The sequence below is a fragment of the Rubellimicrobium arenae genome (assembly GCF_017916275.1).
Classification (GTDB): domain Bacteria; phylum Pseudomonadota; class Alphaproteobacteria; order Rhodobacterales; family Rhodobacteraceae; genus Rubellimicrobium; species Rubellimicrobium arenae.
This window is the reverse complement of record NZ_JAFMST010000007.1, coordinates 56,966-113,041: the sequence shown is the minus strand read 5'-3', so window position 1 is coordinate 113,041 and position 56,076 is coordinate 56,966. Positions and strand designations below refer to the sequence as shown.

Sequence of the window (56,076 nt, the reverse complement as noted above, 5' to 3'; positions counted from 1 at the left end):
GGCGGCGAACGAACTCTCGTTCCGCTCGCTGACCTGCCAGGGCCCGGTCACGCCGGGGCGCAGCGCGAAGTAGGCCGTGCCGGGATACATCGCCGCCTGCGACGGCATCATGGGCCGCGGACCCACAAGGCTCATGTCGCCCTTGAGCACGTTCCAGAGCTGCGGCAGTTCGTCGAGCGAGCACTTGCGAAGGATGTGGCCGATGCGCGTGATGCGCGGGTCGGACTTGAGCTTCTGGGTCTCGTCCCATTCGGCCCGGGCCGTCGGGTTGTTCCTCAGGTGCTCCTCCAGGCGCGCGTCGGCGTCGGTGACCATGCTGCGCAGCTTCCACATGCGGAAGAGGCGGCCGCCGCGTCCGATCCGGTTCTGCGTGTAGAACGGCTGGCCGCCGTCCAGGGCCACCAGCGTCGCGAGGACCACGACCGTCGGGAGGATGATCGGAAGGACCAAGAGGACCAGGGAGATGTCGAGCAGGCGCTTGGCGAAGGCGCGATACAGGACGCCGGGCGCGCGTCGGCCGGCGGAGGTCTTGCCGATCCCTGCAACCAGGGAACTGCCCGACCCACTCATCGTCCAAGCGTGATCGCGGTCTTGCGTCGACATCTGCTACCTCAGCGTCCAACACACCCGATGTGGTCGCACCGCACCCCCGCGGGCGCGTCGCGCCCAGGGGCGGCGATGGTGATCCCCAGCCCGAACGGGCCGGATGATCTCATGATAGAGGTAAGCACCTTCATTCTGCATTTGCAACACATTCTATACGCTTTGGACTGGCCCGAGATGCGCAACAGACTGGATCAATATCAGAAACTAGGCGGGATGATACTTGCCTCGGCATTGGTTGTAGGGTCCGATGGGGCGCCGGCAACCATTCCGGGACTTACCAGGTTCTTGACTGGCCATCCTTCGCCCCCTCGGCTACCAGAGTTCGGGATGACGGCGGCTTGAAGGCTTATGGGCACCAGTCTTGACATCTACATCGACTTCTTCGGCTTGTCGGAGCGGCCCTTCTCTCTGGTGCCGGACCCTTCCTTCATGTTCTGGTCCGAGCAGCACCGCCGTGCCTTCACGATGCTGGAGTACGGCATCCTGACGCGGGCGCCCGTGACCCTGATCACGGGCGAGGTGGGCGCGGGGAAGACGACCATCCTCTACAAGCTCCTCGCCACGCTGGGCGAGGATGTGAGGATCGGGCTCATCACCAACTCTCATGGGGACCGGGGCGAGCTTCTGCGCTGGGTGCTGCTGGCCCTCGATCAGCCAGCCTCGCCCGATGCGTCCTACGTCGACCTGTTCGGCCAGTTCCAGGCCTACCTCATCGCCGAGTACGCCGCCGGCCGGCGGGTCATCCTGATCTTCGACGAGGCGCAGAATCTTTCGCGCGAATCGCTCGAGGAGCTGCGGATGTTCACCAACATCAACTCCAACAAGGACGAGCTCGTGCAGCTCGTGCTCGTGGGCCAGCCCGAGCTGCGGGACACGATCCGTCGTCCGGACATGACGCAGCTGGCCCAGCGGGTGGCGGCCAGCTTCCACATTCCGGCCATGGACCGCGCGACCGTCCACGGCTATGTGAAGCACCGGCTGCAGGTGGCCGGGGCCCAGGACCAGATCTTCGATCCGGATGCCATCGACATGGTGCACATGGCCTCCAAGGGGGTGCCGCGGCTTGTCAACCAGCTTTGCGATCTGGCGATGGTCTATGGCTTCACCAAGGACCAGCGCCACGTGTCGCGCGAAACGGTCGAGGACGTGCTGAGGGATGGGGTCTTCTTCGCCGGCGGCCAGACGATAGATCTGCCGCCCAGGCCGCTCGAGACCACCGAGGCCTCATCCCAGAGGGGAAGCTGACAATGGATTTGAAGTTCTACCTGTCGATCTTCCTGCGGCGGGTGCACTATGTCGTCCTGCTGGCCATTCTGGGCGGCACGGTCGGCGGGACGGCGGCCGTGCTTCTGCCGCCGGTCTATTACGCGCAGGCGACCCTTGTCGTGGAACCCGAGCAGATCCCGGGGGAACTGGCGGCCTCCACGGTCCGGATCGGCGCCGCCGAGCAGTTGCAGGTCATCCAGCAGCGCATCCTCACGCGCGAGAACCTGCTGGACATGGCGAACCGCCTGAACGTCTATGCGCCCCGGCCCGGGCAGGCCCCGGTGCGGATGGCGGCCGACGCGATCGTCGGCGACATGCGCCGGCGCATCTCCATCGTGACCAGCGGGGGCAGCGGAAGCCGGCGGGAGGCCCCCTCGGCCACGCTCGTGACCGTCAGCTTCACGGCTCCGACGGCCCAGCTCGCCGCCTCCGTGGTGAACGAGGTCGTCACGCTCATCCTGAGCGAGAACGTGGAGATCCGCACCCAGACGGCGGACCAGACGCTCGACTTCTTCACCCAGGAGGTCGACCGGCTCGACCAGGAGCTGAAGAGCAAGGGGGCCGCCATCCAGGCGTTCCAGGAGGCCAATCACGACGCCCTTCCGGACAGCCTCGAATTCCGTCGCAGCCAGCTGGTGGCGGAGCAGGAGCGTCTGGTCGGCCTTCAACGCGACGAGGCGGCCCTGAGGGACCGCCGGCAGCAGCTCGTCCAGATCTACGAGTCGACGGGCAACGTGGCCGCCGTGGCCGCTCCGGCCGAACCGACCACCCCCGAGGAACGGCAGCTTCTCGATCTTCGCAACCAGCTGACCTCGGCGCAGGCCGTGCTGTCGCCCACCAACCCCCGGGTGAGGTTGCTGCAAGGCCAGATCGCCGCTCTCGAGGCGCAGGTGGCGGCCAGCCGCGGCGTGACGCCGGTGGACGCGCCGAATTCGGCGAACTCGGCCTATGAGCTGCAGCTGGCCGATCTCGACGCGCAGATCCAGGCCCTTGGGCAGCAGCGGTCGCAGATCGAAGCCAACATGGCCGAGCTGCAGACCACGATCGATGCCACGCCCCGCAACGGGATCTCGCTGGACGAGCTGCAACGCGACTACGACAACACGCGGGCGCAGTACGATCAGGCCGTGCAGCGGCGCGCCGTGGCCCAGACCGGCCAGATGATCGAGACCCTGTCCAAGGGGCAGCGCATCTCGGTCATCGAGCAGGCGATTCCCCCGGCCTCCCCGGTCAGCCCGAACCGGCCCATCATCGCGGCCGGCGGGCTGGGCGGCGGCCTGTTCCTGGGACTTGCGCTGGTGGCGCTGCTGGAATTCAGCGACCGCTCCATCCGGCGTCCCATCGAGCTCACGAACCGGCTGGGGATCCAGCCCTTCGCCGCCCTTCCGTTGATCCGCACGGCCTATGACGTGCGCCGTCGGCGGCTGCGGATCATTGCCGCGCTCGTGGTCATCCTGTTCCTGATCCCGGGGTCGCTCTGGATCATTCACAGCCAGATCGTGCCTCTCGACCGGGTGGCCGACCATGTGCTGGAACAGTTGGCCAACCGCTTCGCGGCCATCGAAGACATGCTGGGCTGAGGACAGAGACATGGAACGCATCCAGCACGCCATCGAGAAGGCCCGTGCCGCCCGTCAGGGCGACGGCCCCGTCGAGGAGGTGGTTCGCCCCACGACCGAGGCGGCGGGCGCCCCTTCGGCGGCGACATCCGAGGCCGACAAGATCTCGGCCCAATGGTATGGGCTTCGCGAAGTCTCGCTTCCGCCCCGGGCGCTGATCCGGTCGCACATCGTCACCGCCGAGCGGAACCGGGACGCCGTGCGCTTCGACATGATGCGGACGAAGCTCCTGCACCAGCTCGACTCCAGCAAGTGGCGGCGTGTCGGCGTCACCTCGCCCGGGCCCAACTGCGGCAAGAGCACGGTCTGCCTCAACCTGGCCTTCAGCCTGGCGCGACAGCCGGAACTCCGCGTGGCCGTGGTCGAGGCGGATCTTCGCCGTCCGTCCATCGCGCAGATGCTGGGAATCAAGCCTCAGGGCAGCGTCGGTGATTTCCTGGCCGGTCGGACGCCCCTGTCGGACGTCGCCATCCGGCTGCGTCCCAACCTCGCGGTGCTGCTGAACCCCGAGCCGCGGCACAACGCGGCCGAGCTGTTCCAGTCGCGGAGCGCGGCCGAAGCGCTGGACGTGCTGGAGGCGAGCCTTGCCCCCCACGTGGTCCTGTTCGACATGCCGCCCACGCTCACGGGGGACGATGTCATGGCCTTCGCGGCGCACACGGACGCCGTGCTGATCATCGCCGGGGCCGGGACGACCACCGTGGCCGAGATCGACGCCTGTGAGCGGGAACTGGCAACGCGCACCAACGTCATGGGGGTGGTGGTGAACAAGTGCCGCTACCTGGGCAAGGACTACGCCTACGACGAATAGGGCCGCGGCGGCAGGCCTTGGCCCTTTGGCCGTCCGGCATCCCAGGATCGTGGCGTGCGGTGGCGGCCGGTCGTCGAACCGGGCGCGGCCGGATGGCGGATCGGGCGAGGCGTGCCGCATGTCGTGGCACGAGCCAGCCGGCGTTTCGACGGCCTGCCGCCCTGGGCGCATGGTCGCCGGGCGGCACGGGCGCGCAACGCGGCCCTGCTGGTGCCCGGGTTCAAAGGCCAGTACCCTCTGGCCGCCTCGGCTTCGATCCCATCAGAAAAGGTCAGACGCCCAAGATGCCCGTCAAGAAACGCACCCTGCGGGGGCGCATCGCCAACCTGTTCAGCTCGTTCCTCGATCCGATGGTCCTCGTGCATCCGTTCCGGATGCTGCACTACTACGGCTATAGCCACGTCCGCCCGCGCCGGCAGATGACGCTGGGGCAGGGGGTCCGGTTGGCGCCCAACACGTCCTTCCGCAACGCCGAGCGGATCAGCCTGGGCGATCAGGTGCAGCTTGGCGAATACACGGCGCTCTGGGCCGGGAAGTCGAGTTCGTGGATCCGGGTGGGGGAGCGGACGACCTTCGGCCCGGGCTGCTTTGTCACGGCGGCGGATTACGGGCTGGCCGCAGGGGCGCGGATCATCGATCAGGAGATGATCGAGCGGGACGTCATCATCGGCCCCGACTGCTGGATCGGAACCAAGTCTGTCATCACCGCCGGGGTCACGCTGGGCGCCGGCTGCGTGATCGGGGCGGGGTCCGTCGTGACCAAGGACATTCCCGCCGGAGCCATCGCCGCAGGCGTCCCCGCCCGCGTGATCCGGATGCGGTCCTGACCCTCAGGGATCCAGGCCGACAGCCTGACCCAGCATCCACGCGCAGCGGCGGAGCCTGATCCGGGCCAACGTGCCCAGCGCCGCTCGCCGCTCGGCCATGCCATGGAGCCTGGGGCTCCTCATCACCTTGACGGAATGCGCCGCGATCGACGGGATCATGGCAAGGCCCCGTCCCGCCCAGCCCACCCGGGCCGTCACGTTCCGGGGCCGCAGCTCCCAGGTCTCGACCGTGAGCCGGCGCCACTTCTTCTCGAGGGCGGGCCAGTTCGACCGCGTCGGGTGGGACACCCGCAGATCGTCAGCGTGGACCAAGCGGAAGCCCGCGTCCCGGGCGCGATGGCACCAGTCCAGATCCTCGGACAGCCCGGTCCGGAACTCGCCGACCCTGTCCCAGACCGCCCGGCTGGTCAGCAGGTTCGCGGTGGCCGAGAACCCTTTGGTCTCGATGTAGCTGCGGTTGTCGAAGGCGAAGACGGTCTCGAACGCCTCGGCCCCTGAACGGGGGCCGGGCGTCTCGTCAAAGAGCGTGATCGTCCCGCCGACCGCATCGCCATTGGTCCGCACCCGATGCGCGGTCGCGAGCCAATCGGACGCGGGGACACAGTCGCAGTCCAGGAAGTAAATCCATAGCGCGGTGGTCTCGGCCACGCCCCGGTTGCGCGCCAGCGCAGCGCCCTTGCGGGTCTCGGTCACGATCCGAAGCGCGGGATGGGCTGCCCGGACGCCATCGAGCGACTCGGTCGAGCCGTTGTCGACGACGACCACTTCGACCTCGGGCGTGACCTGCGGCATCAGCGCCGCAAGGCAGCGTTCGAGCCGTTGGACGTCGTTGTAATGAGGGATGACGACTGCGGCTTCAGGCACGGGTTCCCTCCATCAGGCGGCGCAGGGCCGTCTCATAGGCCCCGAGCTTCTCGAGGCCGAGCTTCAGCGCCTTGTCGGCTTCGCGCGCGAGGGTCGCGCGCTCCTCGAAGGCGGCGGCGATCTTGCCGAGGATGGCGCTGGCCTCCTCGCCGGTGCAATCCACCGTCCGGTCGTAGCCCAAGGACCCGAAGAGTCCCGCGAACTTCCGGGAATAGGCCATGGGGATCACCGGGACGCCGGAGGAGAAGGCGGCGATGCAGGCGTGCATCCGCGCGCCCATGAAGAAATCGAGACCCGCGATGTAGCTCTTGGCGTCGGAGGGCGACGCGAAGGCCGGGGCGAGGACCGTGCCCGGAAACTCCTCCGCCAGCGTCCGGCTGACCGCCAGGTCGTCCTCGCCCACCTTGTGGCCGGAGCGGACGATCACATGCGGCACGAGGTGCACCTCGCAGCGGTCGGGGTGGTCCTGGAAGTGACTTATAAGCCGGCGCACCAGGCCCGGGTAGTCGGTGCGGAGCCCGAAGTCGTTTTTGCCCGTGTAGCCGCCCGCCATCAGCAGCCCCGACACGTTGATCCCCACCTTGACCGGGCCGCCGTCGCGCGGGGCAGGGGGGGTGTAGGGCAGGCGCAGCGCCACGTCCGACGCTTCGATGACGTCGCGTCGGCCAAGCGCGTGGGCAGCCTCGGTGGACGGCCTGTCCCGGGATGCCACGACGGCGGCGCGACGGAGGAACAGCCGGGCCGCGAGGCGTGAGCCGCGCTTGGTGAAGGGGCCGATCGTCTGCGGGGCCATCACCAGAGGCGTTCCCGCCAGATGCGTGATGGCCTTGAGCACGAACATCCGCCGGAGCCGGCTTGCCCCGTAGATGTCCGCGAAGCTGTCGCCCGCTCCGATGTCGATCACCATGTCCGAAACGCGCGCGAGGGCGAGGAACCCGCTTGGCCGGGTCATGGCCTGCCGGTCGAAGGGCACGATCCGGATGTCCGGCCCCGAGACATAGGGTTCGCGCGCGTCCTTGAAGTCGAGCACCGTGACGTCCAGGTCGCGGCCCATGTCCCGCGCCAGCCCGCGCAGGATCTCGATCTCGGACACCGTGAGAGCCCCCACCCCGAGGTTGTCGGAGCGGGTGGAGTGCATGATCAGGCAAACGCGGATCGGTCTTGGGGGCATTGCCTCGCTTTCCAGGCCGGTCGGGCTCAGCCCGGACGCTTGGCGGTGCGCCGGACCATGCCGAGGAAGTTCCTCACATTGCGCTTGAGCGGATTCTGCCGCGCCGCAGCGACGATTCGGAGGCCTTCGTAGCGCGGCACGGGTCGCCCCACCAGACGGAGCGCCAGAAGCCGTGCCGCGAGGCCGCGGCGGCGTTCGCGCTGGCCGGGCTGGATGGCGGCCAGGGTCGCGACGTCGAAGGGCCCGGTCCCGATCCGCCCGGCTGCCTGGGCCTCGGCGATCAACCGCTCGCCCAGAGCCGTTCGCGCCACCATCAGGCTGACGCCGGGCTGTTCCTCGAACATGGGATAGCCTTCGGCGTCGCTTTCCCAGGCGTCGGCGCAGACGATGTCGGCCAGGGATCCGGTCCCGTCCGGGCAGATCTTGCACCGGTGCTGGACATGGCGCGAGAGGATCTTGCCCCAGCTTTCGTGATAGCTCATCGACGTCTCGGTGCCGTCGTCGAGCACCGCCGTCGCGCGCCCCGGCCAGCCGTTGCCGCGATACCGGAAGCTGCGCGTGCGCGCTTCCTCGGCCCCCAGCGCCGCCAGGACGGCCCGCCCGCCAGTGTGCGAGGGCACGCCCGCGCAGAAAAACGACAGGATCACCGGCACGGCGGCCGCCACCTCCGGGTCGACGGTCCGCAGCGCGGCCATCGCGGCGGCGTCGCATGGCTTGCCCACGAAGGCGAAGCGGCGACCCGTCGCCCGGTGGTCGGCCAGCCGGTCGCGCAGGTCGGCCAGCGGGGCGGAAGGGGCATAGCGCGAGCCGGCCGCCGCGATGATGCCGTCGCGGTCGGTCGTGACCACGGGGGCGTTGCCGATCGCGAGGTCGGCCGCCGCCGTCGTTTCGATCACGGCGTCCACGACCCCGCTGTCCACGAGGTGCAGCAGCATGGCCGACAGCGCCCCGCCCGACGCGCCGGCGTGGCGGACCGCGTCATCGGTGGACCAGCCCAGGCGCATCGAGACATAAGGGCCCCAGAGGGCGTCGTCGGTGCGGCCATCGGCCTCCACCCGCTCCACGAGGCCGGGGCAGACGTTCCAGATCGCCTTGTCCTCCTCGGGGGTCAGGGGGGCGGACTGGACGGGGCGCAGGTAACCGGGCGTGGCGACGTGCATCGCCACCTTGCCGGCCGCGATGGCGGCGCAGGCTCCGCAGCCCGAACAGGTGTCGCCACGGGCGACGCGGGCAAGGGAGGGCGCGGACGGAACGGAGGGGATCGTCATGGATGAACGGATTCTTTCAAAGAAGGGGCGGGCCGACTAGACGCGTGTCGGGAAACAGGCCGATGTCATCTTTATGATCCCGAACGGGGAACGGCAACTTGACCCCGGCCTGTTTTGTCGGAAACAAGCGGTCCTGTCCCGGCGTCGCCGCGCCGCAGCTGGAAGGCCTCCCGTCCTCGATGCTCCGCTCCGCTCTGCTGATCCTGTCAGGGAACGCCCTGGCCTCCGTGTTGCTGCTTGTTCGCAACCTCCTCGTGGCGCGGCTCATCCCCGTGGCCGACTATGGCGTGGCCTCGACCTTCGCCATCGCCATGGCGGTCATCGAGATGGTGTCGTCCATCGGGCTCCAGCAGCAGATCGTGCAGGCCAAGAACGGGGACGACCCGCATTTCCAGGCCGCGCTCCAGGGCTTCCAGGTCTTCCGCGGCATGATGTCCTCGATCCTGCTGTTCCTGCTCGCGCCGTTCATCGCCGATTTCATGAACGTGCCGCAGGCGACCTGGGGCCATCAGGTCATGGCGGTGGTGCCCCTCCTCAACGCCCTGACCCACTTCGACATCTATCGCATGAACCGGCGCATGGTGTTCGGCCCCATGCTCATCGTGGGGCTGGTGCCGGCGCTGGGGTCGCTTCTGGCCGTCTGGCCGCTGGCGATGTGGTTCGGCGACTGGCGCGCCCTGCTCTGGGCCAACCTGCTGCAGGGCGTCCTGGGCATGCTCACCTCGCATGTCGTGGCCGAGCGTCGCTACCGGCTGGCCTTCGACCGGGAGATCATCCGGGGGAGCCTCAGCTTCGGCTGGCCGCTGCTGGCCAACAACGTGCTGCTGTTCCTGGTGTTCAACGGCGACCGCATCATGGTCGGGCGCGTGCTGGGGATGGAAGCCCTGGCCATCTTCAGCATGGGCACGACCCTCACGCTCACCCCCACGCTGGTCATGGCCAAGAGCGTCCAGAACTTCTTCCTCCCGCGCCTGTCCAGTGCCGCGCACCGGGAAGGGGAGGGCGCGCGGCGCCGCTTCACCGAGCTGGCCGACGCAACGCTCCAGGCCGGCCTCCTGAACGGGGGCGTGCTGGTCCTGGCGACCGTCCTGGCCGGGCAGCCGTTCGTGGAGTTCGCGCTGGGCGAGAAATACGCCGCGCTGGTGCCGCTGCTCGGCCTCATGGCCGTCATGCAGGCGGCCCGCGTCTTCAAGAGCGGCAGCTCCGTGGTGGCGCTGGCAGTCGGGCGGAGCGGCAATGCGCCGCTGGCGAACCTCGTGCGCCTCGTCTCGCTCCCGCTGGCCTGGATCGCCCTCCTTCAGGGCTATGGCCTCGTCACGATCATCTGGATCGCGATCCTGGGCGAGTCGGTGGGCTACATCGTCTCGCTCTATCTGGTGGAAAGCCGGCTGGCCGTGTCGCTGCGGCCCTTGGTCCCGGCGCTCCTGTCCACGGTCCTGCTGCTCGTGGTCGGCACGCTGCCGGTGCTGATGCCCACGCTGCCCGTCTGGGTGCCGGCCGTCGCCGTGGTCTGCGCATTCGCCCTGCAACTCGCCTCGATGGGTGCGCTCCGCAGCCGTCTCGTCGCTGCGTTCGTCAAGAAGTCCGAGAGCTGAAGAGGAATCGTATGACGCGTCCGCTCCTTCTCCATGTGGGGTACCACAAGACCGCCACGACCTGGATGCAGAACGCGCTGTTCACACCGGTGCACGGCTACCGGCAGGTCCTCTCCCACAAGGAGGTGTTCGACGGGCTCCTGCGGCCGCATGGCCTCCAGTTCGCGCCGGACGCCATGCGCGACCTGATCGCCGAGCGCCGGGCCCAGGTCCCTGACAACGAGACGCCCGTGATCTCGTCCGAGCTCATCTCGGGAAATCCCTTCTTCGGAGGACGCGAAAGCGACGACTACGCCCGCCGCCTTCGCGACGTGGCGCCCGACGCGCGCATCCTGGTCTCGATCCGTGAACAGACCCGGATCCTGCCGTCCGTCTACATGCAGTACATCCGGCGCGGCGGCACCATGCCGATCGCCCGGTTCTTCGACGGGGAAAGCGAGCTTGGCTATTTCGGCTTCGCGCCCGAGCACTTCGAATACGACCGGCTGGTCGGGCTTTACCAGGACCTCTTCGGCGCCGAGAACGTCTTCGTCCTTCCCCAGGAAGGGCTGAGGAAGGCGATGGACGACACGGCGGCATCCCTGGCCGAGTTCGCGGGCAATACAGGGTTCCAGGGGCTGTCGCCGGAGGCCCGGAAGGTCCGGGGAGCCAGCGATCCGGAATATGCGGTGCCCGTGCTCCGCCGGGTCAACCACATCAGGACATCCGCCCTCGACAGGACCCCGGCCATCTCGCTCGGCCCGGCATCCGACTCGGTCTTCAAGGGCACGAGCTACCTCCTGCGCCGACCCTTCGTGAACAGCATGTTCAAGGCGCGGACTCCCGTCAGCGACTATGTCCGCAGCCGGTTCGCAGGCCATTACGCGGCCAGCAACGCCCGGCTCAGGGACCTCGTCCGCCACCCGGTCGATCTGACGAGCTATAAATAAGGCATGGGCCGGGGCGCCGGCAGGCCCCCGCCCATCCGACGGCGCCGCGGTCTGGCCGAACCGCCGATCCTGCGCCAGACTACGGCCGCGGCCCCGCTCCTGGAGGGAACGATGCGACATCTTGGTGCCATGATCCTGACGGCCTTGCTGCTCGCGGCGGGCAACGGACGGGCGGATGCGGACATGACCCTGAACGGGCCCGGGGACCTGGCCGGCGCCCTCGAGGCCGCCAAGGACGGGGGCGTCCTCCGCCTGGCAGGCGGCGACTGGGGCGGCCTGTCCTTGCAGAAGACATCCTGGCCCGATGGGCAGCCTCTCGTGCTGACCGCGGCCGACCCCTCCGATCCGCCGCGCTTTTCCTCGATGGGCCTGTCCGGCGTCCACAACGTCGTCCTGGACGGGATCCTGTTCGACTACACCTTCACGCCGGGCGATGCGCGTCATTACCGGCCGTTCCGCATTTCGGGCTCGGAAGGCATCGTCGTTCGCAACGGCGTCTTCGATGGCGACGTGGCGCAGGACGACGATCCGAGCCTCGACGGCTTCCCGGCCGGCTTCGGGCTGAGCGTGACCGGTTCCTCGGACGTCACCCTCGAGGACAACATCATCCGCGGGTTCGCGCGCGGCCTTCTCGTCTCGCGCAGCCGGGGCATCACCATCCAGCGCAACGACGTCCATGACATCCGGTCCGACGGAATGGACTTCGCGCAGGTCCAGCAGGTGCTGATCCAGGGTAACCACATCCACGACTTCGCCCGGTCGGCCACCTCCAAGGACCACGCCGACATGATCCAGTTCTGGACCAACAGGACCGACGCCCCGTCCGAGGACATCCAGATCCGGGGCAACCTCCTCAACTCGGGGCGGGGCCTGTTCACCCAGTCGATCTTCATGCGGAACGAGCAGGTGGACCGCGGCCGGGCCGGGCCCGAGATGTTCTACCGCAACGTCACGATCGAGGGGAACTTCATCCTGAACGCCCACCTTCACGGCATCACGGTGGGGCAGGCCACGGGGCTTTCCATCCTGAACAACACCGTGGTCCAGAACCCGACCTCCAAGGGCGAGAAGGACAACACCGCGCTCTGGACGCCCCAGATCCGCGTCACGCCAGAATCCACGAACGTGCGGGTCATGGGAAACGTGGTCTCCAAGATCGTGGGCGCCGAGGACCAGCGCGACTGGACGGTGGCCGACAACCTGTTCGTCCAGGGCCGGACCCGCATGGAGCCGGGCTTCTATGGGGCCGTCTTCGTCGGGGGGGACCCCGTCAATCCCGCGTCCTTCCTGCCCAAGCCGGGCGGCCCGCTCGACGGCACGGGCATCGGCGCGCCCCTGATGGTCCTGGCGCGATGACCGCCGGCGTCCTGTGTCGGGCCGGGGTCGCATTCGCCCGCCAAGGCGGATACAACGTCCGCCGATACGCTCCCGAGTGAAAGGATCACCCAGGCCGTGGCCGTGCTCGAGGATATTCCCGGTCGAAGCATAAACCCGGCGTCGGGCGCCCCGCTCACGCCCGAGCGCAGGGCGGCCCTGAGGAAGTCGAAGCTGCCCTGGCAGGCGTCGATCTACGTCTATGCCGCGATCCTGCCGATCGGCTTCCAACTGGGGCCGCTGGCCATGACGTCGCTGCGGCTTGTGCTGCTGATCATGGTCATTCCGCTCCTGATCAACCTCCTGGCCAAGCGCTACGGCCCGATCCTTCCGACGGACTACCTGTTCATCGCCCACATCTTCTGGGCCATCATCGCCCTAGCCTACAACAACCCCGACAAGGTGATCGAGCAGGCGGGCTCCGTCGGCCTCGAGTTCCTGGGGGGTTACCTGATCGGCCGCGCCTATGTCCGGACGCCCGAGGCCTTCCTGGCGCTGAGCCGGCGTCTCGTCTTCATCATCCTCCTGATGCTGCCGTTCACGCTTTATGAAACCCTGACCGGCCACCCGATCATCGTCGAGACGATCCGCAAGGTGCCGGGCCTGAGCAGCGTGACGATCAGCAATGCCGACAAGCGCATGGGCCTTGAACGCGTGCAGCTGACCTTCGCGCACCCGATCCACTTCGGGCTGTTCTGCTCGGTGGCGCTCTCGATGTCCTTCGTCGCCCTCAGGGGGATCTCGGGAACGATCTGGCGCTACCTCAGCAGCATGGTCGTCGCGGGCTCGGGGTTCCTGGCGCTCTCGAGCGGGGCGCTGCTGGCGATCTTCCTCCAGTTCGGCCTGTTCGCCTGGTCGTGGATCTTCGCGCCCGTGAAGCAGCGGTGGTGGATCCTCTTCGGACTGTTCGTGCTCTTCTACATCGGGGTCGATCTCTTCTCGAACCGGTCCCCGATCAAGGTGCTGATGACCTATGCGACCTTCTCCTCGCATACCGCCTACTGGCGTGGCATCATCTTCGAATGGGGCATGGTGAACGTCTGGGCCAATCCGATCTTCGGCATCGGCCTGAACGACTGGGTGCGCCCGCGCTTCATGGTGTCGGGAAGCATGGACAACTTCTGGCTCGTCATGGGCGTCCGCTACGGCATCCCGGGCTTCCTGCTGCTGGCCGTAGGCTATGCGCTCGCCACCGCCCAGGTGATGCGGCGCAACTTCGACGCCGACTCCGTGGTGCTGCACATCCGCCGTGGCTGGGTGTTCACGATCCTGGGTCTCAGCTTCACCCTTTGCACCGTGCATATCTGGAGCAGCATCTACTCCTACGTCTTCTTCACCTTCGGGAGCGGCATGTGGCTCATCACCTACCAACCCCCCGCGTCCGGCGAGGCTGCCCCGACGCCCCGGGTCGGCGCCGGGCCGAGCCTTCGCCCGCCACAGTCCGGAGCGATCCCCCGGCCCGCAGGCCTGGCCAGCGGAGGCTACACCCGCTTTCCGCCTGTTCAGCCGATGAGGCGCCGCACCCCCTGACCGGCCCAGGCCGCCTGCCCCCCGTCCCCCTGACCAGCCGCGAGCTTCCATGACCCTGCCTGCCCTTGGCGTCGTTATCGTCTCCTTCAACTCCTCGGACGTCATCCTCGACTGCCTGGAAAGCCTCCTGGCGGCCAGGGACGTGCGGCTCCTGATCTCGGTGGTGGACAATGACTCCACCGATGACACCGTGACCGTGCTGAAGGACTGGGCCGCGGGACGGAGCGGCTATGCGGCGCCGACCGACGTCCCGTTCTCCTGGGACGCCACGCCCAAGCCGGTGACCCTTTACGGCCCGGGCGACCGCCTGCCCGCCGAGGGGCACTGCATCACCCTGATCGAGACGGGCGTGAACGGCGGCTTTGCGGCGGGCGTGAACCGTGGGCTGAGCCATCTCGCCGGCCTGCCGGAACTGGACCGGTTCTGGGTGCTCAATCCCGACAGCGTGGTCGCCCCCGGCGCCGCCCGCGCCTTTGCCACGGCGTCCGCCGGCTTCGGCCTGATGGGAGGGCGGCTGATCTACCTGGCCGACACATCTGACCGCATCCAGCTCGATGGCGGCTACGTGAAGTGGACGACGGGCGTCACCGGCAACGTGAACCAGTTCAAGCCGCACGACACCACCCCGCCGCCCGATCCCACCGCGCTCGACTTCATCACCGGAGCGAGCATGGTCGTGTCCCGCGCCTTCTACGAGGCGGTGGGTCCGATGCGGGAGGACTACTTCCTTTATTACGAGGAGGTGGACTGGGCGCTGCGCCGGGGGGCGTTGCCCCTGGCCTATTGCCCCGAGGCGTTCGTCTATCACCGCGCGGGCACCGCGATCGGCTCGCCGTCGATCGGGCGGCCGGCGTCGCCGTTCTCGCTCTACTTCAAGCACCGGGGCCGGATGCTGTTCCTGCGGCGCTTCCGGCCGTGGTCGCTCCCGATCGGGCTGGTCTACTCGCTCTACAAGGCGGGGCAGCTCGCGGCGAAGGGACACGGCCTTGAAGCCTGGACGATCATGGCGGGATCGCTGAACCTTCCGCCTCCCAGCTCGGTCCGCTCGCGCCTGTCGCCCGAGGCCCGTGCCTTGGCCTTTGGCCGCACAGCTTCCTAAGCGAGCCTAAACTCTGGGCATCGTCGGCGGTGAGTCGGCGAAAGCCCGCACGACCTGCGCGGCTTCCCACCGATCCGCAGCATTGCCCGCATAGTGCCTTGAAATGGACTGAGTTGCACGCGACCCGTCGCACGGACCGAGCAGACAGTTCGGCAAGAACACCAATCTCGGACGTGGGACAAAGCAATGCGGACGATGGCAATCAATGCCGTCCTGCCATCGCAGGGCGACATGCGGCCGGCTGGCATGCCGGCCGCTGCGGAGGAGATCCGTTCCCCCAAGGCAGCCCCGGCACAGGGGCTGATCCAGCCACGGGCGGCGCTTGAACAGGCGCTGCGCGGCCTTCGGCGCACCTGCGCCGTCGTGTTCGGCTTCAGCATCATCCTCAACATCCTGATGCTGACCGGCTCCATCTACATGCTCCAGGTCTATGACCGGGTGCTGTCGAGCCGGTCCGTCGAGACGCTGGTTGCCCTCTTCGGGATCGTCGTCGTCCTTTACGCCTTTCTCGGGTTCTTCGACTTCCTGCGGGCCCGCATCCTGGGCCTGGCGGCGGTTCGGCTGGACCAGGTGCTTGGGACCCAGGCCTTCGGCCTGTTCCTGCGCAGCGGGCTTCCGGCCGTTTCGCGCGGCGCCTCGGCGACCAATGAGCCGTCGCCGCAGCCCCTGCAGAACCTCGACACGCTCCGCTCCTTCATCTCGGGGGGAACCATGGGCGCCCTCTTCGACGTGCCGCTGGTGCCGTTGTACCTGGGCGTCCTGTTCCTGGTGCACCCCGTGCTGGGCTGGCTCACGGTGGCGGGTGCCCTGGTCACGGCGATGCTGGCCATGCTGAACCACCTGCTGACGCGCAAGCCGATCGCCCAGACCATGGCGCGCGAAGCCATGGAGCGTGACCTGGTCGATCGGTCGCGCCGCGGCGCCGAGGCGATCTTCGGCATGGGGATGCAGGCCGCCCTGATGCGGCGCTGGCAGCAGTACCGGCAGGCGGCCCTGGCGGCCGGCCAGACCTCGGGCCATCCGGCCGAGGTGCTGTCCGCCACGAGCCGCGCCTTCCGCATGTTCCTTCAGTCCGCGATCCTGACGGCTGGCGCCTGGCTCGTCATCCAGGGCGAGATCTCGGGCGGGATGATCGTGGCCTCCTCCATCCTGTCCGGGCGCGCCCTGGCGCCGGTGGACCAGATCATCGGCGGCTGGCGCGGCATCCAAAAGGCCGTCCTCGCGCGCCGCTCTCTCGAGCGCGTCCTGTCCGACGCGCCCGCCGCCGCCCGCATCGTGGAACTGCCCGAGCCCAAGGGGCAGTTCGAGGTCCGCGACCTCACCAAGCTCGCGCCGGTGGCCCAGGGGCAGGGGGAGCGTCGTCCGCTCCTCGACAAGGTGACCTTCGCTCTCGAGCCGGGCGATGGCCTGGCCGTGATCGGCAACTCGGGCAGCGGCAAGTCCACGCTGGTGCGCGCCCTGATGGGGATCGTCCGGCCGGACAGCGGCGAGGTGCGCCTCGATGGCGCCACGCTCGACCAGTGGGATCCGGCGCGGCTGGGTCGCTTCGTGGGTTACCTCCCGCAGCTGCCGGACCTGCTGCCGGGCACCGCCCGGGACGTGATCGCCCGGTTCGATCCCGAGGTGACGGACGCCACGGTCATCGAGGCGGCCCGCATGGTCGGCATCCATGACATGATCCTGGCGCTGCCGCAGGGCTATGCGACCGAGATCGGCGGCGCGACCGGAGCCGTGCTGTCGGGCGGCCAGATGCAGCGGCTCGGCCTCGCCCGGGCGGTCTGCGGGATGCCCCGCCTCATCGTGCTCGACGAGCCCAACGCCCACCTGGACGCCGCGGGCGACGAAGCCCTGGGCCAGGTCATCACGCGGCTCCGGGACGCCGGGTCGGTGGTCATTGTCGTGACCCACAGGCCGGCCGCCATGGCCGCCCTGAACAAGGTTCTCGTGCTGAAGGATGGGCAGGTGCACCGCTTCGGGCCCATCCAGCCGGCTCAGGAGCATGAGGTCCCGGCGCCGGCGAACCTGCCCCTGTCGGCCGGTCCGCAGCGCCAGTCCGCCGAACTGCCCGTCGCGGCCCGACAGCCCTGGGAGCCCTTCGTGGTCCGGGCCGGAGCCGAGGCCGCGTCCGGGCGCCCCGCCAACGATCCGGAGATCCACCGGGAGGTCCAGCCCGCCGCTGAGGCGAACGGGGCGTCCGAGGCCGAGTTCTCCCCGCCGCCCAACGTGGCTGCGGCCATGAAGCGCCTTGCCGACCAGCGTGCCGCACGCAGCCGTGCCGCCGCCGAGAAGGCTCACCAGACCATGAGGATGTCATGACTGCTGCCGCCGTTGCCGGTATCGACCTCATCCCCGCGACGGACCTGCGCCGCCCCGTGCGGCTGGGCGTCGCCGGACTGGCTCTCCTGTTCGCCGGGTTCGGTGGCTGGGCCACCTTCACCAAGATCGAAGGGGCGGTCGTCAGCTCGGGCCAGATCACGGTGGCGGGCCGGCCGCAGCTGGTGCAATCGCTGGACGGCGGCATCGTCCGGGCCATCGAGGCCAAGAACGGCGATCGCGTCGTTGCAGGCCAAGAACTGCTCCGGCTCGACTCGACGCTGGTGCAGACGAACCTGAACATCGCCCGCGTGCGGCTGGCCGACGCTCTTGCGCTGAAGGCGCGTCTGGAGGCGGAGCAGGCGGGGCTGTCCGAACCGGCGTTCGACTATCCGGACCTGCCCTTCACCCGCCCCGACACCTCGCGGTCCGAGCAGGCGCAAAGCCGCATCTTTGCCGCCCGTGCCGACGTCCTCCGGGGCGCCCGCGACCAGCTGGCCGAAGCGCTGCGCCAGGGCGAGGCACGCCTGACCGGACTGGGGGCCCAGATCGCGGCCAAGCGGGACCAGGCCTCGCTCATGGACGAGGATCTTGCGAACATGCGCCAGCTCGATGGGCGCGGACTCGTCCCCACGCGCGAGCTGAACGACATGACCCGTTCCGCCGCCGACCTCCGGGGCGAGATCGCGAGCCTTGAGGCCGAGATGGCGAGCGTCCGCATCGACATGGAGGACGCCCGGCTCAGCACGCTCCAGGACGAGCGCGAGTTCCGCGAGGGCGTGGCCACCGATCTGCGGGACGCCTCGGCCAAGGTGGACGAGCTCGTGCTCGAGATCATCACGCGGTCGGCCGAGCTGGAACGCACGGTCATCCGCAGCCCCTCGAACGGCATCGTCCACGAGGTGCAGGTGGCGACGGTCGGCGGCGTCGTCGGTCCGGGCGATACCCTGCTTCAGGTGATGCCCCTGGACGAAGGGTTCGAGTTCGAGCTCCAGGTCGACCCCCGTTCGATCGACCAGGTTCATCCCGGCCAGCCGGCCGAGATCGTGATCGCGCCGCTCGATCCGGCCTCGACGCCGCATCTGAAGGCGCAGGTCGAGATGGTCCCGGCGGCGGCGGTCAACGATCCGCAGACGGGCCGGAGCTTCTATCGCGTGACCCTGTCCGTCGGCACGGATCAGCTGGCCCGGCTCGGAGACGGGGTGAGCCTCATCCCGGGCATGCCGGTCGAGGCTTTCCTCCAGACCGGCGAACGCTCGGTGCTGGAGTATCTCCTGCATCCCGTCGAGAGCCATCTCCACCGCGCGTTCCGGGAATCCTGACAGCACCAGGCAGCCAGACCTGAGCGATGGATGCGCGGGCCGGGCCCGCGCATCCGCCGCGACTGGACCAGCCAGCCAGGGAAACGGGCCGATCGATTGGAGCCGTTTCCTTTTACCTGCCGATCGAGGCGGGCCGATCCGGTTCGCCGAAAACTCTTCGCAATAGGTGATCTTTATGTGTCCCACATAAGTCTTTGTCCTGCTCCTGCCACGGCGTTGTTTCGCCACGATCATAGTTCAGAAGGCAGGCAGACCTAAGGGGCACCTAACACAAACTAAGAATACGAGGGATAAGATGGCGACGATCAACGTTTCGGACCTGAAGCAACTCTACAGCGCACTGGCGAGCTGCAAGGGTGGCGAAACCATCCTGCTTGCTGGCGGCGATTACGGGAACATGAACCTGTCCGTGAAGTCCGGGTTCAATTTCGCATTTCCGTCCAACGTCACGATCATGTCGGCGGATGCCAGGAATCCTGCGTCTTTTTCGGCCGTGGAGGTTCGTGGCGCGGCGAACATGACGTTCGACGGGATCAAGTTCGATTACGAGTTCCAGTCCGGCGACCTAACCTCGGAACGTCCCTTCAACTTCCAGAACTGCACCAACCTCACGATTCGCAATTCCACCTTCGATGGTGACTTTGCCCGCGGCGTTTCGTCGCTGGCCGATGGTTATGGCTACGGAATCGGCCTTTCGGTTCGCACCTCGACCGGCGTGACGGTCGAGAATTGCGAGTCCTACGATTTCCACCGCGGAATGGTGTTCAGCGAAAACTCCGGGGTAACGGTTCGCAATAACGAAGTCTACGGAATGCGGTCGGACGGCATGGATTTCAGTGAAGTCCAGAATGTCGTCATCGAAGGAAACCACATCCACGACTTCCGGGCCCCGCCGGCTTCGACCGACCACCGCGACATGATCCAGTTCTGGACGAGCGGCACCGACGCCCCGACCGAGAACGTCGTCATCCGCGACAACCTGCTCGACATCGGCAACGGCGCGCGGACCCAGTCGATCTTCATGCGGAACGAGGTCGTGGACACCGGGCGCGCCGGCGCGTCCATGTACTACCAGAACATCCTGATCGAGAATAACACGATCACCAACGCGTCGGCGCGCGGCATCTCGGTTGGCGAGACCAACGGCCTCGTGATCCGCAACAATTCGGTCCTGCACGCCGACGGCGCGGCCGCCGACGGTCCCGACCCGTCCGTCGAGATCCCGAAGATCATGGTGGCCGAGAACGCCAAGAACGTGGTCATCTCCGCCAACCTGGCCGCGGACATCCCCTCGGCCGAGGCTGGCTGGACCGTGACCAAGAACATCCTGGTGCAGGACCAGGACTCCTTCGCCCCCAACTACTACAACGACGTCTTCGTCAGCTCCTCCCTCGCTCTTCGTGACGGCGAGCATCGCTATCTGGCCGTTGCTGGCGGGGTCATCGACCAGGCCAATGCCGGGTCGGACGTGACCCAGGGCGCGGGCGGTGGTCTGCAGGTGCAGTTCCAGGTCGCCAAGGTGGACGGCGCGACCCGCGTGTTCGACGCCAGCCATTCCGTGTTCGACGGCGGCTCGCTGCCCGTCGGCACCGCGTTCTACTGGACGTTCGGCGACGGCACCAAGGCGCAGGGCGTCACGGTGCGCCACAGCTACTCCGGCCCGGGCGATTACCCGGTCAAGCTCACGATCAAGCTGCCGACGGGCGCGACCGTCTACGAGGACTACAAGTGCTCGATCCAGTCCTCCGAGGTGCTGAGCCTGCAGGACGGTCACTTCGTGGCCTACCACGACGGGGCGCCCGTCGATCTGGGCGTCGCGCCCAAGCTGACGTCGGACGGCATCCAGCTCGGCGCCGTGGGCGTGACGGCCACCATTGACCGGAACCACGTTCTGGATGTCATCGGCAGCGACAAGATGACGATCGGCATGACGCTGGACGCCGACAAGGTCGGCACCTCGGGCGAGGTCTTCCGTCTCCATGGCAGCTTCACCGCGGCCGTCACCTCCACGGGCGAGATGAGCTTCCAGGTCTTCCGCGACGGCGGCCTTTCTCCCGTGACCGTGATGACCAAGGGGGCCAGGCTCAACTCCGTGGTCGAAAAGGACCATGACGTCGTGATCCATCTCGACAGCGGCAAGCTGCAGATCTGGGTGGACGGCGCCCTGGCCGGCCAGACCACGATGAGCGGCACGATCGGCGGCGCCACCGGGTACAACGTGCAGGACCTCGTGTTCGGGAATCCCTGGAAGAAGGGCAATTTCGTCGGCGACCTGTCGGCCTTCGAGATGTCGGTCTCCGCAGGCTTCCCGGCCTCGCCCAAGACCACGATCCTGAAGACCGCCCAGACCGCCACGACGGCTTCGGACGCGGGCGTCCTGACCGTGTCCTCGGCCATGGAGCACGACAGCGGCCAGCACGATGCCTCGTCGGCGCTCGACCACCATCATCAGGATGACGCCCGCTACGATCTGGTCACGCACCACCAGGGCCACGACCTGATCGCCTGATCCACCACGGCGGTCTGGCCTAAGGCGCGCGGATCCGCACTGCGATCCCGTGGCTGGACAGTCCGTGTGCGCAGCCAAGGCAGGGCCGCTCCTCCCGGGGGGCGGCCCTTCATGCGTTCGGAGCGGCTTGGCCTTCGCTCAGGCGCCGCGGATGAAGGCTTCGACCTCCTGGTGGGCGGCGTCGTCCGTCATCTGGCGGGGCGGATGCTTGCAGAAGAAGGCGGCGGGCGCCTCGATGGGACCGGACAGACCCCGGTCGCGGGCGACCTTGGCGCAGCGGATCAGGTCGATGGCCACCCCGGCGGAATTGGGGCTGTCCTCCACCGACAGGCGCACCTCCATGTGCATGGGAACGCCGCCGAACTGCGTTCCTTCCAGCCGGATGAAGGCGACCTTGTTGTCGTTCTGCCAAGGCACGTAATCCGACGGGCCGACATGGATGTTCTCCCAATCGAGCCGCTCGCCGGCGACGGCCTGGACGGCCTCGGTCTTGGAGATCTTCTTGGACGCCACGCGGTCGCGCGCCCACATGTTGAGGAAGTCGGTGTTGCCCCCGGTGTTGAGCTGGTAGGTCCGGTCGAGCCGCACGCCCCGCTTGGCGAAAAGATCCGTCAGGACCCGGTGCACGATGGTCGCGCCCACCTGCGCCTTGATGTCGTCGCCGATGATCGGGACGCCGGCGTCGCGGAATCTCTGCGCCCAGGCCTCGTCCGACGCGATGAAGACCGGGATGTTGTTGACGAACGCCACGCCGGCCTCGAGCGCGCATTCGGCGTAGAACTCCGTCGCCTTCTGGGAGCCCACGGGGAGGTAGTTCATGAGCACGTGGGTGCCGCTCTCGCGGAGCACGCGGATCACGTCCTCCTTGTCGGGCTCGGCCTCGTCCGACCTGAGGAAGGTGCGATGCTCGGGCTGGTCGGCCATATGGGGCGCGAAGCCATCGAGGATCCGGCCCATCCGCACCCGGGCCCCGGTCTCGGGGACATCGGCGCAGAAGGTCAGGGTGCAGTTCGGCTTCTCGAAGATCGCCCGGGCCACGTCCTGGCCCACCTTGCGGCGGTCGATGTCCCAGGCCGCCACCACGCGGATGTCGCCGGGACGGTAGCCGCCCAGGTCCCAGTGCATGAGGCCGGTATGTTCGTTCCGGTCGTGGTCGCGGTACATGGCCATGCCCTGCACGAGCGAGCTCGCGCAGTTGCCCACGCCCACGATGGCGATGTTGATCCCCTCGCGGGTCAGGCTTCCATCGGGCATCATCCCCTCCCTGCAATCTGGGCCCGGGCCGGTCGGGCCGGCGCGTAGCGCTCCACCATGGCGGCGCAGAAGTCGGCGAACTGCTGCGGCTCGCGCGGGGGACTGGTGTGGTGCTCGCCCACCCCCAGGTGCTCGGGCGTGAAGCAGAAGGTCACCATCACGTCGAAGTCCTGCAAGGCGTCCATCTGGCGGTCGAACCAGTCGAGCGCGTTGGGACGGAAGCTGTCGGCCCAGGACAGCCCCGTCCGCAGGTGCCGCACGCCCAGCCGCTTGAGCCACTCCACCGCGAGGGGGAGGCGCGGGTCCTCGTAGTGGAACCACTGCATGAGCCCCATGCGCCCGGCATGGGGAGCAAAGGCTTCAAGGCCCGGCTTGGGTGTCCCATCCTCGCGGATCAGGCCCATGTAGAAGTGGCGGTAGTAGCTCGACCCCTCGGCTTCCTTGTGGCGCGTCGTGGCCTCCCACTGCCGCGGCAGGTCGAAGAGCGAGTACCAGTAGACCCGTGGCACGCGATCGAGGAGCAGCTCGGCCGTCCGCTGCACGCCGAAGGTCTGCACCTCCTCGGCGCCAAAGGAGCCGACGCCGACCTCGCTGACCCAGACCGGATGGTCGGGGGCCACGGCCTCGATCTCGGCGACCTTGGCGGGCCATTCGTTGATCTGCCACAGGTTCCAGTCCAGCGGAAAGCCATGCACCGCCAGCACGTCCACGTTGTCGAGCACGCCCCGGTCCTTGAGCCGGAGGATGAAGTTCGGGTCGATCGGGGAGATGCCCCCCAGAACGCGCGTCATGTCCGGGTTGACCGAGGCGACCGCCTGGCCGGCCAGGTTGATCATGGTGGCGAACTGCGACCAGTCGGGATCGATCTCGGGATCCCAATGCGACTTGTTGTTGGGTTCGTTCCAGAACATCACGGAATCGATCATCGCGCGGCCCCCCGTGCCGGATAGGCCGCGCCAGCCCCCCATTGGGCGTAGGGCACCTGGGCCCGGCGGCAGATGTAGACATCCTCGGAGGCGCGCGCTTCGATCGAGAACCCCGCGGCCCGGAGCATCGCCTCGGTGCCGGCCCGGTTCGGAACCCACCAGTTGGTCCAGTCCTCCGAGTAGGACTTCTCGATGAAGTACATCGCCGGGTAGCCCGGCTTCTCGAAGATGGTTTCCTCGGAGAACGGAACCTCGTCGGGAACCTCCAGCACCTGCTCGGGGCCCCGCTGGAGCGACTGGAAAACCAGCATGTCGCCGCAGACATGTTCCCGGATCAGGTCGAGCGCGAGGAGGGGGTGCCGCAGATGATAAAGCACGCCCATGAAGATCACGAGGTCGAAGGTCTCGCCCAGGGCGCCCACGTCATAGACCTCGAGCTGCCGGAACTCGATCTCCGCGCCCTCCACCTCGGCGGCAAGCCGGGCCTGCCGGAGGTAGTGCTCATCGTGATCGATGCCCAGGACGCGGGAGGCGCCGCGCCGCTTCATCTCCAGGGCGTAGAACCCGGCGTTGCAGCCGATGTCGAGCACGGACTTGCCGGACAGGTCCTCGGGGATCGCATGGGCGAAACGCTCGAACTTGGTGCGGGGGAAGTCTCCCAGGAAGTGCCCGGGCGCCGTCTCGATCCCGCCAAGCCGCAGATTGTGGAACCAGGGCCCCAAGGCCTCGATGCGACGGGCGAGGTCGTCGTCCCCGGGGTCATTCACGTCCTTCATGCGTCCATTCCGATGGTTTCATTCAGACTTAGTACCCGCGCGCCCCAAGTCCCGGCCTCGAGCCGGCTTACCGAAGCGGGGCCGATCTCGAAGCGCAGGAGATGGTCCAGGGACAGGCCCAGCACGCGGGCCACGAGAGCGCGGATCACGTCGCAGTGGCTCACCAGGGCGATCCGCTCCCCACCGTGCGGGGCAAGCGACTCCATATGCCGGACCGCGCGGTCCGCGGCCTCGCCCATGCTCTCGCCCCCCGGCGCGCGCGCGGTGGCGCGGCGGGTGTTCCAGTCGTCCCAGAGCGGCTGGCCATGGAGGTCCGCGAACTCCGATCCGGTCCAGTCGCCGAAGTCGACCTCGTCCAAGGCCTCCACCACCGTCACCGGTGCGCCGCTGGCGCGGGCCAGGGCCTCGGCGGTGGCGCGGGCGCGGTCCCGCGGGCTGGTGTGGATCTGGGTCAACGCCTCTCCGGCCAGCCCGCGCGCCAATGCGGCGGCCTGACGCTCGCCCTCGGGGGTGAGCGGCACGCCAGCGGCCCGGCCCGTCAGGCGCCGCCCGAAGTCCGCATGGGTTGCATGGCGGATCAGATAAAGCTGGACGCTGATGGGGAACCCCCGGTGGCTTCTACTTTCGTTCGGGTACAAACGCTCGCGAGGGCGTGAGGTTCCATGGTTCGTTCCGATGCGGCGGGAACGCGCCGTGCGCGCCGGAGGGGCGCGACAGATCGCGGTACCGGGCCAGGTAGCCTGCGATCATGCGGTCGGCGGAAAAACGGGCCCGGGCGGTGGCGCGGCAGGTGTCCGGGTCGATCTCGCCGGCCCTGCGGATCGCGTCGGCCAAACCGGCCACGTCCTCCACGAGGAACCCGGTCCGGCCATGCTCCACGATGCCAGGAAGCGCCCCGCTCGGATAGGCGATGACCGGGGTCCCGGCGGCGAGCGCCTCCATGGCGACGAGGGACGAGGTTTCCCGTGCCTTGGCCGGGATCAGGACGCAGGCGGCCGCGGCCAGGAGGTGCTGCTTGCGCGCGCCTGCGACGGGGCCAATCCAGCGCCGCCGCCAGGACAGGCGCGGGGCGATGGCGTCGCGGAAATGCTGCTGATGGAAGGGATAAGGGAACACGGTCCCGGCGATCACCAGCGGCCTGCGGGCCATCTCTGCGGCCATCAGGGCGTCGTCGAAGCCCTTCTCGGGGCAGATGCGCCCCAGCGTGAAGGCAAAGCCGCGCCTGCGGACGCGCAGGTCGGGGATCTCCACGCCGTTCTCGATGGGGGCTTCGATCCGCGCGCCCGGCGGAGCGGTCGCCGCCTGCGCGGCCGAAACCGGATGGAGATGGGTTCGGGGCCGGGCGGGCGACAGCGCCTCGGGCGGATACCAGTCGAGCGGCAGGTGAAGCGTCACGAGGACCGGCGGGCCGGGCTCGGGAAGGTAGGCGGGAAAGTCGATGCCGTGGAGATGGACGACATCGGGCGCCTCCTGCGCGACGACCTCGGCGATCCGGGCCCGGACGGCGGCCCGGACCCGCTCCGCATCCGCGTCCGAGATCGGCCCCTCCACCGCCGGGACGGAGCGAAGCTCGCCTGCGACCTGCGATCCCTCGGGCGCGATCACGAGCGACCGGTGGCCCGCCGCGACCAGCGCCCGGTCCAGCCGGGCGAGCACCTGCTCCGCGCCCCCGACCGGATCGGCCGTCACGGGCGCGAGCGGGTAGGACACGCTGAGGATCGTCAGGCGCCTCATGCGGGGGCCTGATCGAGCAGCGCGTCCGCGTGGCGCCGCCACGCCGCGAGGTTCATCGTCCAGCCGAACTGGTCGTACCAGGCCTGACCGGACGGGGCAGGGGCGCGGAAGTCATAGGCGGGAGCGGGGCGCAGCCGCTCGCCCATCTCGGGCATATGGCTGAGGAAGGCCTGCTGGCTCCCGAAGCAGGCGAGGCCGGCGCGCCGCCGCGCCCGGTCGTCATCGGACAGCGGCATCGCCGTCTCGGGGGCCGAGGCGTCGGGCCAGAACTCGCCGAACCGGGCCTGCCCCTGGCGCAGGTGGTAGCTCGGGAACTCGAACCGGTCGGGGACGGGCCGCCGCTCCGCCTCGAAGCGGCGGCAGGCCAGCGCGACGCAGAGCGCCGCCGCGTCATGGTCGGGATGGCCATGCTCGTAGGGGTGGGTGATGACCGCGCCGGCCCCCCAAAGGTCGCGGACGAGGTTCTGGACGATGGCCGCGCCGTGGAGGATCGCCTCCTGGTCGGGATGCCAGTAGCAGCGGAGCTCGGCCGTCGACCCCAGCGCGGCCATCGCGGTCCGTAGTTCCTGGCGGCGCAGCTCGGCATAGTTTTCGACCGTGTCGACCCCGGCCTGCCGGGCATCCCTCAGGTCCCGGGGGGCGCCGTCGGTCAGGTGGATGATCGACAGGTCCTCCAGGCAGTCCAGCCGGCTTGCCAGGGCCAGGGTCTCGTCATCCGGATGCGCCACGACCAGCACCACCCGTTCGGGGATGCGCTCCCTCCGCGCGAGGCGTCCGGGCAGGTCCGTCATGGCCTAGCGCGCGGCGCGCGCGGGCTCCGGGCCGAGGAGCTCCATCGCCATCCGGTAGCCCTCCAGCGTGCCCACGTCGGCGTAAAGCGTTCCCGCCCGGACCCCGAGCGCCTGGCCACCTTGCTCAATCCAGGCGTTGACGAGCGTGCCGATGTATTCGTCGGGGTCCCGGCGCGACAGCCAGAACTCGCGCAGCTCGTGGAAGATGTGGCCCGGCATCTTGAAGGCGCCCCAGATCCAGTTGGTCCGGACCTCGGGCGACTTCACGTCGATGGCCAGGACGCGTCCGTCCGCGTCGGTCACCACCGCGTCGAAGAACTGCGGCTGCTCCACCGGGAACAGCAGAAAGGACAGCCGGTCATCCGGCAGCGCCCGCAGCGCATCCTCGGGGAACCAGATCGTGTCCGGCAGGCCCACGAGGACCGGCTCGTTGTGCGGGATCACCGGATGGGCGCGGAAGATGGCGTCGCACAGGCCCGATGCCTCGGGCTGGACGACGTAGGCGATCTCCACGATGTCGCAGTGTCCCCCGTAATACTTGAGGATGTCGGCCTTGTGGGGCGAGATCACGAAGCAGACCTTGGTCGCCCCGGCCAACGCCATGCGGTCCACCAGGAACTCGCTGACGGCCTTTGGGCGGCTGCGGCCGTCGCCCGAGAGCCGCCCTCCGACGGGCAGCAGCTCCTTGGAGAAGGCGAGCGGCTGGATCCGCGTCCCGTTCCCGGCGGCGGGAATTATTCCCCACATGCAACTGTCCCTTCTGGCTGAGATGTGGCGCGGCGACGGCCATCGCCGCCCAGCAGGTCGACAAGTTCCGCCGCGCGGACGTCCGAGCTGTGCTCGGACAGCGTGCGGTCGCGCGCGGCCCTGGCGATGCGGGCCAGTTCGGCATCCGGCAGCTCCAGCGCGGCGATGGCGTCGGCGGTGGTCCGGGCGGTCAGGATCTCCTCGCCGGGCGTGAAGAAGTCGCCCAGGCCCTCCCAGGCGTCGCTCAGGACCGGGATGCCGCAGGCGGCCGCCTCGAAAAGCCGCCCGGACGGGCACCAGCCCATCGAGGCCATGGCTTCCCGGGTCACATTGAGCGTCAGGCGGGAGGACGCGAAGAACGCCGGATGGTCGGGGGGCGGCAGGTGCTTCACGAAGTAGATGTTGTCCGTCCAGGGAAAGTCCGGGGGGTAATTCGCCCCTGCCAGCACGAACCGCAGGCCGGGACGCTGGCGGGCGGGGTCGATGAACAGCGTCTCGAGCGCGGCCTGCCGATCGGCGGCGTAGGTGCCCAGGTAGGACAGGTCGCCGCGGAAGGCAGGGTCCGGGGACCCGGGCCGATGCGCCGCCGGATCCACATGGCCGTAGAGCGGCGCGACCCGTCGCGCGCTCAGCCGCGTCCGCAGCAGGTCGAGCGCCATGCCACCCGTGTAGCTGAGCACGAGGTCGAAGTCGCCCAGCCCCTCCGGGGGCAGGAAGTCGACGCGTTCGCCCCCCTCCAGGCGGCGCAACGTCACGGGCGTGTCCATGTCGTAGAAGACGGTCAGTCCCTTGGCCTCGGTCCAGGCCAGCTCGGACGCCAGCGGGCCGTCGGGGCAGAAGGACGTGACCATGACCGCGTCCGCGCGCGCCACCTCGGCGCGGGCGCGCGGCAGCACCGACCACCAGTCGGGGTAGAGCACCAGCTCCGCACCGTCCGGAAGCCGCGTCAGGTCACGCGTTTCGGCGTAGTAGGGAACGTCGCGTTCGAAGAAGACGACCTCGTGGCCAAGGCGTGTCAACGCTCCGATGAGCCCACGCCATAGGGTCGCGTGACCGTTGCCCCATGACGAGCTCACGGCCAGCCCGAACACCACCAGTCTCATCCGCGCCCCTGACCCTATGCCGCCGTCCTGCGGCGATTGCCCACGTCAACAGGGTCGAACGGGGTAAGTTCCCCGCCAGCCACAATCATTTTGCCAGGCTGGGCCGGGTTGCGCCGGACGCGCCATCCGGTCGCCGGATCGCGATGCTGGCAGCCTGGGCCGGGAGCCCGCGTCCGAGGCCCGCGCCGGGGCGCCCACGCCGGCCGCCCCGGCGTCGTGCGCTCGGTCGGATGGCGGACGGCTGGTCGTGACCGTTCAAGGTGCCCGAGGCCTCCGTCGCCCGGCTGAGCCGCCCTGCGGCCGCCCAGCCAGCGGGCCTTCGTCCAGCGCCTACTTGTGGCGGGCGGCCGCGTGATCGCCGTGCTCGCGCTTCTCGGCGGTGTCGCGGCCCACGAGCTTGTTGAACAGGCTCTTCTCGTCGAAGAGCAGCGCCAGGTCCTTGGCGTCGAATTCCTCGAAGAACTCCTCCCAGGAGATCTCCACGAGGTTCTCGTGATGGGAGTTGGGGGCATCCGGGAACATGATGCGGATCAGGCCCACGTCCTTGTCGGAGTGGGTCCGGTCCACCGCCGCGGGCTTGCCGCCCTTGCTTTCGGCCCATTTCCGGATGGTGTCGTGATCGGTCGTCGTTTCGGCCATGATGCTGGCTCCTGTCCAGGTCTGCCGCGCCAACCCACGCGCTGCGTCATGGTTCCCCGGGCCCCGACCCCGGAACGCCGTCCGCGGCCCGGCGTTGGAGCCGTGACGCCCGGCCGCGGACGCCCGACTGGCGGCCGGTCCGGGCCATGACCTCATGGAGTATCCCCCAATGACCCGTCCCTTCGCCATCGTGACCGGCGCCTCCTCCGGCATCGGCTATGAGCTCGCCAAGCTGGCCGCCCAGAACGGCCATGATCTGCTCATCGCCGCCGACCAGCCCAAGATCCAGGAGGCCGCCCAGGATCTGCGCGCCCTGGGGGTCGAGGTCGAGGCCCTGGAGGTGGACCTGTCCACGCTCGACGGCGTGGACCGTCTATACGCCGCCGCGCGGGGCCGCCCGGTGGATGCGCTCCTGGCCAATGCGGGCCACGGGCTCGGGCACGGCTTCCTCGAACAGGACTTCGCCGAGGCCCGTCATGTCGTCGACACCAACATCACCGGCACGATCTACCTCATCCAGAAGGTCGGCCGCGACATGGTGGCCCGCAGGCAGGGGCGCATCCTGATTACCGGCTCGATCGCCGGGTTCATGCCGGGCACGTTCCAGGCGGTCTACAACGGCACCAAGGCCTTCATAAACTCCTTTGCCTTCGCGCTGCGCGAGGAGATCAAGGACTCGGGCGTCACCGTCACCGACCTGATGCCCGGCGCCACCGAGACCGAGTTCTTCGAGCGTGCCGACATGGAGGACACCAAGGTGGGCGCGGCCAAGAAGGACGATCCCGCCATGGTGGCCGAGGTGGGCTGGAAGGCGATGATGAACGGCGAGGGCGACGTGGTCGCCGGCTGGAAGAACAAGCTCCAGTCCGCGATCGCCAACATCACCCCCGCCGGGATGCTGGCCGAGCAGCACCGGAAGATGGCCGAACCGGGTTCGGGCCAGTAACCGGGGCCAATGAACGAGCGCCAAGGGCGGGCGGGCCTAGCCCCGCCCGCGATAGGGCGGCACGCCCTGGTCGGGCAGCCAGACGCCCTGCGGCACCGGCCCGGTCTGGTAGAACACGTCGATCGGGATGCCGCCGCGCGGGTACCAGTAGCCGCCGATCCGCAGCCATTGCGGATCGAGCAGCTCCGCGATCCGCTTGGCGATGGTCACGGTGCAGTCCTCGTGGAAGGCGCCGTGGTTGCGGAAGCTGCCCAGGAACAGCTTGAGCGACTTGCTTTCCACCAGCCAGTCGCCGGGCACGTAGTCGATCACCAGATGCGCGAAGTCCGGCTGCCCCGTCATCGGGCAGAGCGACGTGAACTCGGGCGCGGTGAACCGGACGACATAGGCGGTGCCCGCCTGCGGGTTGGGCACGCGTTCGAGGACGGCGTCCTCGGGGCGCTGGGGCAGGGGCGTGGCTTGGCCCAGCTGGGTCAGGCCGGAGTAGATGCTGTCGGACATTGGGGAACCTCGCGCGGGACCGCTGGCCCCTAGCAGCGCGGGCCGCCATGCGAAAGGGCCGGCAGGGTTGCCCCCGCCGGCCCTTCACCCGATCGTGCGGCTTGCCCGTCAGGCGGCGCGGGCGTTGACCTTGGCTTCCGCGATGGCGGTCAGCTTCTTGTCGGTCGCGCCTTCCTCGTCGAGGTTCTGCTGAAGCACCGCCGCGCAGTCCTCGCGGCCCAGCTGCTTGGCCCAGGCGATGAGCGAGCCGTACTTGGTGATCTCGTAGTGCTCCACGGCCTGCGCGGCGGCGATCAGGGCGGCGTCGAGCACCTCCTTATCGGCGATCTCGCCCGCGGTCTCGTTGGCTTCCTTGATGATGCCGTCGATGGCCGGGCAGTCCACGGCCTTGGGCGTATGGCCATGCATCTGGAAGACCTGCTCCAGGCGCTTGATCTGGTTCTGCGTCTCGGCCAGATGCTGCTCGAAGCCCGAGCGGAGCTGCGGGTCGGTGGCCTTGGCGATCATCGTCGGCAGCGCCTTCGTGATCTGGTTCTCGGCGTAGTAGATGTCCTGAAGCTGGTGCACGAAGAGGTCGTCCAGCGTCGCGATGTCCTTCGTGAAGAGACCCATTGCGATCGTTCCTCCGGTTGCGCGGCCCGGGGGGCAGGGGGCCCGCCCGGTCCGGTTAGGCCTGTGGAACGTCCCCCCGCCGACCCGGTTCCGGCCCGCCTGCCGATTGTGACCGTTCAGCGCAGCGGACCCTTGCCAAGGGCTGCGAGCGCCGTCGCGAGCTCGGGCTGCCGGAACGGCTTGGCCAGCCGGTGCAGGTCCGCGGCGATGCCCCCGTCCTCGGCATAGCCCGAGATGACCAGGATGCTCAGGTCGGGGAACCTTTGCCCCAGCATGTGGGCAAGAGCCGTGCCCGTCATTCCGGGCATAAGGTGGTCGGTCACCACGAGATCCGGCCTCAGCCCCTCGTCCACGAGGTCGAGAGCCGCGTCCGCCGTCGCGGCCTCGACGACGTCGTAGCCCATGTCCACCAGCATGTGCGCGGTCGAGGCCCGCACGAGATCCTCGTCGTCCACGAGGAGCGCGGTTCCCGCCGAAGGCGCCGTCAGCCCGTCTTCCGGAACCTGGGGCTCAGCGACCGCCTGAACGGACTGGGGCAGCCAGAGCTCCACCGTGGTGCCCCGGCCCGGGTGGCTCTGGATGGCCAGGGCTCCGCCCAGCTGCGACGCCAGGCCGTGCACCATCGAGAGCCCCAGGCCCGTGCCCCGCCCTACGCCCTTGGTCGAGAAAAAGGGCTCGATCGCCCGGGCGAGGGTGGCGCCGTCCATGCCGACGCCGCTGTCGGACACGCCAAGCCGCACGAACCGTCCGGCGGACGGCAGGATCGATGGCCCCTCCGCCGCAAGTCCGGCCCGCGCCGCCACGCGCAGCGATCCCCCCCCGGGCATCGCATCCCTCGCGTTCACGGCGAGGTTGAGGATCGCCATCTCGAGCTGGTTCGCGTCGGCCTGGACCGGAGGCAGGCCGGGCTCGATGGCGGTCTCGACCGAGATGCGGGGGCCGACGGTGCTGGCGATCAGCTCGGCCATGCCGGTCACGAGCGCGCCCAGATCGATCGGCTCGGACTGGAGCGGCTGCCGCCGGGCGAAGGCCAGCAGGCGCTGGACCAGCGTGCGCGCCCGTTCGGCCGACTGGAGCGCGCCCTCCACCAGCCGTCCCATCCGGACGTCGCCCACGCCGCGCCGGTGCAGCATGTCCAGGCTGGCAAGGATCGGCGTCAGCAGGTTGTTGAAGTCATGCGCCACGCCCCCGGTGAGCTGGCCCATGCTCTCGAGCTTCTGGCTCTGCCGCAGCGCTTCTTCGGCCTTGATCTGGGCGGTCATGTCGCGGCTCGACCCCACAAGCCGGGTGATCCGGCCCTCCAGGTCACGGACCGGGACCAGCACCGTCTCGTAGTGGCGCAGCGAGCCGCCCAGATCGACATCTTCCCGGTAGCGCTGGACCTGCCCCGTCTCGATGGCCCGGCGATAGTTGACGGCCACGGCCTCGGCCACCCCTGCGGGAAGCTGCTCCTCCAGGGGGCGGCCGCGCAGGCCCTCGAGATCGAGCTTCAGCGTTTGCTTGTGCGCGGGGTTCACCTCCTCGATCGAGAAAAGGTCGTCGCCCAGCACCGCGATGATGAAGAGCCCTTCGTCCGAGTTCTGGAAGTAGGCGCGGTAAAGGGCATCCGCTTCGCGGTGGGCGGCCTCGGCCTCGGCGGCGCGGCGCTGGTCGCGCAGCCGGTCGGTGACGTCGGTCCCGTACTGGTAGGCCCCGATCAGGTGACCCCCCCGGTCCCGAAGCGGGCCATGGCGTAGCTCGTAGCTTGTCGCCTGTCCGTCCGCCGCCACGAAGTCCTGCGTGACGGCGAAGGCCTCGCCTGTCAGCGCCCTCTGCCAGAGCGCCTCGGCCGCCCGGGCGATGTCGGGCTGGCTGCTGTAAAGATCGGGCATCCGGTCGCCCACCCGGGGCTTCCGGCCCCCCAGCTTGCCGATCTCCTGAACGCAGGCGCGATTGATGGCGAGGATGCGCATGTCCAGCCCGACGACGGCAACAAAGGCATCCGTGGTCTCGAAGACGTCGGCCCAGACCTTCCGTTCTGCCAAGGCCTCGGCCACCCGCTCCTCGAGTTCCGAGTTGAGCCGCCGGAGCGCCTCCTGGGCCTGCCGGGTCTCGGTGATGTCGCCGGACAGGCCGACGAGCCCCACGATGTCGCCCCGCCCGTCCCGCAAGGGCGACTTGACCGTTCGGAAATGGCGCGTCTGGCCGTCGACGCCGGTGAAGACCTCCTCGAACTCCACAGTCTCGCCGGTTTCCATGATCCGGATGTCGTTGGCCCGGATCGCCTCGCCTTCCCGGGGGTTGGCGGACCAGTCCTGTTCGCTGCTCCCGATCAGCTCGGCCGGCGAACGGCCCAGAAGCGCCGCCAGGGCCGCGTTCGCGTAAAGAAGCCGGCTGTCCCGGTCCTTGGCGTAGACCAGGTCGGGCGTGGCGGCTCCGATCGCGGCCAGAAGGCTCGAGGTCCGCCGCAACTCCGCCTCGGCGCCGCGCACGGCGGTGACGTCGATCAGCATTCCGTCCCAAAGAAGGCGTCCGTCCGACGCCTCGCGGGGGCGGGTCAGAAGGCGCCCCAGCACCATCTGCCCGTCGGGCCTGCGGATCCGGAACTCAACGTCGAGCGTGGAAAGGTACCGTGCCGCCCGCGCCTCCTCGCGCAGCACCCGTGCGGCATCCTCGGGGTGGAACAGGTTCGTCCAGAACAGCGGATCGGTGCGGGCCGCGTCCGGGCTCACTCCGAACAGCGGGCCGCTGCTGGTCGAAAGATAGATGAAGCGCCGCTCGGACAGGTCGCGCGTGGTTTCGACCTGGAACGCCGTCGTGTTTGGCAGGTTGTCCGCCAGCGCCCGCAGCCTCTCGATCTCCTCGGTGCGCCGATGTTCGGCCCGCACGCGGTCGCTGACGTCGCGCACGGTGGCCAGGACGCCGGTTGGCCGGCCATCCACCCCCGGAACGGGAACGCATTCGAGATCGAACCAGGCCGGCTCGGGCGTGCCGTGCCGATCCAGGGTCATCTCCTGTGCCGTGACGGAACGCGTGCCGCCCGCCAGGCAGCTGCGCAGGACCTCCGTGTCGAACCCCATGAGGTCCGTGACGACGTCGAGGCAGGATCGCCCCATCGCCCCTGGATGCCGCCTGCCGATGAGGGACGCGAAGCCGTCGTTGTAGATCGCGATCCCCTGATCGCCCCAGAGCACGGCCATGGGGGTCGCCGACCGCAAGGCCATGCCGACCATGGCAGTCAGCGAAGGGGGCCAGGCCTCGATCGGCCCGAGCGGCGTGCCGGGCCAGTCGTGCCCCGCGATCAGGTCCGCGCAACCTCCCTGGGCGGGAAGCCAGACGGGCCGGGCTGGGGGCGAGGGGATGTCCAAGGCTCCTCCCACGGATGGGGTCGACGGGATCATGCCTAGCATCCCCTCTCCGTTCAGGAAACGGCATGGACGAGGGGTAGGCCTGCGCGCCGGTTGTCCGATGCGCGCGGGCAGCCTAGCTTGCCCAAGGCCCGATCGGGGCGTGACAGGAGGCCCGGATGGACGGCGGCACCGGATTCGAAGCGGCGGCCCGCGTGCGCGGGGCCTTCGACGCCCTGACCGCGCCGGCCCCCGACCTGGCCGGGCGGAGGTCGCATCTGTCGGCTCTCCGGCGGGCGGTGCAGGAGGCGGCCGAACCCCTCGCCGCCGCGATCGATGCCGATTTCGGCGGTCGGCCCCGGGTCGAGACCATGATGGCCGAGGTCGCCCTCGTGCTGGCCCATATCGACTGGGTGCTCGGGCGGCTGAAACGATGGACCAAGGCGCGCCGCGTCGCGCTCCCGCCCGAGTTCCTGGGCGCCTCCGGTCGGGTGGAGCGGGTGCCTCTGGGCCGGGTCGGCATCATCGGCCCCTGGAACTACCCCGTCCAGCTGACGCTCATGCCGCTGGTCGCGGCGCTGGCCGGGGGCAACCGGGTCCTGCTCAAGCCCTCGGAGGTCACGCCCCGAACGGCGGCCGAGCTGGCGCGGATCGCGGGCGCGGCGCTTCCCCCGGATCTGGTCCGCGTGATCGAGGGCGGGACCGAGGAAGCGCGCGCCATCGCCGAACTGCCGCTCGATGGGCTGTTCTTCACCGGGTCGACACGGACGGGACGGATGGTCGCGGCGGCGGCGGCGCGGAACCTCGTTCCGGTGACCCTGGAGCTGGGCGGCAAGTCGCCGGCGATCCTCCTGCCCGACGTCGATCTGGCCGAGGCGGCGCGGTCGCTGATGGCGGGCAAGCTGTTCTCGGCGGGACAGACCTGCGTGGCCCCGGACTATGTCCTCGTGCCCCGGTCCCGGATGCAGGAGGCATTGGCGGCGATCCAGGGCGCGACTCGGGCGCTCTATCCCGATCCCATGGGGCCGGACTACGCGGCCATCGCGCGCCCGCAGGACCGGGACCGCCTCAAGGGGCTGCTGCAAGGGCAGCGCGCCGTGCCGCTGATGGAGCCGATGCCCCCCGCGCCCAGGCTCGGGGCCTGGGCGGTCGTTGACCCGGACGCGGACTCAGCCCTGATGCACGAGGAGATCTTCGGGCCGGTCCTGCCTCTCGTTCCCTACGACGATCCGGCGCAGGCCGAGGCCTTCGTGAATGCCCGGCCCTGTCCGCTCGCTCTTTATGTCTTCGGGCGGAACCGCGCGGCCTGCGAAGGCGTGGTGGCGCGGGTGCGGTCCGGCGGCGCGCTCATCAACGACTGCCTCCTGCATGTCGCGGCTCATGCGCTGCCGTTCGGCGGGGCAGGGGAATCCGGCCTGGGCACCTACCACGGGCACGAGGGCTTCCTGACCTTCACGCGGCCCCGCAGCGTAATGGTGGCCTCGCGCCTCATGCCGGCCCGGCTCGCCCGGCCGCCCTTTGGCGCGACGGTGGAGCGGATCATCCGGTTCCTGCTGCGCTAGCCGTGCCGTAAAGCGCCATCTCCTCGGGCCAGGCCGAGCGGAGACGGTGCAGGTCCTCGGCATCGAGCCGGCCGCCTTCGGGGCGGAAGCCCGCGACCTCGGCCAGGTGCGTGTCGACCCGGGCCATCGCGCCGGGCGCATCCGGAAGGCCGAGCCGCTGCCAGAGCCGACGCAGCACGGCCTTGGGATCGGCGACCAGGTCCTCGAAGGCCACCTCGGCGAACTGCCGCGGCCCGAGGCCGGTCGCCTGCTCGCGCAGGGCGCGCATGACCAGAGGGTAGGTTTCCAGCACCGCCCCGTCGATGTCCGCCCCGCCGAAGTCCTGAAGCGCAAGCTCCCGCAGGGTTCGCCGGAGCGCGCGGCGGGAGGACGCGAAGACGGCCCGGGGGTCGCGGTGGATGTGGACGATCCGCGCGTCGGGGAACAGCCCCAGCAGCGTCGCGATCTCGGCGGTATAGGCCGGATTCTTGAGCAGCAGGGGGCGCCCCCTCGCGCGGCGGCCCAGGGCGGCCACGTAGCGCCGGATTGCGCGGCGTCGTGCGGGTCCGGCCGGATCCGCCAGGCCTTCGCGGTAGTCGCGGGCGAAGTGCCGCGGAAAGTAGATCGCGTGGAAATACGAATCGGGGCCGAGGTTGGCGAGGCCGACCTCGTCCTCGGTGGGGGCGTCCGGACCCATGGCGACGCCATCGATCAGCCGGGTCCGGGGGAGATAAGGGTCGATGAACGGCTTGGCGATCGGGGCCAGGCTCCGGGCTTCCCAGGGCATGGCCGCAAGAACGGGGGAGGCCGTGGCAAAGGCGCCCGAGGCGGCCATGAGGTTGTGGAGATGGGTGGTCCCGCTCCGGGGGTAGCCCACGATGAAGACCGGCGCCCCCAGCGGCGTCGGTGAGAGCGCGCCCCAGGCGAGGTCCAGCGTGGTGAAGGGCAGGCGCACGACCGAGGTCATCAGCGCCACGGCATAGGCGGGCCACCCCTTGGGCGATGGTGGGCCGTTCCGCGCCGCGAGCGCCAGGAGGGTCAGGGGGTCCGCGCCGCAGAGAGGGTGGAACACGCGATGCCAGGGAAACCCGGTCATAGGTCGTAGGTCCGCCCCCGCCAGACGGCGGGGCTGCGCCGCCGTCCCCGCAGGAGCGCGGTCCACTGGATCGCCAGGGTCACCGCCACTCCGGCCGGATGCAGCAACGCCGAAAGCCAGGAGGCCCTGGTCCGCGCGGCGACGGCCGCCGAGGCGGCCCAGACCAGGAGCGCCGCAAGGCCGGCGATCCGGAACGCGGCTCCGTCCGCCAGGATCAGCAGCAGGACCGGCAGGATGTGGCCGCCCCCCAGGAGCAGCGTCCAGATCGGCAGCGCCCGAGGCGTCGCCATGCCCTCCCGGGCGTTCTTGGAGAACCCGGCCCAGAGATCGGCCCAGGTCGAATACATCCGGCACGTCGCCAGCTCCGTGAGATCGCACAGATCGGTTGCGAACCCGGCCGACCTGACGGCGCGGGCCAGCCCGAGGCCGTCATGGATCGTCCCCCTGAGGGCGGCATGGCCTCCGGAGGTGTCGTAGGCCTCGCGCGTGACAGACAGGATCTGGCCGCAGGCCGCGGCAAATCGCGGGTCCGTGGCATGGCGGCGGGCCAGTTGCAGCGGCAGGTAGCCCAGCAGCACGACGAAGATCTGCGGGATCGCGATCTTCTCGCCCAGGGTCAGCGCGATCTGGCGCGGGAAGCCGCTCCCCAGACCCAGCCGCCCGCGCTCCATGAAGGCGGCAAGGCGGGCCAGGGCGTCGGGGTGCACCCTCACATCCGCGTCCACATAGATGAGCAGCGGGTGCCGCGCGGCCAGGGACAGTTGCCAGCAGGCGTGCTGCTTGCCGACCCAGCCAGCCGGAAGCGGCGCGCCGTCGACCAGGCGCACGCGCGGGTCCCGGGCGGTCCAGGCCCGCACGATCCGTGCCGTCCCGTCCGACGAGCCGTCGTCCAGGACCACGACCTCGAGCTCGATGCCGCGGGAGGCCAGCACGCTGTCGAGAACCGCGCCGATGTTGGTTTCCTCGTCGCGGGCGGGAATGAGGACGGAAACCCGCGGCTGGCCCGGACCGGCCTGGGGCGGCGGCGCGTAGGCCCGGAGGTTCGCGAAGGTCATCCCGGCGTAAAGCGCCGCCAAGGCCAGGGCGAGCAGGGCCAAGGCCAGCATCACGGCTCCTCGGCGAGGTGGTCGGGAACGTGCCGCTCCCCCCGTCGCAGGGCCTTGAGCCGCAGCCAGGCCCCGTAGACGCCGCCCACGCCGGACGTTCCGGCCAGGAGATTGACGAAGGCCGAGGGGTCGCGGGCCGCCGAAAGGGCCGCGAGATGGTCGCAGGTCCCGGTCAGCGCGTCCTCCAGCCTGCGGCCCCACCCGGCGGCGTCGGCGGGGCCCTCGAGGGGCTGGCCGAAGAGCGCCAGCGCCTCGGGCCGCTTCTCGCTCCAGAACGGATACTCCAGGGCCAGGGGCACGGCGACGGCCTGGGGCATCCGGGCCATCAGGTGCGCCACGCCGGGACGAAGGCCGAGCGGCCGCTCCCGAGGGTCGGCAAAGCGCCCTTGGGCCGTGACCCAGAGCATCCGCCCCGGGTCCGAGAGGATCGCCTGGGAGACATTCAGGAAGCGGGCCGCCCCCGACCGGCCTTCGCTCACGCCGAAGATTCCGACGCGGCGGAAGAAGCCGTAGCGCTTCAGCATCGCCTCTTCCATCGGCCCGTAGCCGTCCCGGCCCGGAAACAGGCGGGAATGGAGCACGATGTAGAAGGCAGGGTCCCACCAGGAGGGGTGGTTGGAGTAGACCACCAACGGCCGATCCCGGGGCAGGTCGGGAAGGCCGGGCCGGGCCAGCCGCACGGCGCGAAAGGACGAGGCCATCTGCCGCGCCATGATCGCCGAAAAGAACCGGGTCATGCCGGCATGCCGCAGCGCCACTGGGTCCTGCGACGGGTCCTGGCCGTGGATGGGCGCGCTCACTGCGCGGCGACGGTGTCGGCGTTCGAGACGGCGTCCTTGTGCAGCGAATCCGCGGCGATCCACCCGGACATGAGCGCCATGGGCATCCCCGGACCCGGATGCGCCGACCCGCCCGCGAGATAAAGGTTGCGCACCTGCCGCGACCGGTTCCCGGGCTTGAAGGCGCCCATCACCTTCCCGTGCGAGGCAAGGCCGTAGATGGCCCCGTTCAGCACCTTGTAGCGGTCGTGGATGTCCTGCGGCGTGAGCGTCCGCTCCACCACGATCCGTTCCTCGATGTCGCCCATCCCTGCGGTGCGGGCGAGCTTGTCGAGGATCGTGCGGCGATAGGCAGGGAGCATCTTCGACCAGTCGTGCCGGTCCCGCAGGTAGGGCGTGTGGACGAGGACATAGAGCGCCTCGCCGCCCTCCGGGGCGACGGCGGATTCGGTCCGCGCGGGGGCGGCGATGTAGGCCGTGGGGTCGGGGGCAGGCTCGCCCTTGTCGTAGATCGCGCCGAACTCCTCCTCCGGGTCGCGGGAAAAGACGAAGTTGTGGTGGGCGAGGTGATCGTAGGCGCGATCGAGGCCGAGATAGAGCACCACCCCCGAGCAGGCCGCCTCACGCTTGCGCCCGCGTGAAAAGTCCTCCCAGGCCTGGCCGCCGACCAGCTCCCGGTAGGTGCGGATCGAATCCATGTTCGACACGATCCGGTCGAACTCGATCCGTTCGCCGTCCGCGGTGATGATGGCTTGCGCCAGGCCGATGTGCGTCTCGATCCGCGCGACGTCGACGCCGGTGCGGAAGTCCACGCCCAGCTCCTCGGCCAGGCGCGTCAGCGCGAGGGGCACCGCGCGGGTGCCGCCCATCGGATACCAGACCCCTTCGCCCAGCTGCATCTGCGCGATGCCGCAAAGAACCGCAGGGGCGCCAAGGGGGCTGCTGCCGACATACTGGATGAAATGCTCCAGCATCTGCCGCACGCGCGCGTCGGCGATGTTCTTCTTGATCTGGCCCGCGACCGTCCGGTGCATCCGGAGGCTCAGCACGTCCGACAGCGTGCTGAGAGTCATGTTCGCCTTCAGGTTCATCGTGTCTTTCAGGTCTTCGACGGACTTCCAGAAGAAGAACTTGTCGGACACGTCGGCCAGGCGGCGCGCCACCGCCATGAAGTCGTCGAAGCCCTTGGCATCGCGAGGCGAGATCGCCCCGATCGCCGCGCGCGCGTCCTCCTGCGTCTCGCGCAGGTCGAGGACGGTGCCGTCGTCGTAGAAGCAGCGCCACTGCGGGTCGAGCCGGATGAGCTGGAGGTAGTCCGACATGTCGCGGCCGGCCTCGGAGAAGATCCGTTCCAGCACGCGCGGCATGGTCAGGATCGTTGGCCCCATGTCAAAGCGGAAGCCGCCTTCCTCCAGCACGGCCGCCTTGCCGCCCAGCCAGGGGTTCTTCTCGAACAGCGTGACCTTGTGGCCCCTGGCCGCCAAGGTGCAGGCCGCCGCGAGGCCCCCCAGCCCCCCGCCGATGATCCCCGTCCCCCCGATCCTCATTCCGCCGCCTCCGTCAATGCGCTTTCCGGGACGCGTGACGCGTCCAGTCCCAGGTCCCTGGCCAGGAGCTTGGTCGCGATCCGGGCCGATTCGAAGATGGTGGGCAGGCCGCTGCCCGGATGGGTGCCGCCGCCTGTCAGATAGACGCCGTCCAGGTCCTCGAAGCGGTTCCGGGGCCGAAGGTGCAGCATCTGGCCCAGGTTATGCGCGAGGTTGAACGTCGCCCCGTTGTGGATGCCCATGTCGCGCCAGTCGGGTGGCGCCAGCATGCGTTCGGTCCGGATCAACGGGCGCAGGTCATGGCCGGTGAGGATCTTCAGCCGATCCAGCACCGCCTCGCGGTAGGGCGCGACGATGGCCTGCCAGTCCGTCCCGGCCGCCAGGTTGCCGACCGGCACCAGCACATAGAGCGCGGAATGCCCGGGCGGGGCCAGCGACGGGTCGGTGACGCTGGCGTTCTGGACGTAGATCGACGGCTCGAAGGGCGCCTGGCCCGCCTCGATCTCGCGGATGTTCCGCTCGTAGTCGCGGCTCAGGAAGATCGTGTGGTGGGCGAGGTCGGGGAACGTCCCCTCCACGCCGAGGTAGAGCATGAAGGTCGAGCAGGAGTAGCTCTTGGAGTCGATCCTGGCGTCCGTCCAGCGCCGCCGGAGCCGGTCGGGGACGAGGCTCTTCATGGCATGGGCGAAGTCGGCGTTCACCACCACGGCGTCCGCGTCGTAGGTGCCCCTGGAGGTTCGTGCCCCGGTGGCGCGGCGGCCGTCAAACAGCAACTCCTCCACGGGCTCCGACAGGCGGACCTCCACGCCCATGCGCGACAGGCAGTCCGCCATCGCCCGGGGAATGGCGTTGCAACCGCCCAAGGGATGGAAGACGCCGTGCCCGTATTCGATATGGGCCAGAATCGTGAACAGCGACGGGCACTTGAAGGGCGACATGCCCAGGTACTTGGACTGGAACGAAAAGGCGAGCCGGGTGTCCGGGTGCCGGAACCAGCGCCTAAGGTCCGCGTCCACCGTCGCCCAGGGCCGCAGGTGGGGCAGGGCGCGCAGCATGTCCGCGTCGGCAAAGGCGCCGAGGTTCAGGAACGGCTTCTGCAGCACCGGCTTGAAGGCCTCGAACTTGGCGAGGTTGTCGGCCAGATAGGCCTCGACGTTCTTCGCATCCTCCGGATCGATCCGCGCGACCTCGGCCTTGAGGCGGTCCACGTCCGGCGTCGCGTCGAAGGTGCGCCCGTCGTCGAAGCGAAGGCGGTACATCGGGTCGAGCCGCTTCATCGGCACCATGGCGTCGAAGTCGAAGCCGCAGGCGGCAAAGATCTCGCGCGGGATCTCGGGATACAGGAAGAACGTCGGCCCGGTGTCGAAGACGTAGCCGTCCTGCTCGATGCTGGCCGTGCGCCCGCCGACCTTGGCTGCGCGTTCCAGCACCGTCACCTCGGCCCCCGCCGCGCGGGCGAGCATCGCCGCGGCCAGGCCCCCCGGCCCGGCTCCGATCACCGCGACCCGACGCCCCGCCTGGGGGCCCCGTCGCAACATCCTCACTGGAAGTACCTCATGCTCAGGCGCACGGTCGCGCCGGGGTCCTCGAGCGCGAAGGACGCGTCCCGCCATTGCGGCGGCCCGAATCGCATCGGCGCATCGCGCGAGAAGCCCATTCCTTCGGTCGGCAGGAAGCCCGGACGGTCGAGCGTCTGGTTGTCGTTCTCGTCATGGATGACCTGGACGGCATAGGTTCCGGGGGGCACCCCGGTCACGGTCACCACGCCGCCTGTCGCGGGGGCGCTGCCATGGTAGGCGCAGGCCGGGCTAAGGAACTCGTCTTCCCTGCAGACGGCCGCATAGACGGTGCCGTTCGCGTTGCGCAGGCCCGTCACCTCGATCCGGAGGTCGGCGGCCGCCGCGGGAAGAGCCTGGAGCGCGACCACGGTCATCATCCCGACGCTTTTCGTTTGCCAAAACACCGCCGGACCCCATTCTGTCATGCGCGGGACCTGCTGCCCGCTTCCCATGCGGATGGAACTAAATCGCGATGCGCGCCCGTCACCAAGAAAAAACATGTGCGGACAGGGCCTCTGCATGAGTCGCGGTGAAAACTTTCCTGTCGGCTCCCTCCTGATCCGGCGGAATCTGCGCGGCACGGTTCATGCCTTCTACCGCTTTGCGCGGGCGGCCGACGACATCGCCGACAGCCCTGACCTCACGACCCGGGACAAGCTCCGCCGCCTCGATGCGTTCGAGCGCGGCCTCGACGGCCACCCCGATGGTGCCCGGGAGGGACAGGCTCTCGCGGCGCTGGGCCGGCCCGAGCCCGCGCGCCACGCGCGGCAACTCCTTGCGGCCTTCCGGCGGGACGCCATGGGGCAGGACTGCGCCACCTGGGATGACCTGCTGGCCTACTGCGCCGATTCCGCGGACCCGGTCGGGCGCTTCCTCCTCGACCTGCATGGCGAGGACCGGGCCGTCTGGCAACTCAGCGACAGGCTTTGCACGGCGCTGCAGGTGCTCAACCACCTCCAGGACCTGAAGGCGGATCACCAGGGGCTGGGGCGCCATTACCTGCCGCTCGACTGGATGGCCGATGCCGGAGCCACGCTGGACGACCTCCAGGCTCCGGCGATCACGCCTGCGTTGCGCCGGGCCGTGGACCGCGCTCTCGATCGCTGCGACGCGCTTCTGGATGGGGCGGCCGGCCTGCCCGAGGCCCTGGCTTCGACCCGGCTGGCCGGCGAGACGGCGACCATCCTGTGGCTCGCGCGGCAACTGGCCGCCCGCCTGCGCCGGGACGACCCGATCGCCGGTCGCGTGGCGCTGTCGCGCGCCGATTTCGTTCGGGCCGGCCTTTGGGGGATCGCGACGATGATCCGGCCGGGCCGTTCGGGCCGGCCCATGCCGCACCAGGCCGGAAAGGAGGGGGCGTGACCGCACTTCCCATCCTGACCGACTTCGCGCCCCGTCAGGAGGTTCGCCGCATCGTCGTCGAGTCGGGCTCTTCCTTTGCGGCGGGGATGCGGGTTTTGCCACGCCGTCGGCGCGAGGCGATCTTCGCGGTCTATGCCTTCTGCCGTGTCGTGGACGACATCGCCGATGGCACGATGCTTCCCCTCGAGAAGGTGGACGCGCTGGCCGATTGGGCCGAGGAGATTGACCGGGTCTTCCTGCGCGCGCCCCGCACCCCGGTCGGCGAGGAGCTTGCCCGCGCCGTCGATGGCTACGGCCTACCCCGGCATGAGTTCGACCTGATCCTGGAAGGCATGCGCATGGATGCCGAAGGGATGGTCGCGCCGGATCCCATCCGGCTCGAGCGCTATGTCCGCTGCGTGGCCGGGGCGGTCGGCCTGCTGTCCATGCGCGTTTTCGGCGCCTGGCAGGGGGACCGGTCCCGCCGTTTCGCGCTGTCGCTGGCCCGGGCCATGCAACTCACCAACATCCTGCGCGACGTCGAGGAGGACGCCTGCCTCGGGCGGCTCTACCTTCCGGCCACGGTGCTGGAGGCGGCGGGCGTGCCGCCGGATCCTTATGCGGCCTGGTCCCATCCCGCCCTGCCGGACGCGCGGCGACGCCTGGGCCTGATTGCCCGGACCCAGTTCCGCCGGGCGCAGGCTGCGCGGGCCGGGCACGCATGGGCACGGATCCTGCCTGCCCTCATGATGATGGGGCCGTACGAACGGATGCTCGCGGACATGGAGACCGACTGGACCCGTCCTCCCGTCCGCCGCCCCGGCTGGCGCAAGGCTGCCGACGGGATCGCCTGCGCGACCGGAGGGCTCGCCTGGCGGTGACGGGCCATGTCCACGTCATCGGAGCGGGGCTCGCAGGCCTCGCCGCCGCGCTCGACCTGAGCGAGGCGGGCCTCGGCGTCACGATCCATGAAGCCTCGCCCAAGCCCGGCGGGCGCTGCCGGAGCTATCACGATGCCGTGCTGGACCGGCACATCGACAACGGAAACCACCTGATCCTGTCGGGCAACGGGACGGTGCTGGACCACGCCCGCCGGGTCGGGGCGGCCGACCGGCTGCGGACCTGGCCCGAGGCGCTTTTTCCCTTCGTGGACCTCGCCGACGGACGGTCCTGGACGGTGCGGGTGCCCCGCACCCCGCTCGGAGCCGTCCGCCCCGGATCAAGGCCCCCCGGCGCGTCCCCTTGGGCGGCCCTCGGGGGCGTGATCGGCCTTTTAGCCGCGCGCCCGGGCCAGACCGTGGCCGAGGCGGTGCGCGATCGCGGGCCGATGTGGCGCGCCTTCTGGGAGCCGATGACAACGGCCGTGCTCAACCTTCCGCCCACGGCGGGATCGGCCGCCCTGCTCCGGGCCGCGCTGGTGCGGAGCTTCTTCCGGGGCGAGGCCGCCTGCCGCCCGGTCTTCGCCCCGGACGGTCTTGGAGCCGCCCTGATCGACCCGGCCGTGAACAAGCTGCGGGACCGGGGCGTGATCCTGCGGCTCCGCGCGCCCCTGGCCGGGATCGCCCAATCGGACGGGCGTGCCCAGGCGCTGGTTTTCGCGGAGGGGACACGCATCCCGCTCGGGCCTTCGGATGGCGTCGTCCTTGCCGTGCCACCAGGGGTGCTGGCGGACCTTTGTCCCGGCCTGCCGCGGCCGGCTCCTGGGCCTGCGATCCTGAACGCCCATTTCCGTGTGCCGCCCGAGGTGGCCGAGTCCGCGCCGCCGCTCCTGGGTCTCCTGTCGTCGAACGCGCAGTGGGTCTTCCGGCGCGGCGATGTCCTTTCGGTCACCGTCTCGGCCGCCGAACACTCGCCAGTCTGGGCCATGGGGCGGGACGACGCCCTGGATCTGCTCTGGTCCGAAGTGTGGCAGGCGCTGCGTCTCGGCGTCCCGGTGCCGCTGGCCCGCCGCCTCCTGCGCGAACGGGCGGCGACATTCGATCAGTCCCCCGCAGGGGCGGCGCTTCGGCCGGGCATCGCAACCGGACTGCGTAACCTGGTCCTTGCCGGGGATCATGTCCGCACCGGCCTTCCGGCCACCCTCGAGGGGGCGGTGATCTCGGGCCGGCGCGCGGCGGCGCGGCTGCTGACCGCCTAGGATCCTTGCAGGGCCGCCCGGCGCAGCGCGCCCAGGTTCGCGGATCCCGTGCAGAAGCAGGCCACGCGAAGCTGGGCGATCACCGTCTCGAAGTGCTCGACCACGGCTGCGGCCGAGGTCGTCGCCGCTTCGAGCACACCCGACGCTTGCCCGACAAGGTCCGCCCCGAGCCGGATGGCCTTGGCGGCGTCCAGTCCGTCCCGCACCCCGCCCGATCCGATGACCACCGCCTCCGGACAGGCCGCCCGGACATCGGCGATGGCCTGGGCGGTGGGCTGGCCCCATCCGGCGAAGGCCCGTGCCACGAGCGCCTGACGGGGATTGTGCGCCCGTTCGGCTTCGACGGCGGCCCAGCTCGTGCCGCCCGCGCCCGCCACGTCGATGATCCGGACCCCTGCGTTCCAAAGCCGCCGCGCCACCGGGCCCGAGATGCCGGAGCCAACCTCCTTGGCCACGACAGGCACAGGCAACCCGCGCGCGAGCGCCTCGATGCGGCCCAGAAGACCGCGCCAGTCCCGGTCCCCTTCCGGCTGAACCGCCTCCTGCAGGGGGTTCAGGTGGATGATGAGCGCATCGGCCCCGATCATCTCGACCGCCCGGCGGGCCTCGTCGACGCCGAAGCCGGTGTTGAGCTGCGCCGCGCCGAAGTTCGCCAGCAGCGGGATGCCGGGCGCCAGCGTCCGCAGTTCGGCCCCGAGCCCGCCCGCTTCGCCCGCCTCCAGAGCCACGCGCTGGGAGCCCACGGCCAGCGACAGCCCCAGCTCGGCGCAGGCGACGGCGAGGTTCCTGTTGATCGCGGCGGCGCGCGCCGGCCCGCCTGTCATCGAGCTCACCAGCAGGGGCGCGCTGATCCGTCGGCCCAGGAAGGTCGTGGACAGGTCGATCCGGTCCATGTCCAGCTCGGGCAGGGCCACATGGGCGAAGGCCACCTCATCGAAGCCCGTCAGGGCGCCGCTGCGGCCCCGTCCATCGAGCACGATGTCGAGATGCTGGTTCTTTCGGTCGCTGAGCAAAGGGGCGAGGTCCGGTCTGTTGGCTGATGCCAGTGGTGGCGCGAAGCCCCGGCGGGCGCAACCCGTTCCCGGCGTGTCTCAGGCGAGCGGCAGCTCGATCTCGCAGAGCAGCCCGTCGGGGCGGAGGTCGACCCGCGTCTGCGCCCCGAGGCTGTAGGGCAGCATCCGCTCGAGAAGTTCCGTTCCGAAGCCCCGCCGCCGCGAGGCCGGCCGGCGCGCGACCCGCCCGGTTTCGCTCCAGCGAAGCGAAAGTCGGGGCGGACCAGCCCCCTCGAGGGTCCATTCCACGGCGATCATCCCGTCGGGGGCCGCCAGGGCGCCGTACTTGATGGCGTTCGTGGTCAGTTCGTGAACGGTCAGGGCCATCAGCTCGACCATGCGGTTGGGCAGTCGGACCGGGGGGCCTGCCAGCCGCAGACGGTCCTCGCTGACTGCGGCGCCCTGCATCTCATCGCGCAGCAGGGTCTCGAGGTCCACGCCCGTGCCGGATGCGCGGGTGATCGCCGCCTGCACCCGCCCCAGCGCGGTGACGCGCCCATCCAGATGGGTGGCGAAGCTGTCCTTGCTGGTGGCCGTCGCCGCGCTGCGACGTACGATCGATCGCACCATCGACAGCGTGTTGCGGACACGGTGCTGAAGCTCGGCCAGCAGCACGCGCTCCTGTTTCTCGGCCAGCTTGGCTGCCGTGATGTCCTGCATCACCCCGATCATCCGGATGGGGTGGCCAGCCTCGTCGTAGTGGAAGCGCGCCCGCGCGCGGCACCAGCGGACCGGCCCCGCTTCGGCCAGGACCCGGAATTCGGCCTCGTAGGAGGTCTGCGTCTCCCGTGCCTGGGTGATCCGGGTCTCGACGTCCGGGAGATCGTCCGGATGCACGCGCGTGGCCCAGGCCTCGTAGCTTGGGACGATCTCGCCGGGCGCGTAGCCCAGCAGGCGGTAATGGCCTTCGGACCAGTTCAGCCGCCCCGTGACCATGTCCCAGTCCCAGGTGGACAGATCGGCCGCCGCCAGGGCGAGCGCGAGCCGTTCCTCCCGTTCGGCCAGGAGCTCCCGGGCGGCGCGCGCCTCCGAGACGTCCTCGGCGGCGCCGAGCCATTCCTCGATGGCGCCGTCCGGAGACCGGAGCGGAACGGCGCGGGTGCGGATCCAGGTCACCGCGCCGTCGATGCGGTAGATCCGATGCTCCAGGGTGAGCGGACAGCCTTCGGCGACGGCCTGCGCCACCTTTCCGCGCACGAACTCCCGGTCCTCGGACGGGATGTAGCGCTCCTGCCAGTCGGGCAGAGGGGCTGTGGCGTCGCTCAGGAGGCCTCCACCCGAAAGTCGCTGCATCTCGGACCAGTCGGCGTTCATGCGGAAGTGGATCTGCCCCGAGGCTTCGAGCAGGGCCTTCAGACGGCGTTCGTTGATCCAGTCCCGATGGGCCGAGGCGTTCATGGGCAAGGCCCCAGCCGATCCGCCCCGAAAATCGGGACGCCGGCCACAGCATCCGCGCCGAACGTCCCGAACCTTCGGGCCGCGGGCCACCTGGCCACCCGCCCCACGTCGCGGAGGCGTGCCCCGCCCTTCCAGAAACCGTCCTCGACCACCCGGACCAACCGTCCTCCTCGTTCGATGCGTTTCGTCATGTAGCGCCATCCGGACAAACGGCAGGGCCAACATATGTTAAGGTGCGGCCGCAGGCTTTCGTGAAGGGTCGTCCGACATGCCGAACAGCGTCCTGCCCTCTCCCACCAATCCGTTCATCCAGAAGCTGGAACATTATGCCCGCCTGTCGGACGAGGACCGGGGCGCGGCGATGCGCCTGTGGAACGAGAGGATCCAGAAGTTCCGCGCCAAGGACGACGTGGTGCGGGAAGGCGAGGACCCCCGGTTCGTCCGGCTGGTGGTGGATGGCTGGGCCTGCCGGTACAAATACCTCGAGGATGGCCGCAGGCAGGTGCTGGGCCTCTTCATCCCGGGCGACATCTGCGACCTGAACGTCTTCGTGCTCCGGGAGATGGATCACTTCATCGGTGCGATCACGCCCCTGACCGTGGCCCAGATTTCCCGCGAAGCATTCGAGGACATCACTTTGGCCCATCCGCGTCTCCTTCAGGCGCTCTGGTGGGATTCACTGGTCAACATGGCCATACAACGTGAATGGCTGGTAAACCTGGGGCAGCGCACCGCCTTTGAAAGGATCGCCCATCTCCTTTGTGAAATCTACCTGAGATTGCGTGCGGCGGGGCGGGCCAAGGGTCTCAGTTGCGAATGGCCGCTGACCCAGACGATGATCGCCGACATCACCGGACTGTCCACCGTTCATGTGAGCCGCACCTTCCAGACGGTGCGGGAGGAAGGCCTGGTGGAGATCCGCAACCGCGTGCTCACCATCCGCGACCTGGACGATCTGAAGACGGCGGCGCTGTTCAACGCGAACTATCTCCACCTGGACCGCGAAGGGCGCCATCTCGACGCCAACAACGCCGCCTGACGGCCCGCCTCGGCTCTGCGCCAAGGTGGCCTTCCCGGGGCTCACGGCCGGTCGCCGTCCACCAGTCCGGCCAGGGCGGCCCGCGCCCGGTTGAGCCGGCTCTTGATCGTGCCGACCGAGCAGTTGCAGACTTCGGCCGCGTCCTCGTAGCCCAGGCCCAGGACGGGGATGAGGATTAGGATCTCGCGATGCGCCGGCGACAGGTCGTTGAGCAGCCGCCCGATCGCCTCGCGCGCCCACAGGTCCGTGGCCTGCGTCGCCGGCGTTGTGGCGCTCTGCTCGATGGCCTCGGCGCCGGGGGTCGTCTCGCGCCGGGCCTTGCGCCAGCGCGTGTTGAACGAGTTCCGCATGATGGTGAACAGCCAGGCCTTCAGGTTGGTCCCGTCGTGGAACCGGTCGCGGGCGGCCAGCGCCTTGAGGATCGTTTCCTGCACGAGATCCTCGACATCGGCCTCCTGACGCAGGAGTCGACGCGCGAATGCACACAGCGCAGGCTGCAGCGCGAGCACGTCGCGGTCGAACGAGGACAATTGGGGCGGAACAATGGGGCACTCGGTGTGGATCGTCACGAGCAACTCCTTCGGGATCTGGACCCGTGACGGGTCCTGTTGTCCCAAAGAGGACACAATCGGAAATCCGCTGCGTTAACCTATGCAACCTTGCCGTGCGGTTGGTTCGCATTAGCCTCAGCCGCGTCAACGGATGGGGCAGTCCATGTACGACAATCGGCACCACATGGGCATCTTGGGCAAGAGGCGCATCCTTCGCATCCGCAGCATGTTCGGAGGCCTAGCGGCGCGCATCGCCGATCCTGCGCAGGCGCGCCGGGTCGAGGCGGAGCTCAACGATGCCTGGCTTCGCCTCCAGTTCGCCCGGGTGGCCAACGATCCTGACCGGGTCCTGGCCGAACGCCGGGTCTGCGTCAGCCTCCTGGAGCAGGCCCGTCAGCGCGCCATCGCGCCCGCCGGTTCCCGCCGCGGGGCGGCATGAGGGGGCAGGAGCGCGGGACGGCCTGGCCGCACGAGATGAACCGGGCGACGGCATCGGACGTTGAGCCGGGTGCAAGCGCACCTTGGCAGACTGCCGGGAGGGGAATGGCCATGGCCGGACCGAGACCCGCCGAAGGAAAGCACGTCCTTGTGGTCGAGGACGAGTACATGCTCGCCGACGATCTGCGCCGGGACCTGGAGGAGGCAGGGGCGCGGGTGCTGGGTCCCGTCGCCTCGCTGGAGCAGGCCTTCTCGGCGCTGAACGATGGCATCACGATCGATGCGGCGGTGCTGGACATCAATCTCGGGGGCGAAATGGTCTTCCCCCTGGCCGAGGCCCTGCGCGGCCGCGGGGTCCCGTTCGTCTTCGTGACCGGCTACGACGCCTGGGCCTTGCCGGGCCAGTTCCGGGATGTGCCCTGCTGCGACAAGCCGGTGGACGCGGTCCAGCTCCTGCGCAGTCTCGGCCTCGCCAGGACCCGGGGGACGCCATGACCGTCAGGGTCGGGGCGGCCGCGATCCCGCGGCCGCCCTTGATCGTCGATCGGATCCCGCGTCAGCCCAGCCGCAGCGGCGCGTCCGGCACGGGAGGCGAGGCGGCATAGGCGCCCCAGACCGACTGGTCGAATTGGATGACCGCCCCGGTCATCAGGCCCGAATCGTCCGACGCAAGGAAGGCCACGGCCCGCGCGACTTCCTCCGGCTCGACGAGGCGCCCAAAGGGCTGGGACGCGCTGGCCCGGGCCAGCCAATCGTCGCCCCCGCCCATCTGGTCCCGCTGGACGCGGTCCTCGTTCTCCGAGGACATCCAGCCGATGTCGAGCTGGTTGACCCGGATGCGGTTCCGCATGACCGCAAAGGCCGTGTTCCGGGTCAGCGTGGCCAGGGCCCCCTTCGAGGCGCAGTACGGAGCGATGAACGGCTGCCCCGCCCGCTCCGATGTCGAGCCGATGTTGACGATCGAGCCCTCGCGGCTGTCGCGGATCATCAGCCGGATCGCGTCCTGCATCAGGAAGAACGGCGCGCGGACGTTGACCGCGAACATCCGGTCGAACAGCGCCGGGTCCGTGGACAGGATGTCGCCCCGGTCGGTCAGGCCCGCCGCGTTGACCAGCACGTCGACGCGGCCGAAGTGGCGGTCGGCTGCGGCGATCACCTCGCGGCAGTCGTCGACCGACTCCAGATCGCAGCGGACGAACCGGACGGGCGCGCCGGTCCTGCCGGTGATCGCATCGGCCACGCGGCCGCCCTTGGCCTCGTTGCGACCGCAGGTCACCAGGCCGGCCGCGCCCGCCTCGGCAAGACGGTGCGCGATGGCGGCGCCCAGACCCTGGGTGCCGCCGGTGACGACGCACACCTTGCCGTCGAGCCGGTTCACCGCACGACCTCGTAGCCGGCCAGCCCGAGGACGCGATGCAGTTCCCGGTTGCCCTTGGCCGAGATCGGAAGCGGCGGGGCCTTCTTCGGGTCCTGCTCGGCCTCGACCACGAACCAGCCCTCATACCCGTGATCCGCCAGGCGCTTCACGATGGCCTCGAAGTCGAGGCTGCCATCGCCCGGCACGGTGAAGGCGCCCTTCACCACGGCATCCAGGAACGACTCCCGGCTGCGGTCCAGCGCGTCGATGACATCCATCCGCACGTCCTTGGTGTGGACATGGGTGATGCGGGCATGGTGGTTGTCGATGACCCGCAGCACGTCGCCGCCGGCAAAGGCCATGTGCCCCGCATCGAAGAGAAGCGGAATGCCCTCCCCCGAATGCTTCATGAACAGGTCGAGCTCGGGCTCCGTCTCGATCACCGCCGCCATGTGGTGGTGGTAGGACAAGGGCATGCCCTGTTCCGCGCACCATTCGCCGAAGGCGGTCATGTTGCGGGCGTAGGTCCTGATCTCGTCCTCGGACAGCTTGGGCTTGGTGGCCAGCGGCTTGGACCGGTCCCCCTGGATCGAGCGGGCGACCTCGCCGTAGACGATGCAGGGCGCCTTGGCGGCGATGAACAGGTCCATCTGGGCGCGGATGCGGTCCTTGTTCTCCTCCAGGTCGCCCTCGAGGACCGTGCCCGAGAACCAGCCGCCGCAGACGCTCATCCCGTAGCGGTCAAGGATCGGGCCCAGTTCGTCGATGTCCATCGGAAAGCGGCGCCCCGTTTCCATGCCGGTGTAGCCGGCCTCGGAGGCCTGGCGGAGGCACTCCTCCAGGCTCACGTCGTCCGACAGTTCCGGAAGGTCGTCGTTCCACCAGCAGATGGGGGAGATTCCGAGCCTGGCCTTCATTCCTGGGTGATCCTTCTCTGCAAACGGTGGCGGAACCGGCGATTCGAAAATGGCCGGATCCGTGCGAATTCCTTGGCCTGCCTTCCCCCCGGACGCCAGAGGAACCTCAGGAACGGCAGGGTTCCGCTGCTGGGAATCCCTCAGCGGCGGTGCCGGCGCCTGATGGGTTTCTCCGCAGCCCGGCGCGGGGCTGCGGGGCGCATCGCGGGGTCACACGCCGACGCGCTGCTTTTCGCGGATGAGCTCCTGCGCCTTGCGCGCCTCCTGGACGGCGGGCCGCTCGGAGACCTCGGGTACGCCCACGTCCCAGTCGGCGTCGCCCGGAACCCAGGCGAAGGCGTCCGTCGCGATGCTGAGGACCGTGGTCCGGTCCGTGCCCCGCGCCCAATCCAGCGCGGCCTCCAGGTCCGCGAGGCTGTCGCAATGGCGGGACTCGGCGCCCATGGCCCTGGAATGGGCGGCAAAGTCGACGGGGAACGGGTCCCGCGTGATGCGGCAGTCCTGGATCAGGTTGTTGAAGCCGGGGATGCCCTTGGCGTTCTGCAAGCGGTTGATCACCGCGTAGCCGCCGTTGTCGCACACGATGATGACCAGCTTATGCCCCGATAGCACCGTCGAGTAGATGTCCGAGTTCATCATCATGTAGGTGCCGTCCCCGATCATCACGATCGGCGTGCCGTCGCCCTGCTTGGCCATGGCGTGACCCCAGCCCGCCGCGATCTCGTAGCCCATGGTGGAGTAGCCGAACTCCAGGTCGAAGGTGCCCGGGTCCTTGACCTTCCAGCCCTTCATCAGCTCGCCCGGCAGGCCTCCGGCGGCGGTCACCACCGTATCGCGTGGCGCGGCCCAGCGGTTCACCGAGGCGACCACCTGCGCGTAGGTCGGGCGCTCGGCGTTGGTGGGGGCTTGGTGGCGGTCCACCAGGGCGTTCCAGTCGGCGAAGAGGCCTTGCGCCCGCTCTATGTGCGAGGGCTCCGCGGACCAGTCGCCCAGGGCCGCGTCGAGCTCCTGCATGGTCTCGAGCGCGTCGCCGACGACGGGCAGCGTGGAATGCTTCAGCGCATCCCAGCGGGCGGCGTTGATGCCGATGATGCGCGCGTCCGGGCTGAAGGCCGTCCAGGATCCGGTGGTGAAGTCCATCAGCCGCGTGCCCACGGCCAGGATGACGTCCGCCTCGGCGGCCAGCGCGTTGGCCGAGGTGGAGCCGACGATGCCGAGGGGCCCCGCATGGACAGGATGGTCATGCGTGAGCGTGCCCTTGCCGGCGATGGTCTCCACAACCGGGATGCCGCGCTTCCGCGCGAACTCGGCCACGGCCTCGCTGGCTCCGGCATAGCGCACCCCGCCGCCGGAGATGAGGAGCGGCGCCTTGGCCCCTCGCAGGACCTCGACGGCGCGGGCGACGGCGCGGCGGTCCGGGCGGGGGCGGGGGATCTCCCAGACGCGGGGCTCGAAGAAGGCGATGGGGTAATCGTAGGCCTTTTCCTGGGTGTCCTGGCACAGGCCCAGGAAGGCCGGCCCGCAATCCGCCGGGTCGAGCATGGTGGCGACCGCCTGGGGCAGCGAGCCGATGATCTGCTCGGGCAGGGAGATGCGGTCCCAGTAGCGCGTGACGGGCCGGAAGGCGTCGTTCACGGTGATGCTCGGGTTCCCGAAATGCTCCACCTGCTGCATGACCGGGTCCGGCGCCCGGTTCGCGAAGGTGTCCCCCGACAGGAGCAGCACCGGCAGGCGGTTGGTGTGCGCCGCGGCGGCGGCCGTCAGCATGTTCGTGGCCCCGGGCCCGATGGACGAGGTGGCCACCATGATCTGCCGGCGCAGCCGCGCCTTGGCGAACCCGACGGCGGCCAGGGCCATGGATTGCTCGTTCTGCCCGCGCCAGGTGGGCAGGCGGTCCTGCACGCCTTCCAGGGCTTCCGAAAGGCAGGTCACGTTGCCGTGCCCGAAGATGCCGAACACCCCGGCAAAGAGCGGCACGCGCTGGCCGTCGATCTCTGTCTCCTGCGCGCAGAGCCAGCGCACCAACGCCTGCGCCATCGTCAGGCGAACCGTCCGTCCCATGCTCGTCTCCTCCCTGAGCGGTTGCACGGAACGTTAGACAACGGTCATTGACAATGCAATAGATGCGCAACATCCATTGCGGATAGGGAGGCCGTCACAGTGTATCATTCATTCGGACTGTTCATCGACAGCGCCTGGCGGGGCGCTTCGGACGGCGGCACGGCCCCTATCGCCTCTCCGGTGACCGAACGGTCCCTGGGCGAGGTGCCCGTTGCGACAGCCGCCGACACGCGCGAGGCCATCGACGCCGCCGAGGCCGGTCTGGCCGCCTGGCGGGCCAGGCCGGCCTTCGACCGTGCCGACGCGCTTCACAGGATCGCCGACGAGATGCTTCGCCGCAAGGACGAAGCGGCGCGGATGATCTCCTCGGAGACCGGCAAGCCGCTCGTCCAGGCCGGGCGGGAGTGGGGGCTCGCCGCGGACCAGTTCCGCTGGTATGCCGAAGAGGCGCGGCGCATCTACGGCCGGGTGATCGAGAGCCGCGTTCCGGGGGGCCGCTTCGAGGTCAGCCACGAGCCCATCGGCATCTGCGCCGCCTTCACGGCCTGGAACTTTCCGGCGGCCCTTGTGGCGCGCAAGGTCGCGCCGGCGCTCGCGGCCGGGTGCAGCGTCGTCCTGCGGCCCTCGTCGCAGACGCCGGGAACGGCCATGCTCATCGTCGACTGCTGCCGCGCCGGGGACCTGCCGAACGGCGTGGTGAACCTCGTGGTCGGACCCACCGACGCGACCTATGCTCCTCTCATGGCGGACAAGCGCGTCCGCAAGGTATCCCTCACCGGGTCGACCCGCGTGGGGCAGCAGATGATCCGCGACGCGGCGGCGACCCTCAAGAAGGTGTCGATGGAGCTGGGCGGCAACGCTCCTCTCATCGTCTACGAGGACGCGGACCTCGAGATGGCGCTCAACGTCTCGGTCCCGACCAAGTTCGCCAACGCCGGCCAGGTCTGCGTGACCCCGGACCGCTTCTATGTCCACGAGTCGCTGCATGACGCCTTCGTCGAGGGCTTCGTCGCGCGGGCGCAGGCGATCCGGCTGGGCGACGGGCTCGACCCCGAGGTCGGGATGGGTCCCCTGATCTCGCGCCGGCGGCTCGAGGAGATCGAGGGGATCGTGGCCGACGCCCTGAAGTCGGGCGCCCGGCTGGCGTCCGGCGGGCGGCGGGCCAGCGGCTTCAACGCCGGGCATTTCCACGAGCCCACCGTCCTGACGGAGGTGAACGACGACATGCGCGTCATGGCCGAGGAGAACTTCGGCCCCATCGCCGCCATCACCCGCTTCGGATCGGACGACGAGGCGCTGACCCGCGCGAACGCGAGCGACATGGGCCTGTCGGCCTACGCCTTCACCCGATCGCCCCAGCGCGCGCGCCGGACGGTGGCAGAGCTGAAGGCCGGGATGGTCGGGATCAACAGCTTTGCCATGGCCGCGTCCGAGGCGCCGTTCGGCGGCACGAACTTCTCGGGCATGGGGCGCGAGGGCGGAATCGAGGGCCTGCGCGACTACCTCGACATCAAGCTGGCGCAGGTGGTGTGGCTATGAAGGATCCCCGCGACATCTGGGCCGAGGGCAAGGCCGTCCTCAACGGCTGGCTGTCGATCGGCAACCCGTTCACGGCCGAGATCATGGCCGCGCAGGGCTACGACAGCATCACGATCGACGTGCAGCACGGCGCGCTCGACTATTCGGACGCGCTGCCGAT

The 56,076-nt window shown here is 69.5% G+C and carries 50 protein-coding genes (2 of these 50 only partly in view); 22 read left to right on the top strand and 28 right to left on the bottom strand.

Annotation, left to right across the window (positions count from 1 at the left end):
* On the bottom strand, positions 1-603 hold the 5' portion of the coding sequence (locus J3P31_RS12440) for a sugar transferase (protein WP_246849488.1). 105 nt of this gene lie to the left of the window's left edge; only the first 603 of its 708 coding nucleotides appear in the window; its start codon is at positions 601-603; its stop codon lies beyond the left edge, outside the window.
* A gap of 351 nt (positions 604-954) precedes the next feature.
* On the opposite strand from J3P31_RS12440, the gene J3P31_RS12435 reads away from it, so the two are divergent.
* The 4 genes from J3P31_RS12435 to J3P31_RS12420 all read left to right on the top strand — a co-directional run bounded on the left by J3P31_RS12435 (position 955) and on the right by J3P31_RS12420 (position 5,129).
* Positions 955-1,851 (top strand): ExeA family protein, encoded by an 897-nt coding sequence (locus J3P31_RS12435; protein ID WP_210528786.1) that lies wholly within the window; start codon positions 955-957, stop codon positions 1,849-1,851.
* 2 nt (positions 1,852-1,853) lie between these two features.
* Entirely contained in the window at positions 1,854-3,452 is a 1,599-nt protein-coding gene (locus J3P31_RS12430; RefSeq protein WP_210528785.1) for a GumC family protein, read from the top strand.
* A gap of 10 nt (positions 3,453-3,462) precedes the next feature.
* Positions 3,463-4,302 (top strand): CpsD/CapB family tyrosine-protein kinase, encoded by an 840-nt coding sequence (locus J3P31_RS12425; protein WP_210528784.1) that lies wholly within the window; start codon positions 3,463-3,465, stop codon positions 4,300-4,302.
* A gap of 284 nt (positions 4,303-4,586) precedes the next feature.
* Positions 4,587-5,129, top strand: a complete 543-nt coding sequence (locus tag J3P31_RS12420) for an acyltransferase (RefSeq protein WP_210528783.1) — start codon at positions 4,587-4,589, stop codon at positions 5,127-5,129.
* A gap of 3 nt (positions 5,130-5,132) precedes the next feature.
* On the opposite strand, the gene J3P31_RS12415 is transcribed toward J3P31_RS12420, so the two are convergent.
* Genes J3P31_RS12415 through J3P31_RS12405 form a run of 3 tightly spaced genes read right to left on the bottom strand, consistent with a single transcriptional unit; the run spans position 5,133 to position 8,432 of the window.
* Complete coding sequence (locus J3P31_RS12415; protein WP_210528782.1) at positions 5,133-5,993, bottom strand: glycosyltransferase family 2 protein; 861 nt, start codon at positions 5,991-5,993, stop codon at positions 5,133-5,135.
* Positions 5,986-7,164, bottom strand: coding sequence for a polysaccharide pyruvyl transferase family protein (locus J3P31_RS12410; RefSeq protein WP_210528781.1), 1,179 nt, complete (start codon positions 7,162-7,164; stop codon positions 5,986-5,988). Before J3P31_RS12410 ends, J3P31_RS12415 begins: the two co-directional genes overlap by 8 nt.
* Positions 7,165-7,190: 26 nt before the next feature.
* Positions 7,191-8,432 carry a Coenzyme F420 hydrogenase/dehydrogenase, beta subunit C-terminal domain gene (locus J3P31_RS12405; protein ID WP_210528780.1) on the bottom strand — a complete coding sequence of 414 codons (1,242 nt, stop codon included), beginning with the start codon at positions 8,430-8,432 and terminating at the stop codon, positions 7,191-7,193.
* A gap of 179 nt (positions 8,433-8,611) precedes the next feature.
* On the opposite strand from J3P31_RS12405, the gene J3P31_RS12400 reads away from it, so the two are divergent.
* The 8 genes from J3P31_RS12400 to J3P31_RS12365 all read left to right on the top strand — a co-directional run bounded on the left by J3P31_RS12400 (position 8,612) and on the right by J3P31_RS12365 (position 21,103).
* Positions 8,612-10,027: an oligosaccharide flippase family protein gene (locus J3P31_RS12400; RefSeq protein ID WP_210528779.1), complete on the top strand. Its 1,416-nt coding sequence runs from the start codon at positions 8,612-8,614 to the stop codon at positions 10,025-10,027.
* An 11-nt stretch (positions 10,028-10,038) separates the two neighbouring features.
* The gene (locus J3P31_RS12395; protein WP_210528778.1) at positions 10,039-10,956 is read left to right on the top strand and encodes a hypothetical protein; all 918 of its coding nucleotides are present in this window, start codon (positions 10,039-10,041) and stop codon (positions 10,954-10,956) included.
* 111 nt (positions 10,957-11,067) lie between these two features.
* Entirely contained in the window at positions 11,068-12,312 is a 1,245-nt protein-coding gene (locus J3P31_RS12390; RefSeq protein ID WP_210528777.1) for a right-handed parallel beta-helix repeat-containing protein, read from the top strand.
* 96 nt (positions 12,313-12,408) lie between these two features.
* Positions 12,409-13,860 (top strand): O-antigen ligase family protein, encoded by a 1,452-nt coding sequence (locus J3P31_RS12385; protein WP_210528776.1) that lies wholly within the window; start codon positions 12,409-12,411, stop codon positions 13,858-13,860.
* Positions 13,861-13,909: 49 nt separating this feature from the next.
* Positions 13,910-14,959 carry a glycosyltransferase family 2 protein gene (locus J3P31_RS12380; protein WP_210528775.1) on the top strand — a complete coding sequence of 350 codons (1,050 nt, stop codon included), beginning with the start codon at positions 13,910-13,912 and terminating at the stop codon, positions 14,957-14,959.
* 186 nt (positions 14,960-15,145) lie between these two features.
* The gene (locus J3P31_RS12375; protein WP_210528774.1) at positions 15,146-17,275 is read left to right on the top strand and encodes a type I secretion system permease/ATPase; all 2,130 of its coding nucleotides are present in this window, start codon (positions 15,146-15,148) and stop codon (positions 17,273-17,275) included.
* Positions 17,272-18,594, top strand: coding sequence for an HlyD family type I secretion periplasmic adaptor subunit (locus J3P31_RS12370; protein ID WP_210528773.1), 1,323 nt, complete (start codon positions 17,272-17,274; stop codon positions 18,592-18,594). The genes J3P31_RS12375 and J3P31_RS12370 overlap by 4 nt, the downstream gene beginning before the upstream one ends.
* Positions 18,595-18,889: 295 nt before the next feature.
* Positions 18,890-21,103 carry a right-handed parallel beta-helix repeat-containing protein gene (locus J3P31_RS12365; protein ID WP_210528772.1) on the top strand — a complete coding sequence of 738 codons (2,214 nt, stop codon included), beginning with the start codon at positions 18,890-18,892 and terminating at the stop codon, positions 21,101-21,103.
* Between the two features lie 138 nt (positions 21,104-21,241).
* On the opposite strand, the gene J3P31_RS12360 is transcribed toward J3P31_RS12365, so the two are convergent.
* The 9 genes from J3P31_RS12360 to J3P31_RS12320 all read right to left on the bottom strand — a co-directional run bounded on the left by J3P31_RS12360 (position 21,242) and on the right by J3P31_RS12320 (position 29,073).
* Complete coding sequence (locus J3P31_RS12360) at positions 21,242-22,357, bottom strand: inositol-3-phosphate synthase (RefSeq protein WP_210528771.1); 1,116 nt, start codon at positions 22,355-22,357, stop codon at positions 21,242-21,244.
* Positions 22,357-23,283: a beta-xylosidase gene (locus J3P31_RS12355; protein ID WP_210528770.1), complete on the bottom strand. Its 927-nt coding sequence runs from the start codon at positions 23,281-23,283 to the stop codon at positions 22,357-22,359. Before J3P31_RS12355 ends, J3P31_RS12360 begins: the two co-directional genes overlap by 1 nt.
* Positions 23,280-24,059: a TIGR04290 family methyltransferase gene (locus tag J3P31_RS12350; RefSeq protein WP_210528769.1), complete on the bottom strand. Its 780-nt coding sequence runs from the start codon at positions 24,057-24,059 to the stop codon at positions 23,280-23,282. Before J3P31_RS12350 ends, J3P31_RS12355 begins: the two co-directional genes overlap by 4 nt.
* Positions 24,056-24,697: a histidine phosphatase family protein gene (locus tag J3P31_RS12345; RefSeq protein WP_210528768.1), complete on the bottom strand. Its 642-nt coding sequence runs from the start codon at positions 24,695-24,697 to the stop codon at positions 24,056-24,058. Before J3P31_RS12345 ends, J3P31_RS12350 begins: the two co-directional genes overlap by 4 nt.
* Positions 24,678-25,793: a glycosyltransferase gene (locus J3P31_RS12340; protein WP_210528767.1), complete on the bottom strand. Its 1,116-nt coding sequence runs from the start codon at positions 25,791-25,793 to the stop codon at positions 24,678-24,680. Before J3P31_RS12340 ends, J3P31_RS12345 begins: the two co-directional genes overlap by 20 nt.
* Positions 25,790-26,584: a PIG-L deacetylase family protein gene (locus J3P31_RS12335; protein WP_210528766.1), complete on the bottom strand. Its 795-nt coding sequence runs from the start codon at positions 26,582-26,584 to the stop codon at positions 25,790-25,792. Before J3P31_RS12335 ends, J3P31_RS12340 begins: the two co-directional genes overlap by 4 nt.
* Positions 26,585-26,587: 3 nt before the next feature.
* Positions 26,588-27,331, bottom strand: coding sequence for a sugar phosphate nucleotidyltransferase (locus J3P31_RS12330; protein WP_210528765.1), 744 nt, complete (start codon positions 27,329-27,331; stop codon positions 26,588-26,590).
* Complete coding sequence (locus J3P31_RS12325; RefSeq protein ID WP_210528764.1) at positions 27,319-28,434, bottom strand: CgeB family protein; 1,116 nt, start codon at positions 28,432-28,434, stop codon at positions 27,319-27,321. Before J3P31_RS12325 ends, J3P31_RS12330 begins: the two co-directional genes overlap by 13 nt.
* 330 nt (positions 28,435-28,764) lie before the next feature.
* On the bottom strand, positions 28,765-29,073 hold the full coding sequence (locus J3P31_RS12320) for a hypothetical protein (protein ID WP_210528763.1): 309 nt from the start codon (positions 29,071-29,073) through the stop codon (positions 28,765-28,767).
* 169 nt (positions 29,074-29,242) lie between these two features.
* On the opposite strand from J3P31_RS12320, the gene J3P31_RS12315 reads away from it, so the two are divergent.
* On the top strand, positions 29,243-30,019 hold the full coding sequence (locus tag J3P31_RS12315; RefSeq protein ID WP_210528762.1) for an SDR family NAD(P)-dependent oxidoreductase: 777 nt from the start codon (positions 29,243-29,245) through the stop codon (positions 30,017-30,019).
* A 36-nt stretch (positions 30,020-30,055) separates the two neighbouring features.
* Here the strand turns inward: J3P31_RS12315 and queF are convergent, their stop codons facing one another.
* From queF to J3P31_RS12300, 3 genes are all read right to left on the bottom strand, one after another.
* A complete protein-coding gene (gene queF, locus J3P31_RS12310) occupies positions 30,056-30,520 on the bottom strand; it encodes a preQ(1) synthase (protein WP_210528761.1) in 465 nt (154 codons plus the stop codon).
* 108 nt (positions 30,521-30,628) lie between these two features.
* Positions 30,629-31,132 carry a YciE/YciF ferroxidase family protein gene (locus J3P31_RS12305; RefSeq protein WP_210528760.1) on the bottom strand — a complete coding sequence of 168 codons (504 nt, stop codon included), beginning with the start codon at positions 31,130-31,132 and terminating at the stop codon, positions 30,629-30,631.
* Positions 31,133-31,248: 116 nt separating this feature from the next.
* Positions 31,249-34,512, bottom strand: a complete 3,264-nt coding sequence (locus J3P31_RS12300; protein ID WP_210528759.1) for a PAS domain-containing hybrid sensor histidine kinase/response regulator family protein — start codon at positions 34,510-34,512, stop codon at positions 31,249-31,251.
* Between the two features lie 125 nt (positions 34,513-34,637).
* Here J3P31_RS12300 and J3P31_RS12295 point away from each other — a divergent pair, with 125 nt between their 5' ends.
* The gene (locus tag J3P31_RS12295; RefSeq protein WP_210528758.1) at positions 34,638-36,020 is read left to right on the top strand and encodes an aldehyde dehydrogenase family protein; all 1,383 of its coding nucleotides are present in this window, start codon (positions 34,638-34,640) and stop codon (positions 36,018-36,020) included.
* On the opposite strand, the gene J3P31_RS12290 is transcribed toward J3P31_RS12295, so the two are convergent.
* The 6 genes from J3P31_RS12290 to J3P31_RS12265 are packed head-to-tail and all read right to left on the bottom strand — an operon-like array spanning position 35,998 to position 42,463.
* Positions 35,998-37,095 (bottom strand): sulfotransferase family protein, encoded by a 1,098-nt coding sequence (locus J3P31_RS12290; protein WP_210528757.1) that lies wholly within the window; start codon positions 37,093-37,095, stop codon positions 35,998-36,000. The genes J3P31_RS12295 and J3P31_RS12290 overlap by 23 nt on opposite strands.
* On the bottom strand, positions 37,092-38,201 hold the full coding sequence (locus tag J3P31_RS12285; protein WP_210528756.1) for a glycosyltransferase family 2 protein: 1,110 nt from the start codon (positions 38,199-38,201) through the stop codon (positions 37,092-37,094). The genes J3P31_RS12290 and J3P31_RS12285 overlap by 4 nt, the downstream gene beginning before the upstream one ends.
* On the bottom strand, positions 38,201-38,938 hold the full coding sequence (locus tag J3P31_RS12280; RefSeq protein WP_210528755.1) for a lysophospholipid acyltransferase family protein: 738 nt from the start codon (positions 38,936-38,938) through the stop codon (positions 38,201-38,203). The genes J3P31_RS12285 and J3P31_RS12280 overlap by 1 nt, the downstream gene beginning before the upstream one ends.
* Before the next feature lie 59 nt (positions 38,939-38,997).
* Positions 38,998-40,527 carry a phytoene desaturase family protein gene (locus J3P31_RS12275; protein ID WP_246849489.1) on the bottom strand — a complete coding sequence of 510 codons (1,530 nt, stop codon included), beginning with the start codon at positions 40,525-40,527 and terminating at the stop codon, positions 38,998-39,000.
* On the bottom strand, positions 40,524-42,065 hold the full coding sequence (locus tag J3P31_RS12270) for a phytoene desaturase family protein (RefSeq protein WP_210528754.1): 1,542 nt from the start codon (positions 42,063-42,065) through the stop codon (positions 40,524-40,526). The genes J3P31_RS12275 and J3P31_RS12270 overlap by 4 nt, the downstream gene beginning before the upstream one ends.
* Positions 42,066-42,067: 2 nt before the next feature.
* Positions 42,068-42,463 carry a DUF2141 domain-containing protein gene (locus tag J3P31_RS12265; protein WP_210528753.1) on the bottom strand — a complete coding sequence of 132 codons (396 nt, stop codon included), beginning with the start codon at positions 42,461-42,463 and terminating at the stop codon, positions 42,068-42,070.
* 142 nt (positions 42,464-42,605) lie between these two features.
* Here J3P31_RS12265 and J3P31_RS12260 point away from each other — a divergent pair, with 142 nt between their 5' ends.
* The 3 genes from J3P31_RS12260 to hpnE are packed head-to-tail and all read left to right on the top strand — an operon-like array spanning position 42,606 to position 45,564.
* Positions 42,606-43,448 (top strand): squalene/phytoene synthase family protein, encoded by an 843-nt coding sequence (locus J3P31_RS12260; protein WP_210528752.1) that lies wholly within the window; start codon positions 42,606-42,608, stop codon positions 43,446-43,448.
* Entirely contained in the window at positions 43,445-44,308 is an 864-nt protein-coding gene (locus J3P31_RS12255; RefSeq protein WP_368373074.1) for a squalene/phytoene synthase family protein, read from the top strand. Before J3P31_RS12260 ends, J3P31_RS12255 begins: the two co-directional genes overlap by 4 nt.
* Positions 44,305-45,564, top strand: a complete 1,260-nt coding sequence (hpnE, locus tag J3P31_RS12250) for a hydroxysqualene dehydroxylase HpnE (protein WP_210528751.1) — start codon at positions 44,305-44,307, stop codon at positions 45,562-45,564. Before J3P31_RS12255 ends, hpnE begins: the two co-directional genes overlap by 4 nt.
* Here the strand turns inward: hpnE and fni are convergent.
* Together fni and J3P31_RS12240 are read right to left on the bottom strand one after the other, a co-directional pair.
* Entirely contained in the window at positions 45,561-46,577 is a 1,017-nt protein-coding gene (gene fni / locus J3P31_RS12245; protein ID WP_210528750.1) for a type 2 isopentenyl-diphosphate Delta-isomerase, read from the bottom strand. The two genes, hpnE and fni, sit on opposite strands and share 4 nt — an antisense overlap.
* Before the next feature lie 78 nt (positions 46,578-46,655).
* Entirely contained in the window at positions 46,656-48,014 is a 1,359-nt protein-coding gene (locus J3P31_RS12240) for a PAS domain-containing protein (RefSeq protein WP_210528749.1), read from the bottom strand.
* Positions 48,015-48,282: 268 nt separating this feature from the next.
* Here J3P31_RS12240 and J3P31_RS12235 point away from each other — a divergent pair, with 268 nt between their 5' ends.
* Positions 48,283-49,053, top strand: a complete 771-nt coding sequence (locus J3P31_RS12235) for a Crp/Fnr family transcriptional regulator (RefSeq protein ID WP_210528748.1) — start codon at positions 48,283-48,285, stop codon at positions 49,051-49,053.
* Between the two features lie 41 nt (positions 49,054-49,094).
* Here J3P31_RS12235 and J3P31_RS12230 read toward each other — a convergent pair whose 3' ends face one another.
* A complete protein-coding gene (locus J3P31_RS12230; RefSeq protein ID WP_368373073.1) occupies positions 49,095-49,622 on the bottom strand; it encodes a sigma-70 family RNA polymerase sigma factor in 528 nt (175 codons plus the stop codon).
* Between the two features lie 145 nt (positions 49,623-49,767).
* On the opposite strand from J3P31_RS12230, the gene J3P31_RS12225 reads away from it, so the two are divergent.
* Positions 49,768-50,043 (top strand): hypothetical protein, encoded by a 276-nt coding sequence (locus J3P31_RS12225; protein WP_210528747.1) that lies wholly within the window; start codon positions 49,768-49,770, stop codon positions 50,041-50,043.
* A gap of 110 nt (positions 50,044-50,153) precedes the next feature.
* Positions 50,154-50,537, top strand: a complete 384-nt coding sequence (locus J3P31_RS12220) for a response regulator (protein WP_210528746.1) — start codon at positions 50,154-50,156, stop codon at positions 50,535-50,537.
* A 61-nt stretch (positions 50,538-50,598) separates the two neighbouring features.
* Here the strand turns inward: J3P31_RS12220 and J3P31_RS12215 are convergent, their stop codons facing one another.
* The 3 genes from J3P31_RS12215 to iolD all read right to left on the bottom strand — a co-directional run bounded on the left by J3P31_RS12215 (position 50,599) and on the right by iolD (position 54,377).
* Complete coding sequence (locus tag J3P31_RS12215) at positions 50,599-51,420, bottom strand: SDR family oxidoreductase (protein ID WP_210528745.1); 822 nt, start codon at positions 51,418-51,420, stop codon at positions 50,599-50,601.
* Positions 51,417-52,316 carry a myo-inosose-2 dehydratase gene (gene iolE / locus J3P31_RS12210; RefSeq protein WP_210528744.1) on the bottom strand — a complete coding sequence of 300 codons (900 nt, stop codon included), beginning with the start codon at positions 52,314-52,316 and terminating at the stop codon, positions 51,417-51,419. The genes J3P31_RS12215 and iolE overlap by 4 nt, the downstream gene beginning before the upstream one ends.
* A gap of 210 nt (positions 52,317-52,526) precedes the next feature.
* Complete coding sequence (gene iolD / locus J3P31_RS12205; RefSeq protein WP_210528743.1) at positions 52,527-54,377, bottom strand: 3D-(3,5/4)-trihydroxycyclohexane-1,2-dione acylhydrolase (decyclizing); 1,851 nt, start codon at positions 54,375-54,377, stop codon at positions 52,527-52,529.
* Between the two features lie 99 nt (positions 54,378-54,476).
* Between iolD and J3P31_RS12200 the strand changes: the two genes are divergently transcribed.
* Entirely contained in the window at positions 54,477-55,916 is a 1,440-nt protein-coding gene (locus J3P31_RS12200; RefSeq protein ID WP_210528742.1) for an NAD-dependent succinate-semialdehyde dehydrogenase, read from the top strand.
* Positions 55,913-56,076: the 5' portion of an HpcH/HpaI aldolase family protein gene (locus J3P31_RS12195; protein WP_210528741.1), read on the top strand. Its footprint extends 667 nt past the window's final position; only the first 164 of its 831 coding nucleotides appear in the window; the start codon lies at positions 55,913-55,915; its stop codon lies beyond the right edge, outside the window. The genes J3P31_RS12200 and J3P31_RS12195 overlap by 4 nt, the downstream gene beginning before the upstream one ends.

Excerpts from the sequence above, each read along its gene's own strand:
- J3P31_RS12435 (WP_210528786.1), top strand. The coding sequence starts at position 955 with ATGGGCACCAGTCTTGACATCTACATCGACTTCTTCGGCTTGTCGGAG.
- J3P31_RS12430 (WP_210528785.1), top strand. The coding sequence starts at position 1,854 with ATGGATTTGAAGTTCTACCTGTCGATCTTCCTGCGGCGGGTGCACTAT.
- J3P31_RS12425 (WP_210528784.1), top strand. The coding sequence starts at position 3,463 with ATGGAACGCATCCAGCACGCCATCGAGAAGGCCCGTGCCGCCCGTCAG.
- J3P31_RS12420 (WP_210528783.1), top strand. The coding sequence starts at position 4,587 with ATGCCCGTCAAGAAACGCACCCTGCGGGGGCGCATCGCCAACCTGTTC.
- J3P31_RS12410 (WP_210528781.1), bottom strand. The coding sequence starts at position 7,164 with ATGCCCCCAAGACCGATCCGCGTTTGCCTGATCATGCACTCCACCCGC.
- J3P31_RS12405 (WP_210528780.1), bottom strand. The coding sequence starts at position 8,432 with ATGACGATCCCCTCCGTTCCGTCCGCGCCCTCCCTTGCCCGCGTCGCC.
- J3P31_RS12400 (WP_210528779.1), top strand. The coding sequence starts at position 8,612 with ATGCTCCGCTCCGCTCTGCTGATCCTGTCAGGGAACGCCCTGGCCTCC.
- J3P31_RS12395 (WP_210528778.1), top strand. The coding sequence starts at position 10,039 with ATGACGCGTCCGCTCCTTCTCCATGTGGGGTACCACAAGACCGCCACG.
- J3P31_RS12390 (WP_210528777.1), top strand. The coding sequence starts at position 11,068 with ATGCGACATCTTGGTGCCATGATCCTGACGGCCTTGCTGCTCGCGGCG.
- J3P31_RS12380 (WP_210528775.1), top strand. The coding sequence starts at position 13,910 with ATGACCCTGCCTGCCCTTGGCGTCGTTATCGTCTCCTTCAACTCCTCG.
- J3P31_RS12375 (WP_210528774.1), top strand. The coding sequence starts at position 15,146 with ATGCGGACGATGGCAATCAATGCCGTCCTGCCATCGCAGGGCGACATG.
- J3P31_RS12370 (WP_210528773.1), top strand. The coding sequence starts at position 17,272 with ATGACTGCTGCCGCCGTTGCCGGTATCGACCTCATCCCCGCGACGGAC.
- J3P31_RS12365 (WP_210528772.1), top strand. The coding sequence starts at position 18,890 with ATGGCGACGATCAACGTTTCGGACCTGAAGCAACTCTACAGCGCACTG.
- J3P31_RS12360 (WP_210528771.1), bottom strand. The coding sequence starts at position 22,357 with ATGCCCGATGGAAGCCTGACCCGCGAGGGGATCAACATCGCCATCGTG.
- J3P31_RS12355 (WP_210528770.1), bottom strand. The coding sequence starts at position 23,283 with ATGATCGATTCCGTGATGTTCTGGAACGAACCCAACAACAAGTCGCAT.
- J3P31_RS12350 (WP_210528769.1), bottom strand. The coding sequence starts at position 24,059 with ATGAAGGACGTGAATGACCCCGGGGACGACGACCTCGCCCGTCGCATC.
- J3P31_RS12340 (WP_210528767.1), bottom strand. The coding sequence starts at position 25,793 with ATGAGGCGCCTGACGATCCTCAGCGTGTCCTACCCGCTCGCGCCCGTG.
- J3P31_RS12335 (WP_210528766.1), bottom strand. The coding sequence starts at position 26,584 with ATGACGGACCTGCCCGGACGCCTCGCGCGGAGGGAGCGCATCCCCGAA.
- J3P31_RS12330 (WP_210528765.1), bottom strand. The coding sequence starts at position 27,331 with ATGTGGGGAATAATTCCCGCCGCCGGGAACGGGACGCGGATCCAGCCG.
- J3P31_RS12325 (WP_210528764.1), bottom strand. The coding sequence starts at position 28,434 with ATGAGACTGGTGGTGTTCGGGCTGGCCGTGAGCTCGTCATGGGGCAAC.
- J3P31_RS12320 (WP_210528763.1), bottom strand. The coding sequence starts at position 29,073 with ATGGCCGAAACGACGACCGATCACGACACCATCCGGAAATGGGCCGAA.
- J3P31_RS12315 (WP_210528762.1), top strand. The coding sequence starts at position 29,243 with ATGACCCGTCCCTTCGCCATCGTGACCGGCGCCTCCTCCGGCATCGGC.
- queF (WP_210528761.1), bottom strand. The coding sequence starts at position 30,520 with ATGTCCGACAGCATCTACTCCGGCCTGACCCAGCTGGGCCAAGCCACG.
- J3P31_RS12305 (WP_210528760.1), bottom strand. The coding sequence starts at position 31,132 with ATGGGTCTCTTCACGAAGGACATCGCGACGCTGGACGACCTCTTCGTG.
- J3P31_RS12300 (WP_210528759.1), bottom strand. The coding sequence starts at position 34,512 with ATGATCCCGTCGACCCCATCCGTGGGAGGAGCCTTGGACATCCCCTCG.
- J3P31_RS12295 (WP_210528758.1), top strand. The coding sequence starts at position 34,638 with ATGGACGGCGGCACCGGATTCGAAGCGGCGGCCCGCGTGCGCGGGGCC.
- J3P31_RS12290 (WP_210528757.1), bottom strand. The coding sequence starts at position 37,095 with ATGACCGGGTTTCCCTGGCATCGCGTGTTCCACCCTCTCTGCGGCGCG.
- J3P31_RS12285 (WP_210528756.1), bottom strand. The coding sequence starts at position 38,201 with ATGCTGGCCTTGGCCCTGCTCGCCCTGGCCTTGGCGGCGCTTTACGCC.
- J3P31_RS12280 (WP_210528755.1), bottom strand. The coding sequence starts at position 38,938 with ATGACCCGGTTCTTTTCGGCGATCATGGCGCGGCAGATGGCCTCGTCC.
- J3P31_RS12275 (WP_246849489.1), bottom strand. The coding sequence starts at position 40,527 with ATGAGGATCGGGGGGACGGGGATCATCGGCGGGGGGCTGGGGGGCCTC.
- J3P31_RS12270 (WP_210528754.1), bottom strand. The coding sequence starts at position 42,065 with ATGTTGCGACGGGGCCCCCAGGCGGGGCGTCGGGTCGCGGTGATCGGA.
- J3P31_RS12265 (WP_210528753.1), bottom strand. The coding sequence starts at position 42,463 with ATGATGACCGTGGTCGCGCTCCAGGCTCTTCCCGCGGCGGCCGCCGAC.
- J3P31_RS12260 (WP_210528752.1), top strand. The coding sequence starts at position 42,606 with ATGAGTCGCGGTGAAAACTTTCCTGTCGGCTCCCTCCTGATCCGGCGG.
- J3P31_RS12240 (WP_210528749.1), bottom strand. The coding sequence starts at position 48,014 with ATGAACGCCTCGGCCCATCGGGACTGGATCAACGAACGCCGTCTGAAG.
- J3P31_RS12235 (WP_210528748.1), top strand. The coding sequence starts at position 48,283 with ATGCCGAACAGCGTCCTGCCCTCTCCCACCAATCCGTTCATCCAGAAG.
- J3P31_RS12225 (WP_210528747.1), top strand. The coding sequence starts at position 49,768 with ATGTACGACAATCGGCACCACATGGGCATCTTGGGCAAGAGGCGCATC.
- J3P31_RS12220 (WP_210528746.1), top strand. The coding sequence starts at position 50,154 with ATGGCCGGACCGAGACCCGCCGAAGGAAAGCACGTCCTTGTGGTCGAG.
- iolE (WP_210528744.1), bottom strand. The coding sequence starts at position 52,316 with ATGAAGGCCAGGCTCGGAATCTCCCCCATCTGCTGGTGGAACGACGAC.
- iolD (WP_210528743.1), bottom strand. The coding sequence starts at position 54,377 with ATGGGACGGACGGTTCGCCTGACGATGGCGCAGGCGTTGGTGCGCTGG.